Consider the following 53,171-nt stretch of genomic DNA (forward strand, 5'->3'; position numbering starts at 1 on the left):
AATGCTGACGATGCGCTCTACCCTTATCTATGTGGCCCTGATGACGCTGGTCGTCGTCGCCTCGAATTTCCTCGTCCAGTTCCCCGTGAACGTGACGTTCGCCGGCATCAATCTGGCCGATCTTTTGACCTGGGGTGCCTTCACCTATCCGGTCGCCTTCCTGATCACCGACCTCACCAACCGGCAGTTCGGCCCGAAGGCCGCGCGCAAGGTGGTGTTTGCGGGCTTCGTGGTCGGCGTTGCGCTCTCCTTCTTCACCTCGGTTCCGCGCATCGCGATCGCATCCGGCTCGGCCTATCTGGCCGGGCAGCTGCTCGATATCTCCTTGTTCAACCGGCTTCGCCGCCAGGTGTGGTGGCGGGCGCCGTTGGTCGGGTCGCTGCTGGGCTCGATGCTGGACACGGTGATCTTCTTTTCCTTCGCGTTTGCCGCCTTTTTCGTATTCTTCGGTGCGAACGATCCTTTCGCGCTTGAAGCCTCTCCGGTTCTCGGCGTGTTCACCACAGAGGCCCCGCGCTGGGTTTCCTGGGCGATCGGCGATTTCTGGGTGAAGCTGATCGTCGGCCTGGTGATGCTGCTGCCCTATGGCGCGCTGATGAGCGTGCTGCGGCCAAACCAGCCAGCGCGCGCCAACTGATCGACGGATTTTCCGCAACAATATCCGGGTAATCACGCTTGGCGACCGAGCGTGATCCCGGCTGCTACCTATCTGCAGCCCGGCTTCTGCGTTTCCGGACCCCGCTTCTGCCTTTCTGGACAATGCCAGATTGTTGGATCATGATACCCCTATAGTTGCATGCCCGTGTAGCCGTTGACTGACTGCGGGGGTGAGGAGGGGAGTAGGCAATGTTACGCCTGGGTGGAAAATACAAACATCTCGTGCATGATCTTGGTTGCGGCTGTCTTTCGCCCGAGATCGAGCTGGCTTCGCGCCGGCTTGAAGACCTGACGCGGCGCGGCGTTCTCGCCGGGCTTGGGGCCACGCTGTTTGCGGCAGCAGGATCGTCCGTTGGCTTTGCGCAGACGCCGCGGGCGCCTGGCAAGGTGTTGTTGAAGCAGGCCCGGCTGTTCGATGGCAAGTCGGCTATCTCCCGATCCGGCATGCAGCTGCTGATCGAAGGCGGCAGGATTGCAGCGATCGACACCGGGAATAATCCGGCGCCCGATGGCGCGACCGTCATCGATTGCGGTGGCCGCACGCTGATGCCCGGTCTGATCGATGTGCATTGGCACAGTCTGTTCGCGGCCATTCCGGTCGTCGTTGCGGCGACGGGGGAGCCGGGCGCCATCTTCACGGCAGCGACGGCCGAGGCGCAGCGCACGCTGATGCGCGGCTTTACCACCGTGCGCGACATGGGCGGGCCGGTGTTCACCTTCAAGCAGGCGATCGACAACGGCGTCATTTCGGGTCCCCGCATCTTTCCTTCAGGGGCAATGATCACGACGACGGGCGGCCACGGCGACCTGCGCATGCTCTCGGAGGTGCCGCGCACACTCGCTCAGCTGAGCATTGCCGAGAAATCCGGGGGCGCGATGATTGCCGATAGCGCCGGCGAGGTGCAGCTTCGGGTTCGCGAGCAGTTCATGCAGGGCGCATCGCAGATCAAGATGGTCGGCGGCGGCGGCGTGTCTTCGCCGCGCAGCCCGCTCGACATGACCACCTTCAGCGAGGCGGACCTGCGTGTCGCCGTCGCCGTCGCAAACGACTGGAACAGCTATGTCGCTGTTCACGCCTACGCCCCCAGAACCGTGCAGCGGGCGATCGCGGCGGGTGCCGCCTGCATCGAGCATGCGCATCTGATGGACGAGGAGACGGCGGGGATGATGGCCGAGAAGGGCGTGTGGCTGAGCATCCAGCCGTTTCTGACGGCCGATGACACCGTTCCCCTGACCGGCCCGTCCGCCGAGCGGATACAACAGGTGTTCGCGGCCACACCCGTTGCCTACGATCTCGCCCGCAAGCACGGGATCAAGACGGCGTGGGGCTCCGACATGCTGTTTTCGGCCGAGATGACGGCGCGGCAGGGGACGATGCTGACCCATCTCAGCCGCTGGTACTCCAATGCCGAAATCCTGCAGATGGCGACCTCCACCAATGCGGAACTGCTTGCTCTCAGCGGCCCCCGCAGCCCGTATCAGGGCAAGCTCGGGGTGCTGGAGCCGGGCGCATTTGCCGACATGCTGGTGGTGGATGGCGATCCGCTCGAAAACATCGATCTTCTGAGCGATCCCGAAAAGAGCCTCGCCGTCATCATCAAGGACGGCAGGATCTACAAGAATGCGTTGAGCGCATAGGCGGCGGCGTGACGCTCACCCGGCAAGCGGTCCAAACCTGTTGGTATTGGCCGCTTGCGCATCGGCTGCCGGGTAGCGGTTGCGGCCGTATTGCCGTGGCGAGCAGCCCATGATGCGCTTGAATGCGGTGCTGAAGGCCGCTTCGGATTCGTAGCCGAGCGACGGGGCGATGACGGAGATCGGGTCCCTGGAGTTCTCCAGCCGGTCGCCGGCGAGCAGCATGCGCCACTGCGAGAGATAGTCCATCGGCGAGGTGCCGACGGTTTCCTTGAATTTCTGGGCGAAGGTAGAGCGCGACATGCCGGCCCGCGTGGCCAGCGCCTGCAGGGTCCAGCGACGGGCGGGGTCGTCGTGCATGGCTGCTATCGCCATGCTCATCTGCCGGTCGGCAAGCGCGAAGAGCCAGCCGACACCGGTTCGGGATCGGTCTGCCAGGTGCAAACGCAGGGCTTGCACGAGGATCATGTGGGCGAGGTGCTGGACGATGAGAAAGCCCCCCGGCTGCTGCGACCGCAATTCCTGCATCATCTGCTCGACCGCCCAGCGCAGCGCCCGCTGGCTCGCCTCGTCGCGCAACAGCACGATCGGCGGCAGCATGCGCAGCAGAATGTCGGCGTGATTGCCGGCAAGACCGAAGCGGCTGCTGACCAGCGAGAAGTCACTGCCGCCGTTCAACGAGACGATGCTGCCCTTGCGCTGGCGCGAGAAGATCGTCGATGCGGGCACCGGTTCCAGCGCAAGATCCGTAGCCAGCCGGAACGGACGGCCGCTCGGCAGCAGGAAGCTGTCACCCGCATGCAGGCGAACCGGATCGGGCACGCCGTCCACGGATAGCCAGCACTCGCCCGAGACGACAGCACCGCATTTGATGCCGCCCTGCTGGTCGGGGAACTGGATGGCCCATGCGCCGCCAGCCTCCATGCCGGCGGAGAGATAGTTCTGCGGCTTCAGCAGTGACAGCACATTGGAGAGCGGATCCATGACGTTTCCCGGACGATCGCGAAGGTATCGCGGATCATACAACATGGACCGTATTGCCTCAATCCCATAGCTTTCGATCGACACGGCTGCTGCGGCGGCCGTTACACAGCAAGCAGGGAGATATCGTCATGCGCGTCTTTGTTACCGGTGCCACCGGTTTTGTCGGCTCGGCCGTCGTTCAGGATCTCGTTCAGGCCGGCCATCGGGTGCTTGGGCTTGCCCGCTCGGATGCCTCGGCGGCGGCGCTGTCGGCGGTTGGCGCCGACGTTCATCGCGGCGATCTCGAGGATCTCGACAGCCTGCGCAGTGGCGCTGCGGCTGCCGATGGTGTGATCCACACCGGTTTCATTCACGACTTCTCGAAATTCAAGGAGAATTGCGAGATCGACCGGCGCGCCATCGCGGCCATGGGTGAGGTTCTCGCCGGCTCTGGTCGGCACGTGGTCGTGACATCGGGCACCGGGCTGCTGGCGCCGGGCAGCCTTGCAACGGAAGACACGATTGCCCCGTCGTCCTCGGCCATTCCCCGGGTGTCGGAACAGACGGCGCTTGCGATGGTGGGAGATGGCCTCAGCGCTTCTGTGATCCGCCTTCCTCCGTCCGTGCATGGCGATGGTGACCATGGTTTCGTGCCGATCGTCATCGGCATGGCGCGACAGAAGGGCGTCTCGGCCTATATCGGCGAGGGTCTCAACCATTGGCCGGCCGTACATCGGCTGGATACCGGTCGTCTCTACCGGCTGGCGCTGGAAAAGGGCGAGGCCGGTGCGCGCTATCACGGCGTGGCGGAAGAGGGTATTCCGTTTCGGGAGATCGCCGAGGTGATCGGCAAGCGGCTTGGCCTGCCTGCTGTCTCGATGTCGCCTGAAGAGGCGGCCGGGCATTTCGGTTGGTTCGCCCACTTCGCCTCGATCAACAACCGGTCCTCAAGTGTCCAGACGCGCGAAGTGCTGGGATGGCAGCCGACACATCCAGGGCTGATTGCCGATCTCGACCGGCCGATTTATTTCGAGGCGTGATCGCTTCCTGGCCAGCATGAAAGGGACCGGTCTGTCGGGCCGATCCTTCACCGCATGGAGCGGTCGTTGGGCAGCGCTGTCAGTGGATGTCCGGTCCGGAAGCCATGGATTTGTTGGGTTGAGCGACCGACGTCTCGACCCAGCCGTTCACCAGGCCTTGCGAGATATCCTCGGTCGAGACGAAGGCTGTCAGCCAGCGGTGCTCGCCCTCGATCAGATAGGTGGTGCCGGTGGCCTTGTCCTCTTTCGTTATCTTGCCGAGGGGAGCTTCCTCCAGCGCTTTCTCGAAGGCCGCGAGTTGAGGCGCGGAGCAATGCAGATCTTCAACACCTGGCTTCATTGTCGCCCCGGTGAAATTCAGCGAGCAGGTCGAGGAGAAGAGGTTGGTGTAGTTCTGGTAGTTGACGAAGAACTGCAGGCCGCTCGGCATTGTGTAAAGCTCGTTGCCCGTGGACGGCGCTGATAGCGAAGAGGCGTAAACGGCACCCGGCTGCAACGTCCAGCTTCCCTGCTTCACACCCTGATGCAGGGCGGAGAGACTGCCACCGCTGGCAATGCAAAGTTTGAGCATGTCATCCAATGGGCAAGCGAGAGCTGTGCCCATGCTCGACAAACTCAACAATAGGGAAACAACTGGTAATCGCATCATCTCCTCCTGCTGCAACCATAAATCAGGCGAGATGAAAATCAAGATACTACCTTCGGCTGTAGTCCGGTTGTTGCCGTTATCCCCCGAAAGATATCAGGACAGCATCGCGCATATCGCCGCCAAGGCGGCCGTCGCCGTTGCTATTCCACCAGCCGGAATTCGAGCATCAGGTTGCGTTGCAGGATCGAGTGGTTGTCGTCCGAGACGAGGATCACATGGGTGGTGCCGTCGGCAGCCGTGAAGGCGTCGAGGCCTTCCATGTTGTCGATCTGGTAGATGAAGTCGCCCTGCAGCAGAATCTCGCCGTCGATAACGGCGCCCGGCTTGATATCGGATGACTTGATGCGGCGGATGCGCATGCCGATGCCTTCGGCCATGTTGAAACGGCGCTCGAGCAGCAGCAGGTCGCCATTCGGCAGGAAGGCGCCGTCGGTGGCGTCGAAGTCGCCGTAATGGGCGAGTGCCAGCTTGCCCTTCAGCGGGCCATCGAGAATGGCGGCATAGGCATTGCCGTCCTTATCCAGGCTGCGCTCGGCGACGATCAGCGTGCCGCCTTTCAATGGGCTGGTCACCGGCGCCACGGCGATGGTCTCGAAGCCACGGTTGGCGCGCAGCGCGCTCCTGGGGAAGGGGATCGGCATCGTGTCGATCGCAGGCGAGGTCTCGAAGCCGGGATCGGGATAGGCATCGACGCGATGGTTCTGTTCGAAGGAGACCAGCACGCGGTCGCCATGCAGCGCCACGCCCTCGGCATCCATGTGGCCCTTGCCCTCGAAGCTCTGTCCGGCGCGATTGCGCATCGGTGTAATCTCGACATTGGCCACGCCTGAAAGCCTGCCCTGCGGGTCGCGCTCGATACGGCCGGCCATCCAGTGACCGGTGTCCAGCACGCCGACGAAATGCGTGTGATCGTCCTTGAAGCGGATAGACGAGAGCGAGCCGAACAGGCGGTTAGGCGAGACCATTTCCAGGCCGCCCAGAAATTCGAACGGCCCGAACCTGGTTTCGTTCGAGCCGATCTTGAAGTCGGAGATGATACTGCTCTTGACCGCAGCCTGACCATCGGCCAGTGCCGGCGGCACGCCTGCCGCCAGGGTCGTTATGATGATCGCTGCTTGCGCGATATGCTTAGAGGCCAGCCGGGAAAAGCTCATGCGCAATCAGCGACCGCGGCGGGCGCGTCCGCCGCGTGGCTGGGCGGCCTGATCCTCGAAGAGCGAAGCCAGCTGCTCGGTCATCGCGCCGGCCAGTTCGTCGGCATCGACGATGGTCACTGCCTTGCGGTAATAACGGGTGACGTCGTGGCCGATGCCGATGGCGAGAAGCTCGACCGGAGACTTTGTCTCGATGCGATCGATGACGGCGCGCAGATGGCGCTCCAGATAGTTGCCCGGATTGACCGACAGCGTCGAATCGTCAACCGGCGCGCCGTCCGAGATCATCATCAGGATCTTGCGCTGTTCGCGCCGCGCGATCAGGCGATTATGCGCCCACATCAGCGCTTCGCCGTCGATGTTTTCCTTGAGCAGGCCTTCGCGCATCATCAGGCCGAGATTGCTGCGCGAGCGGCGCCATGGGGCGTCGGCCGATTTGTAGATGATGTGGCGCAGGTCGTTGAGGCGGCCCGGCGTTTGCGGCTTGCCATTGGCAAGCCACTGTTCACGCGCCTGTCCGCCCTTCCAGGCCTTGGTGGTGAAGCCGAGGATCTCGACCTTGACGCCGCAGCGTTCCAGCGTGCGGGCCAGAATGTCGGCGCAGGTGGCGGCCACGGTGATCGGACGGCCGCGCATCGAGCCCGAGTTGTCGATCAGCAGCGTCACGACGGTATCGCGGAACTGGGTGTCGCGCTCCATCTTGAAGGATAGCGCCTGGGTCGGGTCGATGATCATGCGCGTCAGCCGCGCCGGATCGAGGTAGCCCTCTTCGAGGTCGAAGTCCCAGGAGCGGTTTTGCTGCGCCATCAGGCGGCGCTGCAGGCGGTTTGCGAGGCGGCCGACGGCGCCCTGGAGGTGGGCGAGCTGCTTGTCGAGGAAGGCGCGCAGGCGCTCCAGCTCGGCGGCATCGCACAGTTCTTCGGCGGTGATCGTCTCGTCAAATTCCTCGGTAAAGACGTGGTAATCGACTTTTTCGTTAAAATCGTCGAACGGCGTGTTCGGACGGCGGGTTTCGCCCGGCGTTTCCGAATCGTCGTCGCCCTCTTCCATCATGTCGTCGTCGGAGACCTCGGCACCTTCGGTCTCGCCGTCTTCCATCTGGTCGTCGGCGACTTCGCTGTCTTCGACGGGGGCTGCATCGGAGCCGGCGTCGTCATCGACTTCGTCCTGCTCCTGTTCGTCGCCGCCCGGCTTGTCTTCCTCGTTCGATTCGTCATCCTGGTCAGAATCGCTGTCGTCGTCGCCATACTCCTCGGCCATTTCCATGGCGGTGAGCATGTTGCGGATGACCTTGGAGAAGGCCTGCTGGTCGGCGATCACGTTCGAGAGGTTATCGAGTTCCTTGCCGGCCTTGTCCTCGATGAAGGAGCGCCAGAGATCGAGCACCTTGCCGGCGGACGCCGGTGGCTTCTGGCCGGTGAGCTTTTCGCGCACCATCATCGCCACGGCCTCGCCGACAGGCGCATCTTCCTGGCGTTCAATGCCTGAGAAGTTGGCCTTGGCGTATTTTTCCTCGGTCATGGAGCGCATGTTGGCTGCCATGCCTTCCATGCGCAGCGCGCCGATCGATTCGACACGGGCCTGCTCGACGGCGTCGAAGATGGCACGCGCGTCGGAGCCCTGCGGCGCCATCGTCGCGTGCACCTTCTCGTCGTGGCAGGCAAGCCGCAGCGCCATGGAATCGCCGAGCCCGCGGGTCACCGCCAGCTCATGCGCCGTCGGGCGCTTGGAAAGCTCCGGCAGGCGAATGCGCTCGGCGGTCATTCCCGGCCGCTCGTTGGCGAAGGTCACTTCGACTTCGCTGTCGCCGGCGATGGCGCGGACGCTGCCGGTTATCGCCCGGCGCAACGGCTCCACGTCAACCGGCGAACCGGGCTTTGCTTTCGAATTGTCACCACGCGCTGCCATGATCTGCTAGCTCTAGGCCTCCAGAACGATGTTGGCGGCACTTTCCTTCAGCTCGACGCCAAAGGCGCGCTGATAGTGTTCGGCAACCAGCGGGCGCTCCAGTTCGTCGCACTTGTTGAGGAAGGTGACGCGGAAGGCAAAGGCGAGATCGCCGAAGATTTCCGCGTTTTCCGCCCAGGTGATGACGGTACGCGGGCTCATGACGGTCGACAGGTCGCCGTTCATGAACGAGGCGCGGGTGAGATCGGCAACGCGGACCATCTTGGAGACGGTGTCGCGGCCGTTCTTGTCCTTGCCGAAGCTCTTCACCTTGGCGGCGACGATGTTCACTTCATGGTCGTGCGGCAGGTAGTTCAGGGTCGAGACGATCGACCAGCGGTCCATCTGTGCCTGGTTGATCTGCTGCGTGCCGTGATAGAGGCCGGTGGTGTCGCCGAGGCCGATGGTGTTGGCGGTCGCGAACAGGCGGAAGGCCGGGTGCGGGCGGATGACGCGGCTCTGGTCGAGCAGCGTCAGGCGGCCGGAGGATTCCAGCACGCGCTGGATGACGAACATCACGTCAGGGCGGCCGGCATCGTATTCGTCGAAGACGAGCGCGACGTTGTGCTGGTAGGCCCAGGGCAGGATGCCGTCCTTGAATTCGGTGATCTGCAGGCCGTCCTTGACGACGATGGCATCCTTGCCGACGAGGTCGATACGGCTGACATGGCTGTCGAGGTTGATACGCACGCACGGCCAGTTGAGGCGGGCGGCGACCTGCTCGATATGCGAGGACTTGCCGGTACCGTGGTAGCCGGAGATCATCACGCGGCGGTTATGGGCAAAGCCGGCAATGATGGCGAGCGTGGTCTCGCGGTCGAAGAGATAGTCGGGATCAAGATCCGGAACATAGGCGCTGCCCTGGCTGTAAGCCGGCACGCGGATGTCGGAATCGATGCCGAAGACCTCCCTGACAGAAACGGTGGTGTCCGGAAGTTCCGAGATATCAAGGTCAATCTTGCTCATCATGTCTCCAAGGCGGGTGGCTGACACCCTGCCATACTGTCTCAGCCCATTTCGCAATCATGGCGGCGAAGATTGGTCCACGCGCGCTCATGTCTGAACGTCGGCGATGCTTCTCCGGGACTGAAACGAAACCTCGGCGGCGACGAAAATCATCGCCTGCGAGCATTCTTGAACATAGTCCCGGACAAGAAACGCCGCGTCCGGAATTGGCCAAGGCATCTGTGAGACAAACGCAAGAACACGTGCCGCGGTTGCCTGCGGCCTCAGCCGATTTGGACCATACCCGATTGAAGACCAAGAGCAAGGACGGGAATTAACAAAAACCGTTCTGCTTCAATAATTGATAGGCCTGGACGACGGCGCGGAAACGCTCTTCCGATCCACGGTCGCCGCCATTGGCATCCGGGTGGTGCTTCTTCACCAGTTCCTTGTAGCGGCTCTTGATCTCGGACGACGTGGCATTGGCTGCCAGGTTCATGGTGTCGAAGGCCTTGGCCTCCAGCGTCTTCAGCTTGCGCTGCTCGGGAAAGCGCGGGCCGCTGCTCTTGGCATCCCGGACGAAGCCGAAGGGATCGCGAACACGGGTATAGGCGCCGGAGCGCACGTCCGACTGGATCGGGCTGTCCTTGGCCGACTTGTTGACGCCGACAGTCCAGGTCGGGCGATGACCGGTGATCGCTTCCTTCTGGTAGCGGGCGATCTCGCTGTCGGAGAGGCCGGAGAAATAATTGTAGCCCTTGTTGTAGTCCTTCACATGCTCGAAACAGAACATGAAGAACTGCCCCTCGGCGTTGCGGCCGACGGGTGCGCGATGGACGCCAGTTTTGGCGCATCCGTCCCACTGACAGGTTGGCGAAGCCTGCTCGGGTTCCGGCTCGCGTTTGCGGCGGGTGCGGATGCGGTCGAAGTATTTGGAATCAAGTCTCATGACGGCGCTAATTATGGGGCTCAGAATAGGTGACGGCAAGAATTGACAAACGGGAATGTTGCAGGCTTGGTGGGAGCCCTTTTCGCAAGACAGCAAGATCGGCACATGACAGTTCAATCCTCCATCGAAGAAAAGCTGACGGCGGCATTTGCGCCAGAGCGGCTTGTTGTCATCAACGAGAGCCATCTGCATGCCGGCCACCATCCCGATGTCACCGGGGAAGGCGAGACGCACATGCGGGTTCGGATCGTTTCGGCGATGTTTACCGGCATGACGCGGCTGGCACGCCACCGGGCGATCACCGAGCTGTTGAAGCCTGAACTGGATGCGGGATTGCATGCACTGGCGGTCGAGCCTTCAGCGCCCGGAGAAGCGGTTCGCTGGTAGGCTGACACCGCGTCATATGGGCGCGGTGCAGCATTTCTCCAAGGGTTTGGGGTCTCCAAGAGTTTCGGGCGGATTTCCTGGCTCAACGAATCAGGAGTGCGGTCGCGTAGAGGCCGAAGCCGAAGACAGTGTGGGCGACGAGGCCGAGGAAGCGTGACTTGGTGGGGTTCGGTGTCTTCGACGCCGCCCAGCCGATGCCGAGGCCGGGCTGCAGCAGGAACCAGCCGCCGGCGATGGTGACGATGCCCCAGATCCAGGCGGGCAGGAAGGTCGGGGTCGCCAGCCAGCCGGGGCCGGTGATGACGACCAGCAGGATGCCGTACAAAATGCCGACAGCGTAGTGGAAGATCCAGCCGAGCGCCTGTTCGTTCCGATAGGGCGATGCTTTGCCGATGTCGTCGTGGAACACCTTGCCCTTGCCGAGATGCCAGACCCAGCGGCCGACCGGCGCCCAGTTGGGCATCGCACCACCTGTTGCCTTGGCGAGGATGACCGCCCAGATGTCCATCAAAATGGTTGCGCCGATGCCGATGACGACAGAGCGCCAGAAAATATCAAACATATCAAATCCATGATGCTGCTGCCCGCCGGGCTCCTCCCGCAGCGTGCAATTGGTGATGGGACGTCGATGGAAGATCAGGTCGGGTTGACCTCGTTCTCCTCGGCCGGGCGGATGCGCAGTCTGGTAATGCGGTTCTTGTCGCGCTTCATGACGATGAAACGCTTGCCGTAGAAGGTGAAGGCCTGCCGCTCCTCGGGAATGGTCATCGATTCGTGGATGACCAGACCGGCAATGGTCGTTGCTTCCTCGTCGGGCAGCTGCCAGTCGAGCGCACGGTTGAGATCGCGGATCGGCACGTTGCCATCGACGACGATCGAGCCGTCGGCCTCCTGGCGTACGCCCTGCATCTCGATGTCATGCTCGTCGGCAATGTCGCCGACGATCTCTTCGAGAATATCCTCAAGCGTGACGATGCCCTGTACCTCGCCATACTCGTCGACGACGACGGCGAAATGCTGCTTGCGGCGCAGGAATGCGTTGAGCTGGGCTTCGAGATTGGTGCTGTCGGGCACGAACCACGGCTTCTGGGCGATCTTGACGATATCGAGCTGTTCCGGCTCGGCATTGCGCTCGGCCAGCGCCCGCAGCAGGTCCTTGGAGTGGACGACGCCGATGATGTTGTCGGTGGAGCCGCGCCAGAGCGGCATGCGGGTAAACGGGCTGTCGAGAATGGTGCGGACGATGACCTCGGGCGGATCGTCGGCATTGATGCCGCGCATCGCCATGCGGTGGACCATGATGTCGGAGAGTTCGAGTTCGCTGAGATCGAGCACGCCGCCGAGGCGGTCGCGGTCGGCTTTCACCACAGAGCCCTCGCGGTGCAGCAGATCGACGGCGCCGCGCAGCTCCTCGTGGGCCGAGAGCATCGACACTTCGCGCGAAAGGTTGATGCCGAACAGCGACAGGATCCAGCGGACGATCATGTTGACGAAGGAGGAGACCGGGCCGACGACGGCGACGAAGGCCTTCACGGCAGGGGCGACCTTCAGCGCGAACTGTTCGGGGATCGAGATTGCCCAGCTCTTCGGCAGCACTTCGGCGAAGATCACCAGGATGACGGTCATCGCGAGCGTTGCCAGCGCCACGCCCGAGTTGCCGAACAGGCCGAGGAACAGGCTGGTGGCGATCGACGAGGAGAGAATGTTGGCGAGGTTGTTGCCGATCAGCAGCGCGCCGATCAGCCGGTCGCGGCGCTCGATCAGCTGGCGGACCATGCCGGCGCGCTCTTCGCCGTTGGCTTCCAGCGTGTGGATGCGGCTGCGCGAGACAGCGGTCAGCGCCGTCTCCGAGCCGGAGAAGAAGGCCGACATGAGGACGAGGGCCACGATGGAAAGGATTTCCGGCCAGTATGCGGAAAGGGATGCCAGCGTGCCTTCGAGGGTCATTGCGGGTGCTTTTCCTTGAGGAAGCTCAACACTTCGGATGCCGGGACGTCATTGGCGACGAAGGATTGGCCGATGCCGCGGGTGAGGATGAAGGTGAGCTTGCCGCCCTTGACCTTCTTGTCCTGGGCGATCGCATCCATCAGCACGTCTGCGGGCGGGAGCGCGCCCGGGATTTCCGACATGCGGGTCGGCAGGCCGACTTCGCGCAAGTGATGCTCGACGCGGCGGGCATCGTCAGGACTTGCGAGGTTCATGCGGGCGGAGAATTCATGGGCCAGCACCATGCCGATCGACACACCCTCACCGTGGACAAGGCGGGCGCTGTCGTAGGCGGTGGCGGCTTCCAGCGCGTGGCCGAAGGTGTGGCCGAGATTGAGCAAAGCGCGCTGGCCGTTCTCGTGCTCGTCGGCAACCACGACGTCGGCCTTGGCCTGACAGCTGGCGGCAATCGCCTCGATGCGGGCGGAGCCGCCCGAGAAGACCGACTTCCAGTTGGCCTCAAGCCAGGCGAAGAATTCCGGCTTGTCGATCAGACCATACTTGGCAACTTCGGCATAGCCGGCGCGGAATTCGCGTTCGGAGAGCGTGTTCAGCACATCTGTATCGGCGAGCACCAGATCGGCCTGATGAAAGACGCCGATCAGGTTCTTGCCGTGGCGGCTGTTGATGCCGGTCTTGCCGCCGACCGAGGAATCCACCTGCGATAGCAGCGAGGTCGGCACCTGCACGAAGCGGACGCCGCGGCGCACGATGCCGGCGGTAAAACCGGAGAGGTCGCCGATGACGCCGCCGCCGAGTGCGATGACGTAATCGTTACGCTCGATGCGGGCTTCGAGAACCTTGTCGCAGGCGGTGATCAGATGTTCGAAGCTCTTGGTCTTCTCGCCGGCCGGCAGCACCAGGCTGGCGGAGGCGATGCCGGCGGCGTTGAGGCTTTCGACCAGCGCTTCGAGATAGAGCGGCGCGACGTTCTCGTCGGTGATGATGGCGGCCTTGCGGCCCTTGAGACGTGACGCGATTTCGGCGCCGGCGCGCGCAATCAGGCCGGGGCCGATCAGGATGTCATAGGCGCGCTCGCCAAGCGGCACGTGAACCTTGCGGTCGGTGGAGGCGGCAATCGCGGTCATCAGGCTGCACTTTCGGTTCGGGAAGCGATCACGGCTTTCAGCACTTCCTCGGCCATCTGTTCCTTGCGCACATCGCGCGACATGACGGTGAGGTCGGCCAGCTCGTAGATCGGGTATCGGGCGTTCATCAGGCTTTCCAGCGTCTGCTTCGGGTTTTCGGTCTTCAGCAGCGGGCGGGTGTCGCGCTTGTTGACGCGTTCCCACAAGACATCGAGCTCGGCCTTCAGCCAGACGGAGACGCCGCCCCGCTTGATATGCTTGCGGGTACGGTCGTTGATGAAGGCGCCGCCGCCGGTGGAGACGACACGCGGACCGCCCTTCAGCAGCCGCTTCATCACCCGGCCTTCGAGCGCGCGGAACTCGTCTTCGCCGTAGGACGCAAACAGTTCGGTGACCGACATGCGCGAAACGCGCTCGATTTCGGCATCGCTATCGACGAAGGGGATGCCGAGCTGGGTGGCGACAATGCGGCCCACCGAGGACTTGCCGGCGCCCATCAGCCCGACGAGGATCAGGTTGCGCGAACCAAGCGCAGCGCGAGCTCTGTCTCTCAGGCTATCGGCAACGATCAGAACTGGGTCGTTCATTGGTCCATTCACACTTTGTTTGCGAACGGTATCGACAAATGCAGGTGTAGCGTCAAGTCGGGGGCAAGGGAATCATGGTTCAAAAGCCGCTTCTTGCACTTGCAAACAGGCTTCTTCATAAAGAAGCGAAGCCAGGGAGTTGTTGAATGCCAAGTCTGTTCCGATTTCTCGCCGTTTTGGCGGTCATCGCCGGAGCGATATACGGAACGATGTGGGCGCTTGTGACTTTCGTCGAGCCGAATGAGCGCGACGTGACGATCCGCATTCCTTCCGAGCGGATCAATCCGCCCTCCACCGGTGCCATCAGCCCGGCCAAGAAGTGATGCGATGAGGGATCTCAGTCGCGTTCACGTCGAATCCTTTCTCGAGATGATGAGCGCCGAGCGGGGAGCTGCGAAGAACACGCTGACCTCCTACGAACACGATCTCGACGATCTCCATTCGTTTCTGAGCGGCCGCAGCGTGCGGCTGACGGAAGCGGCGTCGCCTGATCTTTCCGCCTATCTGGCATCGCTCGCAGCCCAGGGCTTCAAGCCGTCGTCGCAGGCCAGGCGGCTGGCGGCGATGCGGCAGTTCTACAAATTCCTCTATGCCGAGGGCCTGCGCACCGACGATCCGACCGGCATTCTCGATGCGCCGAAAAAGGGCCGGCCGCTGCCGAAGACGATGGGTGTCGACGAGGTCGGCAGGCTGTTGGAGCAGGCCGAGCAGGAGGCGCAGGACCCGGCCGCCGGGCAGCTGCAGCGGCTGCGAATGCTGGCGCTGCTGGAGCTGCTCTATGCCACCGGCATGCGCGTCAGCGAGCTGGTGTCGCTGCCGGCACGGGTGCTCGATCAGGAGGGGCGGTTTCTGATCATTCGCGGCAAGGGCAACAAGGAACGGCTGGTGCCGCTGTCGCAATCGGCGATTGCCGCACTCAAGCTTTACGGGTCGATGATGGCAGCCGAGAACGCGGCGGCCAAACATCCACAGGAAAGCCCGTGGCTGTTTCCGGCGGCCTCGAAAGAGGGGTATCTGGCGCGGCAGGTGTTTGCGCGGGATCTGAAAAACCTTGCGATCCGGGCGGGGCTGACCCCATCTATGATCTCGCCACACGTGATGCGGCACGCCTTTGCGAGCCACCTGCTGGCCAACGGCGCCGACTTGCGCGTGGTGCAGGAACTGCTTGGTCATTCGGACATTTCCACCACACAAATCTACACGCATGTGCTGGAAGAAAGGCTCCAACAACTGGTGCAAACGCATCACCCTCTTGCCAAACAGGCGAAAAAGCAGGAATAGGACCGGCAACAAAGGGCGCACGAATGAAATATGCGCTCGGCACAAGGAACGGAAACGCACCTCATGCACAATTACCTCGACTTCGAAAAGCCGATCTCCGACCTCGAAGGCAAGATCGTCGAACTGAAGAAGATCGCCTCGGAAGACGAGAGCATCGACACGTCCGATGAAATCGGCCGGCTGGAAGTTCGCGTTCGCGAAGCGATGCTCGACATTTATTCGAAGCTGAATGCCTGGCAGAAGACCCAGGTCGCGCGTCATCCGCAGCGGCCGCACTTCGTCGATTATGCCAAGACGCTGTTCCAGGAATTCACGCCGCTGGCCGGCGACCGCAAGTTTTCCGAGGATGCCGCGATCCAGGCCGGTCTTGCCCGCTTCCGCGGCCAGCCGGTCGCCGTTCTCGGCCAGGAAAAGGGCAACGACACCAAGAGCCGTTTGAAGCACAATTTCGGCAGCGCCCGTCCGGAAGGATACCGCAAGGCGATCCGTGTGCTCGAGATGGCCGATCGCTTCGGCCTGCCTGTGATCACGCTGGTCGATACCGCTGGTGCCTATCCCGGCGTCGGCGCCGAAGAGCGCGGCCAGGCGGAAGCCATCGCCCGCTCGACGGAAATGTGCCTCGGCCTCAAGGTTCCGATCATCTCCGTCGTCATCGGCGAAGGCGGTTCGGGCGGCGCGATTGCGATTGCCACCGGCAACCGCGTCTACATGCTCGAACATTCGATCTACAGCGTGATCTCCCCTGAGGGTGCGGCCTCGATCCTGTGGCGCGATTCCGCGCGTGCCAAGGAAGCGGCGACCAACATGAAGATCACCTCGGAAGATCTGAAGTCGCTCGGCATCATCGACGGGATCATCGGCGAACCGCTCGGCGGCGCGCATCGTGATCCGGACAGCGTGATTGCCGCGACCGGCGACGTCATTGCCAATGCGCTGGGCGAACTTTCCAGCCGTTCGGGCGAGCAGATCCGCAACGATCGCCGCCAGAAGTTCCTGAACATGGGCCGTAATCTCTAAGCAAGGTCCGCGGCTTACTGTCTATTGGGGCCAAACCTTGGCCACATTAGTGTTATCAATAGCTTTGGTACTTGCGGGGGTCGTGGGTGCGCGACATGCTCATTAAGGTTTTATCAACCAGATTGGGCCAATGATTCGCTTCTTCGTGGCCTCGCAAATCGGATTGGGTCGCATCTCGTTATTGGGCTAGTTTGAATGCGCTTTCGTCATTTTGCCTATGTTTCCCTGATGGCGCTGGCTTTGGCCGGCTGCAACGACGCGTTGGAAACCACGCAGATCGACCTTTCCAAGGTCAAGAACAAGGTCGAGCAGCCCTTGCCATCCCGCATCCTGGCGGAGATGAGCGCCAAGGGCATGGACCGCAATTCGCCGATCATGATCCGCATCTTCAAGGAAGAAGGAGCGCTGGAGATCTGGAAGGCGAAGACCGACAATCGTTTCGACAAGATCGCCGACTACAAGATCTGTGCCTGGTCGGGCCGTCTCGGTCCCAAGGTGAAGCAGGGCGACCGGCAGGCGCCGGAGGGTTTCTACAATCTCAGCCGCGCCAACCTGAACCCGAATTCCAAGTATTACCTCGCCATCAACACCGGCTTCCCGAACCGCTATGACTCGGTCAACGGCCGCAGCGGCACGGATTTGATGATCCACGGCGCCTGCTCGTCGTCGGGCTGCTATTCGATGACCGACCAGCAGGTGCTTGAGATCTACGCCTTTGCCCGCGACGCCCTCAAGGGCGGCCAGCAGACGGTGCAATTGCAGGCCTTCCCGTTCCGCATGACCGCCGACAACATGGTCAAGCACCGGATGAACGAGAATATCGACTTCTGGAAAATGCTGAAGGTCGGCTACGACAATTTCGAAGTGACCAAGCGTCCGCCCGAGGTGAATGTCTGCGAGAAGAAGTATGTCTTCAACCAGCAGACCAGTGGCGTGTTCAATCCGGGCGGCAAGTGCCCCGAGATGTCGACACCGCCGGCGCTGACGGCAGCGCTTGCCTCTTATTCCAAGACCTATGATCTGGCCTATGCCAAGGCGACGAAGCAGTTCGACGGCATGGCCTGGTACGATCCATCGGAAGCCGAGCGCAAGGCCGTGGTTGCCAAGCAGCGCAAGGGCCACGATCTGGCCTATGCGCCGACCGGAACCTCGCTCGAGGCCGGCCGCATGGTCAAGGTTGCCGAGCTGGAAGACATGATGGCCACGAAGACGGCAACGTCTGTGGCATCGAACACCGTGACCGGCTCCACGCCGACCGCCGTGCCGACGGCAGCGGCTTCCACCGCTGTGGCGATCGTCGATCCAGCATCCGTGCCGGTACCGACGCCCAACCCGCTGGCTACGACCGAGCCGACGACGGCGACGGCGTTTGCGCCGGTCGAGCCGCAGGAATCGATCGAAGTTGCTTCCAAGAAGCCGTTCTGGAAGTTCTGGGGCAGCGATTGATGGCTTCGGCCATCGGCTACGATCTGCGTGGGCTGAAATGCCCGCTGCCGGTTCTCAAGACACGCAAGAAGCTATCGTCGCTGCCCAGCGGCACGCTCCTGCGCGTCGAAACCACCGATCCGCTGGCCGGGATCGACATCCCGCATTTCTGCCATCAGGACGGCCACGAACTGCTTGAGTCCGAGAGGACCGAGAGCGGTCACCGGTTTCTCATCCGCAAGACGTAACCCTCAGCGGCTCATTTCAGGGAGTGCTTAAAATCGCATGCCCGGAACTGCCAGTGGATTGTCGTTGAGGGCGGCGCGGTCGGCCATGTCGATGCGCGGCTTGCCGAGGAAGGCGTCGAACAGATCCTTGACGAAGGCTTCCGGCAGGTCCTTGGTGATCAGCACCATACGGGTGCGGCGATCATCCGGGTTCGGCCAGGCCGGCAGGCGGCTCGGCGGGTGGAAGATGCTCTGGACGCCGTGCAGCACCAGCGGCCGGTCCGGCCGGTCCGACATCGAGACGATCGCCTTCATCCGCAGCAGCTTTTCGCCATGTGCCGAGCGCAGCAGGTCGATGAACATGTCGAGTGCCATGGGATCGATCGGCTTGTCCTCGACGATCGAGAAGGAGCGGATCGAGGCGTCGTGACGGTTGACGTCATGCGGGTTCTGGTCGTCGTGGGCGTGGGCGTGGGCGTGGGGATGATGGTGGTGAGCATGGCCGTGGCCGTGGTCGTCGCCATGGTGGTGGCCGTGATCATGATCATGCCCGTGATGATGATGCGCCTCGTGGGCGTCCTCGTCGCGCAGCCAGCGGCCGACATCGGCGCTCTTGGTGGCCGGGTCGTAGAGGCCATTGACCAGCGTTGCCGCCGTGCCGGTCTCTGTGTCGTCGGCATCCATCCATGCCGCACGCGGGTTCAGCGTGCGCAACCGGGCTTCGAGCCTTGAAAGCACCTCGGGCGAGGCCAAGGTCTTCTTCGAGACGATCAGGCGGTCGGCGACGGCCACCTGCCTGACGGCCTCTTCGTGATTGTCGAGCGTCTGCAGGCCATTGACCGCATCGACAACGGTGACGACGCCGTCGAGCTCGAAACTGTCTGCGATGACAGGGTTGCCCATGATTGCCTGCATCACCGGGGCGGGGTCGGCAAGGCCGGTGGTTTCGATGACGACGCGGCTGACCTTCCTGACGCGGCCGGTCTGGATGGCGTCCATCAGGTTGGCGAGCGTATCCACCAGTTCGCCGCGCACGGTGCAGCAGAGGCAGCCGTCCGACAGCTCGATGATCGCGTCGCCGGAGCTCTCGACCAGCAGATGGTCGATGCCGACATCGCCGAACTCGTTGATGATCACGGCGGCGTCCGACATTGCCGGATCCTTGAGGATGCGGTTCAGCAGCGTCGATTTTCCCGCACCGAGAAATCCGGTGAGAATGGTGACCGGAATCCGGTCGGCGGCTACGCTCATGTCAGTCTTGCCTTGTCAGTCTGGCCTTAAAAGGAGGTCGGGCGCGGCATCGGGATCGGGACGTTGGCGATCGTATCGGCCGTTGCCAGCTTGTCCGGCTGCGGTTCGTTCTGGCCGGGGATCAGACCGGCATAGGAGAAAGCAGGTTCGTGATCCATCTCCTGGATATAGGGCGAGTGGATCTTCATGCGTCCGACTTCATCGCGGGTTTCGCTGCGGATCTTGGCGCCCTTGGCGCTGCAGATTTCGGCGGTGATATCGGTTACCTGATCCTGACCTTCGCCGTAGGGCTTCAGCGAGCCCAGCGTATCGGTGCCGGGGAATTGCGCGGTAAAACCCTTCTGCAGCAGGTCGGCGGAATTGTCGGCGCGGGCGGCAAGGCTGTCGGTGCCGAGCACGACGGAGACCAGAGTGCGGCCGTTGCGGGTGGCGGAGCTGATCTGGTTGAACCCGGACGCACAGATGAAGCCGGTCTTCATGCCATCAGCGCCGGCAAAGCGGCCGATCAGCATGTTGATGGCCGGTACATTCTTGGTGCCTGTGGTGATGCCTTCCAGCGAGAAATAGCCGGCATATTGCGGGAAGTCGCGGCGCAGCGCCACCGACAGGATCGCGAGGTCGCGGGCCGTGGTGTACTGGCCCTTGCCGGGCAGCCCGTTCGGATTGATGAAGTGCGAATCGGTCATGCCGAGCTTGACGGCCTCTGCGTTCATGCGGAGAACGAAGGCTTCCTGCGTGCCACCGACGGCTTCGGCGACGGCCACCGCGATGTCGTTGGCGGACTTGACGATCAGGATCTTGATGGCGCTGTCCAGCGTCAGCTTCTGGCCGGGCTTGAAATACATCTTGGCGGGCGGCTGGGCGGCGGCGCGCTTGCTCATGGCGATCGGGGTATCGACGCTGATCTGGCCGGAGCGGATGGCATCGAACACGGTGTAGATGGTCATCAGCTTGGTCAGCGATGCCGGGTACCACTTGCGGAAAGCCTCGTCATGCTCGAGCACGCGACCGCTCTGGACATCCACCAGGATATGCGGATTTGCATAGGCCTGAGAGGTTGCGGAGAAAGCGATGGCAGCTGCGGAAGCGGCGATGGTGATCGGCCGCAAGGCGGCAAGCAAGCGGTTCTGGCGCGTCGACACGGTTTGTCCTTAAAGATTTCCGGATGTCTCGAAAGTTTCCCCTATTTAACGTATATGGCCATGACATGGCAAAGGTCATTGTCTAACTTATTTGCGAGACATGATATCTCCACCGTTCATTGCCGCGGGTTTCGATTTTCAGCAGGGAAAGCAAGCATGCCGATTTTGAACAGAGCCGCCGAGCTTCAGTCCGAAGTGACCGAGTGGCGCCGGCACATTCATGAGCGCCCGGGGCTGTTGTTCGCGGTCGAGGAAACCGCAGCCTTCGTGGCGGAAAAGCTAAAGGCGTTCGGCGTCGACGAGATCGTCACCGGCATTGGCCGCACCGGCGTCGTCGGACTGATCCGGGGCAAGGGCGAAGGATCGCGGGCGATCGGCCTGCGCGCCGACATGGATGCGCTGCCGCTCACCGAAATCACCGGAATGCCCTGGGCATCGACAATACCGGGCAAAATGCATGCCTGCGGGCATGATGGCCACACGGCGATGCTGCTGGGGGCGGCGAAGTACCTGGCCGAGACGCGCAACTTCAACGGCAATGTCGCGGTCATCTTCCAGCCGGCCGAAGAGGGCGGCGGCGGTGGCAACCTGATGGTCCAGGACGGAATGATGGAGCGCTTCGGCATCGAAGAGGTCTATGGCATGCACAACATGCCCGGCCTTGCCGTCGGCCAGTTCGCCATCCGCAAGGGGCCGATCATGGCGGCGACCGACGAGTTCACGGTGACCGTCAAAGGTCGCGGCGGCCATGCGGCGCAGCCGAACCGCACGATCGACCCGATCGCCATCGCGACGCAGATCATCACCAACCTGCAGATGATCGCATCACGCAATGTTGATCCGCTGCGCTCGGTGGTCGTGTCCGTCACCAAATTCAACGCCGGCTTTGCCCACAACGTCATTCCCAATGAAGCGACGTTTGCCGGCACGGTGCGGACGCTCGATGAAGCGGTGCGAGACCAGGCCGAGACGCGTTTCAAGCAGATCGTCAGCGGCGTGGCGGCGGCGCATGATGCGGAAACAGAAATCGCGTTTCACCGCAACTATCCGGTCACATCCAACCACGCCGACGAGACCGCCTATGCGACGGCGGTTGCGACCGATATCGCCGGTGCCGCCAACGTCAATGCCGATGTCGATCCGATGATGGGCGGCGAGGATTTTTCCTATATGCTGAACGCCCGCCCCGGCGCTTTCATCTTCATCGGTAACGGCGATACGGCGGGCCTTCACAACCCGGCCTACGACTTCAACGACGAAGCCATCAGCCACGGCATCTCCTACTGGGTGCGGCTGGCAGAACAGCGCCTCGGCGGCTGAGGTGTCGTCGATAGCGTGACATCGAAGAGGACTTGAATTTTCGGGTCCTTTTTCTTTTCTGCGGGTTGTTACAGGATTGGCCGAAGCCAGCCGGCGGCTGCTCTTGCCGATAAAATTTGCAGGAAAATGGTGTCCACGAGAGGATTCGAACCTCCGACCCCAGGATTCATACCACTTCGGCTTTGGCCGCCGTCCGAGGACGTTCGTGGTCTGGACTGTCCCTTCACCATGGGCCGAAGCCTTTAGGTGCTACCCATCCAGTCTCTACACCTTCAACGGATTTCTCCGAAGCTTGGCTCGGGATTGGCATGCTGAGAGTTCAGCGAAGCGTTCCCCGACTTTGAGCAGATCGACTGCACAGTTTCCAAGTGCAGCCCCCAATTATCTCTAGGAATCCTGTGCTCTATCCTGCTGAGCTACGTGGACAACGCCCCTGCATAGCTTGACTGCCCGTGGTGATCAACAGGCTTTTGAGGCCTTGCTTCAATTAGCGCTCGGCGAGGACGGCGGTGCGGCCGGGTTTTTGCAAACCCTTCGGTGCGTTTGCCGCAGATGCCTCGGTTCGGTCGTCCGTCCATCAGCGTTAGTTAAGCAAGTAGTTGCTGAATAAATGAAATAATGGACAGCTGTGTCATCCTCGGACGCTGTTGCGCCATAGCGGCACGGGACCATGCTGCAATGCAATACTCGCGTTAACAGTGAGTTTTTTTAGTTTTGCACAACTATAGAAAGAGCAAGCCATAGCTGCCGATCTGGTCCATGTTCGGGACATCACTGCCCCAGTTTCAATCGATCGCGAGGCACGTTGTCCCAATCCAAGACAAAAACATCCCGCCCGTTCCTGATTTCCGCCGTGTCATCCGTGCGCGGCGCCTTTTTCGGGCTCGGAATGACCAGTTGCATCGTCAATATTCTGGCGCTCACCGGTTCCTTCTTCATGCTGCAGGTCTATGACCGGGTCATTCCGGCCCGCAGCCTGCCAACCCTTGTCGGCCTCAGCATCATCACGCTGACGCTGTTTGCGTTTCAGGGCCTGCTCGAGCTGGTGCGCTCGCTGGTGCTGGCGCGGCTGGGGCAATCGGTGGACGAGCGGTTCGGGCCGGTGGTGTTCCGGTCGTTTGCAGCCGCGCCATCGCGGCGAGCGGCGGCGGACAACGGGCTGCAGCCGTTGCGCGACATCGACATGGTGCGCGGCTTCCTCTCCGGCCCCGGCCCGACGGCGCTGTTCGATCTGCCGTGGATGCCGTTCTATCTCGGGCTGTGCTTCGTGTTTCACGTCTGGATCGGCGTGGTGGCGCTGGCCGGTGCGCTGCTGCTGATCGGGTTGACCATTCTTGCCGAGATCCGCACGCGGCAGCCGACGCAGGAGGCGGCGCGGATCGGGATCAACAGGATGGCGCTCGCAGAGGCGACCCGGCGCAATGCCGAGACGGTGGCCTCGATGGGGTTCGCCGAGCGGCTGGAGGAGCGCTGGTCGGCGATCAATCTGCGCTACCGGCAAACGCAGTATCGCGCCACCAGCATCACGGTCTCGCTCTCGACCCTGTCGCGGGTGGTGCGGCTGATGCTGCAATCGGGCGTGCTTGCCGTCGGCGCTGTGCTGGTCATTCGCCAGGAAGCGACCGGCGGGATCATGATTGCCAGCTCCATCCTCGTCAGCCGGGCGCTGGCGCCGGTCGAATTGGCCATCGGCCAGTGGCGTGGGTTTGCCGCAGCGCGCGAGAGCTGGTCGCGGCTTGTGCGGTTGAGCGAGACGGAGATCGTCAGCAGCCCCGAGGTGCGGCTGCCGGCACCGCATGCAAGCCTGAAGGTCGAGAACCTGCATCTTGCGGCACCGGGATCGACCGTGCCTGTCGTCCGCGGTGTGTCTTTCGAGATCAAGGCGGGCGAGGCGATCGGCATTGTCGGGCCCAGCGCTTCGGGCAAGTCTTCGCTGGCGCGCGGGCTGGTCGGGCTCTGGGAGCCTCGGGTCGGTGCCGTGCGTCTCGACAGGGCGTCATTGTCGCAATGGGAGCCGGAGGCGCTTGGCAGGCATATCGGCTATCTCCCCCAGGATATCGGCCTGTTCGACGGCTCGATCGCCGAGAATATCGCCCGCTTCGATCGCTCTGCCTCGTCGGAGGCGATCGTCGCGGCGGCCCATGCTGCCGGCATCTACGAGATGATCGTGCAGATGCCAGACGGGTTCGATACGGAAATCGGCGAGCAGGGGGCCGTTCTGTCGGCCGGGCAGCGGCAACGGCTGGCGCTGGCGCGGGCGCTTTATGGCGAGCCTTTCCTGGTCGTGCTCGACGAACCGAATGCCAATCTCGACACTGCGGGCGATGCCGCCCTGACCCGCGCCATCGAGGGTGTTTGCGCCCGCGGCGGCGTGGCGATCGTCATTGCGCATCGGCCAAGCGCACTTGCCAGCGTCAACAAGGTGCTGGTGCTTGCCAATGGCCAGATGCAGGGGTTCGGGCCGAAGGAGGAGTTTTTCCAGAAACCCGCTGCTGCTGCTTCGGCAGCATTTCTGCCGGTCCGTTTCGGGCGGGTCAATGAGGGGAGGGCGGCGCGATGAGGGGCACAAGAATGGGATCAGGCGTACCGATGGCCGAACGGGCGATCCGGAAGCTGGCGCTGCTGGCGCTGGCGGCGGTGCTGGTGCTCGTCGGGGTCCTCGGAAGCCTTGCGGCGACGATCCATCTCAACGGGGCGGTGATCGCTTCGGGGGCGCTTGTCGTCGATAGCTATGTGAAGCCGATCCAGCATCTGAAGGGTGGAACGGTCGGCCAGATCTTCGTGCGCAATGGCGACAGGGTGGAGGCGGGGCAGGTGTTGCTGCATCTCGATGACACGCAGGCACGGGCAACGGCTGCGATCGTCTCGCGCCGCTTACGGCAGCTTGCGGCGCGGACGGCGCGGTTGTCTGCCGAGCGCGACGGACGGGAGACGCTTGAATTCCCCGCCTTGGTCGAGAAAGCCGCAGCCGACGAGCGGGCGGCGTTGACCGAAGGAGAGCGCCGGCTGTTTGCCGATCGCCGTGCTTCGCTGAAGGGCCAGGAAGCGCAACTGCGGGAACGCATACGCCAGCTCGGCCAGCAGGCGGATGGCCTGGTGTCTCAGCAGGATGGCAAGCGGCAGGCGATCGAGATTATCGGCAAGGAACTTGCGAGCCTCGAGCCATTGCTGCAGCAGGGTATCATCCCGGCCACGCGGGTCTATTCGCTGCAGCGCGACGCGGCAGACCTTACCGGCGAGCTTGGCAGTCTGGTGGCGTCGGCTGCCGAGGTGAAGGGCAAGGTTGCCGAAACCGAGTTGCAGATCATCCAGCTCGGCGACGACCGCCGTAGCGAGGTGTCCGAGCAGCTGCGACAGGCACAGAGCGATACCGGCGAATATTCCGAGCGGCTGGTGGCGGCCGAGGATGATCTGAAACACATCGATATCAGGGCGCCGCAGGCTGGCGTCGTTCACCAGCTGGCGGTTCATGCGACCGGTGCCGTGGTGCAGGCCGGTGCCGCGATCATGGAGATCGTGCCGGATAGCGATGCATTGACGCCGGATCTCAAGCTGCAGCCCGGCGATATCGATCAGGTGGCGGTGGGCCAGCCGGTGACGCTGCGGCTTTCCGCCTTCAACCAGCGCACCACCACGGAGCTGAACGGGCGCGTCGAGAGCATCACCGCCGATCTCACCGTCGATCAGCGAAGCGGACAGAGCTACTACGGCGTCCGCGTTCATATCCCTGCTGACGAGTGGCAGAGGCTGGGCAAACTGATGCCGGTGGCCGGCATGCCGGTCGAGGCATTCATCGAGACCGGAGAACGGACCGCGCTGGCCTATCTGGCCAAGCCGTTCACCGATCAGGCGGCCAGAGCATTTCGGGAGGAATAGGCTGGCGTCGATGTGACTTGGCTGTGCCAAGCGGCGCCAGGGAGAAGAGACGCCTTGGCGAAAGGAGCTGAGGGCGCGTGACGATTTTTGCCTTCGGGGTATCGTTCGGATGCCCTGGAGATTGCTTTTAATCGGGAGGAAAACCCAAGGAGATGACTATGACACAGTCGATTCAAAACGCCGTGGGCGCATCCCTGTTCTATAGCGGGGCCTCAACCGCCTGGCTGTCTGCAACCGGCTCAGGGCCGGTGCTTAACGGAACGGCCGGAAATGACAGCATATGGGGCGACAGTTCGGTAAACGTCACCATGCAGGGCGGCACCGGAGATGATATCTATTATCTCTACTCCGCCATCAACCACGCCACCGAAGTGCCGGGCGCCGGGGTGGATACGATCAGCACATGGATGAGCTATACGCTACCGGAGAATTTCGAGAACCTGACGGTGACGGGAGCCGGGCGATATGCCTTCGGAAACAGCGCCGACAACATCATCTCCGGTGCCTCGGGCAGCCAGACGATCGATGGCGGGGCGGGCAATGACGTTCTGAAAGGCGGTGGCGGGGCGGATACGTTCCTGTTCACGCATGGCAATGGAAGCGATCTGATCGTCGATTTCAGCAGCGATGATACGATCCGCCTCAACGGCTATTCGCTGACGAGCTTCGATCAGGTCCTCAGCCACTCGACGCAGGAGGGAGCCAATCTCAGGCTCGATCTCGGCGGCGGCGAAAGCCTGGTTCTTGCCAACACCACGGCTTCGGCCCTTCATGCAGATCAGTTCCAGCTGACGCTCGACCGATCGGCGCTGACGCTGACGTTCTCGGACGATTTCAACAGCCTGTCGCTGCGCAACGGCGATCAGGGAACCTGGGATGCGAAATTCTGGTGGGCGCCTGAAAAGGGCAGTACGCTGCCCGACAATGCCGAGGAGCAGTGGTACGTCAATCCTGCCTATGCCGGGACATCGGCGGTCAATCCCTTCTCGGTGCACGATGGGGTTCTGACCATCACGGCCGCGCAGACACCCGCCGCCCTTGCTTCGCAGGTCGAGGGGTTCGACTATACATCCGGCATGCTGAACACCCATTCTTCGTTTGCCCAGACTTACGGCTATTTCGAGATCCGGGCCGACATGCCGAGCGAACAGGGTGCCTGGCCAGCCTTCTGGCTGCTGCCGGAGGATGGCTCCTGGCCGCCAGAACTGGATGTGGTGGAAATGCGCGGGCAGGACCCGAACATAGTGCACGTCACGGCGCATTCAGCTGCAAGCGGCAGCCATACCATGGACCAGACCGCCGTCAACGTTGCCAGCACCGACGGCTTCCATACTTACGGCGTGCTTTGGGACGAGGATCAGATCGTCTGGTATTTCGACGATGTGGCCGTCGCCCATGCCGATACGCCCGACGACATGCACGACCCGATGTACATGATCGTCAACCTTGCCGTTGGCGGCATTGCCGGGACGCCCGCCGACGGGCTGCCGAATGGCTCGGAGATGAAGATCGACTACATCCATGCCTATTCGCTGGCCGACAGCCCCGTGGCCGCGACCACGCATGCTGCAGGAGAGGGCTGGCAGGCGTGAGCCGATCGACGCCTTGATTTGCATTGAAGAAGGCTCTGCTCCGGCAGAGCCTTTTTGATGTCTGCGTGAGCGCCGCCCGTAATATATATTCAGAAATGCTTAATTTATATTTTGGTACCGATTGGTTCTATTTGTTTTCCTCAATATCTTTCGCTCCGCGCCAGTATTATTGAGAAATATCCAATACTTCCATGAATTATGATTGTATTTCGCTCGTGGCTCCCTTGAGTGCGGTCGGATACTGCGGCAAAGACAGATCACCACAGAAGGTACCCGTGACAGGCCAAAAACCTGTCGGGAGGAGCAGGGCCGTCAGTGACACGCGCTCAGTTCGGTAGGGGACCGTATAGATGAATGTGCCGCTCGTGAGAGCCATTGCCGTTGCTCGCGCTGACGCCGGGCAGCGACCTCGATTTCTGACGTTTCTCATCAATCTCGACAGGGCCGAGGACCGGCTTGCGTCGATGGTCGATCAGCTCGACGCGCTTGAAATGCCATTCGAACGGATTTCGGCCGTGGACGGCAAGGCGCTTCAACTCGTCGCACAGACCTATGACGAGGCGGGATACAGGCGACGTCATGGCCGGCTTACCAATCCGGGAGAGGTCGGCTGCTATCTCAGCCATGTCGAATGCGCCAGGCGCTTGCTTGATTCCAGCCATGAGTTTGCGCTGGTCCTCGAAGACGATCTTGTTCTTCCAGACAATCTGTCCGTCGTGATCGCTGAAGCCCTGGCAGAGCACTCGCACTGGGATGTGCTGCGCCTATCGACGGTGAACAACGGGCGAAAGTTTCCGGTGGTGACGATATCGCCAACGCGGTCTCTCGCTCTTGCATTGACCCGCGAGAAGGGGTCCGGCGCCTATCTGATAAACCGTCGCGCCGCGGCCTGGATCAGCGGCGGCCTTTTGCCGATGCGCCTGCCGTACGATATCGCCTACGATCTGGAATTTTTCGAAGGCCTGCGGGCGATGTTCGTTTATCCCGTGCCAATTTCGCAGGAAGCGGGTTTTGCGTCGGATATCCAGCAGGGCCGACGGCTTCGCCTGCCTCTGCGCCATCGGCTTCCGGTCTATCCGTACCGGATCTTTCTCGAGTTGAGCCGTGTCGCCTTTCGTGCATCGCGTCTGGCTCGATACAAGCTTGCAGGTCTCTTACGGCGTCAGGCCGGCCGGCTTTCCTGAGGGCGGCCGAAATCCGGTGAGATCGCTTTGCCCAGATATTGCCCAGATTGTTTGTGGAACGATGAAATTCCTTCTTCGTTGATCCGGTGTAGAGACGAAAGAAGGAGACGCATCATGAAAGCGACGTTGATCGCAGCATCGATTCTGGCACTTGGTCTGGCAGGCGGGGCGATGGCCCAGTCGAACCCAAGCCCGTCCGGATCAACGATCGGCAGCAGCACGCTCGATACCGGCGGTGGTGCAAGCGCGGATGCCCCGAACACAACAGGGACATCGCATATGGCGGTTGACCCGAGCGCCACCTACAGCACTGCGCCTGGAGCCAACACGAACACGACCGGCACCGTCGATCGGACACGTTGCCCACAGCAACCAATGCCTGGCGCGACAGCCGCACAGGGCGGCAATAGCGGCGCATCCGTCAGCGAAGCATGCCCGGACGTGCAGTAATGTTTTCCTGGATACAAGGGCCCCGGTTCGCCGGGGCTCTTTCGCGTCCAACAACCGGCCTGCGGGCCGCGGCCGACTGCATCCCTCAAGACATGGCGATCGAAGATTTCGGCTATCGATTTGCCGGCATCGGGTGGCTTTGGCGGGTGTATTGCCCGTGAAAGCCGTGATTCATGCGGCCTTGCCTGAATGCTGCCTGAAATCCGGATGCATGTAGCGAATCAAACCCCGCATATTCTATTTTGTGCATTTGTTAATTTTGTTCATACAGCCGGGGTTGGTAAGTTATAACAAGGCACTATCTTTCCTGTCAGGATACTAAGGAGACCACAATGAACAAGACAATCGCAACGATCGTCGCCGCAGCATCGCTGGCACAAGCCTTCGCTACATCAGTGGCGGCTGCGGATCTGGTGACGACATATCAGGAGCCCGATCAGCGCGATGGCGTGAAGATCGGCGTATTGACCTGCGACGTCGGTGGCGGCGTCGGATACGTTCTCGGCTCGGCAAAGTCCGTCGATTGCGTGTTCAGCGGCACGCGCGGCGGATCGGTCGATCACTACAGCGGCACGATCCGCAAGATGGGTGTCGATCTCGGCTTCACCACCCGCGGTCGTCTGGTCTGGGCGGTCTTCGCACCGACGGCCGGCTATCACCGCGGTTCGCTCGGCGGTCTCTACCAGGGGATCACGGCTGAAGCGACCCTTGCAGGCGGCGTCGGCGCCAACATCCTGTTCGGTGGAACCTCCGGTTCGATCCAGCTGCAGACCATCAGCGTTACTGGCCAGCTCGGCCTCAACGTTGCAGCCACGGGCACCTCGGTCACCCTGACCCCGGCCTGATCTGCAAGCACCATAATTCCAGGAAAAGGCCGCCCGCAAGGGCGGCTTTTTTCGTTTTGTGCCAAGGCGGGTCAGCGCGGTCGGCCGCGACGTAGCGTGCGCGTTCCGACAGCCGCAGGCGCTGGAACCTAAGGCGCTGCGCCGCGTTGATAGGCAGAAGGAGAAGTCCGATGCCGATGAAACTGACGATGCTCGCAGTCGCATATCTCGTGGTCGGTGGTTTTCTACTGGCCGTCAGCTACCAGCCCAGCGGTCCGGTCACGACACAAAAGACCGACCGCGTGGCGGGGTCTACATTCCTCGTCGAACGGTTTGCCGGTTGATCGATGATCACCATCAGGCTGTTGTGCGACGACAAGCTGGTGCCGGACGGCGTGATCGCTTGCGGTCGTTTGAGCGACGATCATGGCGCTGGCAATCTCTGACGTCGTAGCGACCGTTCCAGTGAGGACGATCTGATCGCGTTCGACCGTCACGTCGATATGGAAGGCGTCAAGCCCGCCGGCGACCGCCAGGGCCGTTGACACATTGGCTTTCAACGCGGCTTCCTCGTGGGTTTCGAGCGATGTTGCCGTTGGCGATTTCCTGTCGGGTGTCACGGTCGTTCCTCCTTTTTCATCCGGCATGTTTCCATCGCGTCGGTGACGGGTGTCAGCCCGCGCCGGTTGGGCGTCACCAGCTGACCCGGTAATTGAGGTTGATGCTTCCCGACTGGGCCGATGAGCCGGGATTGGTGATCGTTGCACTGAGGTTGAGGTCGGGAAGCACGATCTGGTTCAACGCCAGCGAACCCGACAAATCGCCATCGATCCCGGTCATCGTGGCGGCCGCCGAGATCGAGGTGCCGGTCCAGGGCTGGATCAGTTTCAGCGCCTGCGAGGTGTCGATGAAGGTCTGACGCGTATCGATGGCGTCGTAGCGGAGCTGGACGAAGCGCGTCGATTCCATATCCAGCGAACCGGAGAATATCCAGCTTCGAGAGCGGCTGAGCATCAGCGAGCCGCTGCCGCTCAACGTATCGACACGAACACTGGCGGCCCGCTCGGCACGGGCGGCAGGCGTGACGCTGACCTTGGCGATCTTTCCCCACAGCGATGCCTGCTCGGAGCCATCGAGCAGCACGCCGCCCTTGGTCGAGGCGAGGCCGATATCGGCGCCGGCGCTGGTTTCCCACTCTGCAGGAAGGCGAAAGCCCATCGTTGCCTGGTAGGATCTTTCCGACACCTTCACCGGCGTCCAGATCACGAGGTTGTCCGCATTCGCTCGCGGTGCAAACGATATGAGCGCGGCGGGCAGAAGCAAGAGGCTGCTGGTCGTTCTCATGGTCATTGTCCCTTGATGGGTATCTGTCCTTACGAATGTCGGGCGCAGAGCGGGATGCATGGCAGCGCACGGGCATCGCTCGGCAAACCCAACGTCTCGTTCTGATGGTTATCGTGCCCGACCGTGGTCTGGACGCGGAAGCATGCGCGGTAATGCGCGCAGCCGGAGTGCGGAAATTGCAACCGAAACGGCTGCCGCTACTCCTGTCCCTGGGGATTCTCGCAAGGATCACATCGACCGGCAGCGATGTAAACCCTCTCTGCCGGAAAATCTGCTGCACTGCACACTTGCTGCCATTTCCAATCCCCTGTAGAGCCGGTTAGAAATGAGAAAACGCAGGCAAAAACGCGCATGATCATGGGCAGAAACGGGCCTCGCCGCCTCAGCATCTTCGGTTCCACCGGCTCGATCGGCAAGAACACGCTCGATGTGGTGGAGCATCTCGGTGGTCTTGAAAACTTCGAAATTTCCGTGCTCACCGGCAACGAGAATGTCGGATTGCTGGCCGAGCAGGCCCGGGCTTGCGGTGCGAAGCTCGCGGTGACGGCGAGTGACGCGCACTACACGGCACTGAAAAGCGCGCTTTCCGGAAGCGGTATTGCCGTTGCGTCAGGCCAATCCGGGTTGATGGAAGCGGCCGATCTCGATGCGGAATGGGTGATGGCGGCAATCGTCGGCACGGCCGGGCTGGCGCCGACACTGGCCGCTGCGCGCAAGGGTGCCGATATCGCGCTCGCCAACAAGGAGTGCCTGGTTTCCGCCGGTGACCTGTTCGTCGAAGCCGTGCGCCGAGGCGGCGGCAAGCTTCTGCCCGTCGATAGCGAACACAATGCGATCTTCCAGGTGCTGGAGGAAAACCAGCGCCATGCCGTCGAGCGGATCATCCTGACCGCTTCTGGCGGGCCGTTCCGCAACGCTTCCATCGAGGAGATGGCGGGCGTGAACGCCGAGACGGCGCGGGCGCATCCGAACTGGTCGATGGGGCTGAAAATCTCGATCGACAGCGCCTCGATGTTCAACAAGGCGCTTGAGATGATCGAGGCCAAGCATCTGTTCGGGCTGACGCCGGAGCAGATCGAGGTGATCGTGCATCCGCAGTCGGTGATCCATTCGATGGTCGGCTATACCGATGGCTCGGTGCTGGCACAGCTCGGCGCACCGGATATGCGCACGGCGATCGGCTATGCTCTATCACATCCGCGCCGGCCGAACCTGCCGATCGAGCGGCTGGATTTCGCCAAGCTGGCGCGGCTCGATTTCGAAGCGCCGGATGAAGAGCGCTTCCCGGCGCTACGGCTCGCACGCGTGGCGATGACGCGTGGCGGGGTCCAGGGGGCCGTGTTGAATGCTGCCAAGGAAGTGGCGCTGGAGGCTTTCATCGCCGGCCGGCTGTCCTTCCTTGCGATGGCAGAGGTGACGGAAACCGTGATGGATCAACTGATCCATCTGCCGGATGCTACAACGATGGACGATGTCTACGCCGTAGACAGGGAAGCCCGGCAGCGGGCTGCCGGGCTTATCAACTAAGCAGATATGTTATGGCCGCCGATCAGGCGACGTCCGATCAGGCGACGTGCCGGGCCAGTGCGCAGCGCGCCCACAGCGAATGCAGGGCTTCTACCAGATGCTCGATATCGGCATCGGTGTGCAGCGGCGTCGGGGTGATGCGCAGGCGCTCGGTCTTGACGGGCACCGTCGGGTAGTTGATCGGCTGGACGTAGACACCACAATTGTCGAGCAACAGATCCGAGATCCATTTGCACTTGGCGGCATCGCCCACCATGACGGGCACGATATGGCTCGGGTTCGGCATGTGCGGAATGCCGGCCTTGTCGAGCAGCGCGCGCAGCAAGCGGACGCGATCCTGGTGGCGGGCGCGCTCGAAGGGGCTGGCCTTCAGATGCTGGATCGAGGCGACCGCACCGGCAGCAAGGGCCGGCGGAATTGCCGTGGTGAAGATGAAGCCGGAGGCAAACGAGCGGATGAAATCGCAGAGTGCAGTTGAGGCTGCGATATAGCCGCCCATGACACCGAAGGCCTTGCCGAGCGTGCCTTCGATGACAGTCAGACGATGCATCAGGCCTTCTCGCTCGGCAATGCCGCCGCCGCGGGGGCCGTACATGCCGACAGCATGGACTTCGTCGAGATAGGTCATGGCGCCGTACTTGTCGGCGAGATCACAGATTTCCTTGATCGGGGCGATATCGCCATCCATCGAATAGACGGATTCGAACGCGATCATCTTCGGTGCCTTCGGATCGGCCGCAGCCAGCTTGGCTTCCAGATCCTGCAGGTCGTTGTGCTTCCAGATGACGCGATCGCACTTGGCGTAGCGGATGCCCTCGATCATCGAGGCGTGGTTCAGCGCATCCGAGAAGATGATCATGCCGGGGATCTTGTTGCCGAGCGTGCCAAGGGCTGCCCAGTTGGAGACATAGCCCGAGGTGAAGACCAGCGACGATTCCTTGCCGTGCAGATCGGCAAGCTCGCGCTCCAGGAGAACGTGGTAGTGGGTGGTGCCAGAAATATTCCGGGTGCCTCCCGCACCCGCGCCACAGTGATCGATGGCGTCTTTCATCGCCTCGACCACCTTGGGGTTCTGGCCCATGCCGAGATAGTCGTTGGAACACCAGACGGTCACATCCTTCGGACCATCGGGGGTGTGGCGCGTGGCGCGCGGAAAGTTGCCGCGGTGGCGTTCAAGATCGGCAAACACCCGATAGCGGCCTTCTGTATGAAGGCCTTCCAGCTCGCCCTTGAAGAATGCTTCGAAATCCATCTCATGCTCCAGTATCGTGCAGGCGTTTTCCGCCCATGGACGACTGCACGTCAACCCTTTGTGCCTGATTTAGCATCATGTGCGTCAAAAGGCCCTTAGTTTCGAATTACTTTAATTCGAAATTGGCGCTTTTGGCCAGATCAAAGAGGCATTGAAGCGGGGCTGCCGACCGCAGCGGGCGACATTTCTGCCGGATGGCCTCTCAACCGTGTCCGAAGCTCCGATATCGATCAAAAAGCAATCGAGTGGGTGGTCTGCCCCTTTTTGCGCCATAGTTTGCAGGCTAGCCTAGCAAAAAAAGAATCAGGGACGGCCACCGCCCGCATGGGCGACCAACCTCAGGAGTTATTGATGAAAAAGATTATTGCGCTTGCCTTTATCGGTCTTTCGATTGCCAGCTGCACGCCCACCCAGCAGGGTGCGGGCACCGGGGCGGCGTCCGGCGCCATTATCGGCGGGGCCGTGACCGGCAATGTTCGCGGTGCTGCCGTCGGTGCCGCTGTCGGCGGTGTGTCCGGCGCGCTGATCGGCCGGGTCTCCGAGCAGCCCGGTCAGTGCTACTATCGTGACCGCTACGGTCGCCGCTACATCGACGATTGCCGCGGCTGATCATCCAGTCAGACGCTCTGGAATCCCGGGTTCATGGCCCGGGATTTTCAGTTTTTTCTGCTAAATCAGCATGGATGCGATTTAAAACGGTACAACAAAAGGATTTTTGCCGCTAAGGTCGGGTCCGGCCGGGGGGCGCAGAGCTTAATTCCAATGTAACCAAAAAGCGGCGGATGCAGATCAGACTGAAGGCACCGAAACCGAGTATTGCGTATCGGCGAGCAGGCATCGTGACAGCGGTCGCGGTGGCGACTGCATTTTCCCCTGTCGTGGTCGCGGATGCCTATGCTTTCAAGATTTTCGGGATCAACATCTTCGGCAAGGACGATGCGGACGCCAACCAGGTGCCCGATCCCATCCATTACGACGTGACGCTGACGACCGACGCCATCGACCCCGATCTCAAGGAGGCGCTGGAAAACAGCTCGCGTCTGGTGAGTGACAAGGAGCAGCCGGTGTCGGGCGATCTCGGCGTGGTCGTCAAGGCCCGCGATGATCGCGAGCGGTTGATCGCAGCGCTCTACGAGAAGGCCCGCTACGGCGGCGTGGTGACGATCACCATCGGTGGCAGGAACATCGACGATCTGCCGCCCAATCCGACTTTCGATCGGTCGCGTCCGGTTCCTGTCACCGTCAGTGTTGCGGCCGGGCCGGTATTTCATGTGCGCGAAGTACAGTTCGGCGGCGATGCCGCCAACCGCAATCCTGCCGACTACGATCTTCAATCCGGTGCTTCGGCAGGCTCACTGACGATCATCAAGGCCGGCGACAAGATCGTCGAGCAGTTGAAGAGCGACGGCCGGCCGCTGGCGAAGCTGACGACCCGCAAGGTGGTGGCCGATCACCGGACCGATAGTGTCGATGTCGTCCTGGCGGCCGATGGCGGCCCCGTTGCGCCGATCGGCTCCGTCGGGGTCACCGGCTCCAAGGCGGTGCGGGCCGATTTCATTGAGCGCTATTCCAGGATCAACAAGGGCGACCGCTATTCGCCCGAGGCCCTGCGCAAGGCCGGCGAACGGCTGCGCGCGCTCGGCGTGTTTTCCAGTGTCACCATCCACGAGGCGGAGGAACTGGCTGGCGACGGCAGCCTGCCGATGACGATCGAGGTGTCGGAAGGCAAGCAGCGCTATTTCGGCGTCGGCGCACAGTATTCGACGATCGACGGCCTCGGGGTCAACGGCTACTGGGGCCACCGCAACCTGTTCGGCGCGGCCGAGGGGCTGCGCGTCGAGGGTGCCGTCGGGCGTCTCGGCGATGCGACGGGTATCGGCGATCTCGACTTTTCAGCCGGCGTCACCTTCACCAAGCCGGGCGCCTTCGTGCCGTCGGCAACACTGATTGCCAGCGTTCTCGCCAAGACCGAAAATCCGGATGCTTATAATGCCACGCTGGTGACGGCGTCGCTCGGGCTTGCCTATGAGCTCAACGACCAGGATACGATTACCGGCGCCGGCGAGGTGAGCTGGGAAAAGGACGACGACGCCTTCGGCAACAACACTTATCTGACCTTCGCCGCCCCTTTCCGATTCGATCGCGATGCCCGCGACAACAAGCTCGACCCGACCAGCGGTTACCGGGCGATGGCGAAGATCACGCCGAGCTACGAAGCCTATAACGGCACCTTCTTCAGCGCTTTCGAAGGATCGGTCTCCGGTTATTACGGTCTTGGTGCGGAAGATCGCATCGTGCTGGCCGGCAAGGTATCGGCCGGTTTCCTGCTCGGGGCCGACAATCTCGAAAATATTCCGGCGACGCGCCGCTTCTTTGCCGGCGGCGGCGGATCGGTGCGCGGTTACGGCTATCAGGAAATCTCGCCCTACAACGCGGCAGGCGAGGCGACGGGCGGCGCGTCCTACATGACCGCATCGTTCGAGACCCGCTTGAAGATCACCGATACGATCGGCATCGTGCCGTTTCTCGATGTCGGGGTGGTCTCTGCCGATGTTGCGCCCGATTTCTCCGATATCAGGGCAGGGGCCGGCATCGGTCTTCGTTACGCGACGCCATTCGGCCCCATCAGGCTTGATTTCGCCGTGCCGCTCAACAAGTTCGAGGGCGGAACGAGTTACGGCATCTATGCTGGCATCGGTCAGTCGTTCTAACCAGGTTCAGGCTCGCAGCTTTTTGTTGCTGAGGGCCCTTGCAGAAAAACGGGATAGTATCCGGGTCCATGCTTATGCTGACGAACATCTCCAAGTGGATTGCACGACTGCTCGGTTACGGCGCCGGCATTGTGGTGATCCTGCTTGCCGTAGCGATCGGCATTTTCGGCTTCACCTCGTTCGGCGCCCGGGTGGTGGTCGACAAGGTCGCGTCGATCATCTCCAATCGGGACATGACCATCCGGGTGCTGGAGCCGCAGGGGCTGTTGACCGGCGGCCTCAGCGCGAGCCGCATCGTGCTCTCGGATACCCGCGGCACCTTTGCCGATATCGATGGCCTGTCGATCAACTGGAACCCTCTGGCGCTGCTGACGGGACGCTTTCATGCAACCAGCGTCGAGGCCACGGCCATCCGCGTGCTGCGCAGGCCGGTTCGCACATTGCCGTCGCGCCCTGAGGCGGAGACGGCTGACAGCGGTGGTTTCTCGCTGCCAGTCAAGATCGATGTCGATGCCATCTCGCTGCCGCAGATCAGCCTGTCGCAATCGCTGATCGGTCGTGCCTTCACGCTGTCGGCCGATGGCAGCGTGCGCGCCGATAATACCGGTGGCGATGCCAATCTGACGGTGCGCCGGCATGACGTTCCCGATGCCAGGCTGACCGCCGACGTTGCCTTCATGCCTGACAACAGCCAGTTGCGGGTCAAGGCGAAGCTCAACGAGCCGAAGGGCGGACTGCTGGCCGGGGTGCTGGCCCTGCCGAACAGCCCGGCGATGGAGATCAGCCTCGACGGCGACGGACCGATCTCGGACTGGAAGGCCAAGCTGCAGGCCTCGCTCGATGGCCAGCAGCGCGCTGCGATCGAAGCGCGCCATACGCTGACGCCGGATCGCCTTCTGCACCATGTCGATCTCAAGGGTGGCGGCGATCTGAGCTCGCTGATGCCGGCGGCATTCCGGCCGTTGTTTGCCGGGCAGACGAACATCGATCTTGCCGCCAATTTCGACAATGCCGGCAAGATCGATATCCAGACCGGCAATGTGGCGACCGGCGCGGTGGTGATCGCGGCCTCCGGCACGCTTGATCCGAAGGGCAAGAACAGCCTCAACGCCAATCTGCTCGGCACATCCGGCCCGGTGGATTTCCGCTGGCCGCTGGCGGATGGCGATGCGCGCTTCCTGATATCAGGCGTCAATCTTGCCTTGACGGGGGACGCCAAGGCGTCGCGACTGAACGCCAGCGCCTCGCTCGACACCGCGATCCTGCCACAGGCGACGATCGGCAATGTGAAGCTGACGGCCAAGAGCGACAATTTCAATCTCAGCGGCCGTGCCGGTGCGGTGCAGATCCGGCTTGTGGCCGGCGACATGACCTTTGCCAACCCTGATGTCAACAGGGCGATCCAGGGGCCGGTTACGATCGCGCTGCCGCTGCAGATCTCGCCTTCGGCCATCGGCTTCAACGGCACGACGATCGAGAGCGCGTCGGCCAATGCCAGCCTGAACGGCGCCTACCAGCTGACCGACAATTCGCTGACCGGCAATGCCAATCTGACCATCGAGCCTGCGGCGATGCCGCCGGCCGTGGCGGCGCGGTTCACGACGCCGGTGACGATCGAGACGCAGGTCGCAGGCACCATCCCTTCGAAGATCAACCTGTCGAACCTCAGCATCAAATCCGGCCTCACGGAAGCGACCGGCAATGTGGTGCTGGATGGCACGACGCTGAGTGCGACTGTGACGGGCCGTGTGCCTGACGTTCAAAAGCTGCTCGCTACGGCAAAGGGCGAATTGAACTACGTGCTGAAGGCAAACGGCGATCTCGCAGCGCTGGCGATCTCCGCAAACCTGAAGGCACCGGCGATCGATATGGCAGGGCGCAGTCTCAGCGATCTCGACGTCTCGCTGAGCGGAACGGCCGATCCGAAGGCGCCCAAGGCGCAGTTGGCGGCGACCGGCAAGATCGACGGCCAGTCAATCGATATCGCCAGCGACATCCTTCAGCAGGACGGCCGGACGCTGCTGCCGTCGATCAAGGCCAATGTCGGGAAAAACAACCTGGCGGGACATGTCGAGCTATCGCAGACCTTTGCGCCGACCGGAGCGCTGACATTCGACTTCCCGGATATCGGACTGCTCGCAGCACTCGGTGGCCAGAAGGCGGAGGGCGATCTCAAGGGATCGCTCGATATCTCCGACGATGCGGGCAAGATCGGCCTGAAGATCGCGGCGACCGGCAGCGGCCTAAAGCAGGGCAACTTCGCGATTGTCAGCCCCAATGTCGATGTCACGGTCACCGATCTGAAGGCGTTTGCGGCGAACGGTTCGATCAAGGCCGACGAGGTGGCATCGGGCAGCAACAAGGTGGATAGCCTGGCGGTGAATTTCACGCAGCTGCAGAACCGCACGAATTTCAATCTCGACGGCTACTATGACAACCACCCGCTCGTTGCGGCCGGTGGGGTCGAGGCCAATGCGGGAACGACCCGGGTTCTGCTCGAGCGCTTTTCGGCAAAGCCCTACGATATTCCTGTCGATCTTTCTGCGCCGTCCGAACTGTCGATCACCGGCGGTACCGTGACCCTGAACGGGCTGGAGCTGAAAACCGGCGAGGGGTCCGTCAGCGTCACCGGTTCGGCCGGCGAAACTCTGGATATCAATGCCATCATCAAGGAATTGCCGGCGAGCCTGGCAAACAGTTTCGTGGCCGATCTGGACGCCGCAGGTGCGATTTCCGGCAAGGCTGCGGTCACCGGCACGCCCGCTGCGCCAATCGCCGATTTCACGCTCGACTGGAAGAATGCTGCGACCAGCCAGACCAGGGCTGCCGGCCTCTCGGCGCTTTCGATCGGCGCCAACGGCAAGTTTGCCGACAACAAGCTCGATTTCCAGACGGATCTGAGCGGCAAGGGCGGCGTCTCGCTGAAAGCCGCCGGCAATTTCGTCACTGCTGGCCAGAACGCGCAGTCGCTGCAGGTCGATGCCGATATCGTCAACATTCCGGCGGGTCTGGCGAATGCGTTCGTTCCCGGGCTCGATGCCGAGGGAGCGATCACCGGCAGCGCCACAGCGTCGGGCAAGCTGCCGGCGCCGGCGCTCGATTTCAAGCTGAACTGGAAGAATGCCGCGACCGCCCAGACGAAGGCTGCGAAAATTTCGGGGCTCGGCGTAACCACGAGCGGCAAGCTCGAAAACAACGTGCTCAATTTCAACGCCAATGCCGGCGGCAGCGGTGGCCTCTCGATCAAGGCCGAGGGCAGCCTGGTGGTTGCGGGCGCCGATGCGCAGACGCTGAAGGTGGACGGTACGCTTGCCAACATTCCGGCGGCACTTGCCAACAGCTTTGTGCCTGACCTTGCAGCGCAGGGGATGATCTCGGGACGCTTCGGCGCCGCCGGCAAGCTGCCACGACCGGCAGCGCAATTCCAGCTCGACTGGAAGAATGCGGTCACCAGCCAGACGAAAGCGGCCGGGCTCGCAGGCGTCGCGGTCTCTGCGAGCGGGACGTTTGCCGATAACAGATTGACTTTCGACAGCAATGTCTCGGCCACCGGCGGCATGGCGGTCAAGGCTGCCGGCAATGTGACGCTTGAGGGCTCTGCCATCAGTGATCTCAAGGTCGATGCGACACTGGCCGAGCTTCCGGCCGGACTTGCCAACGGCTTCGTGGCCGGGCTCGGCGCCACTGGCACGATCTCCGGCACGGCGTCCGCCTCCGGAACGCTGCAGCAACCGAAGGCGAATTTCGATCTGGCCTGGAAGGATGTGGCGACCAGCCAGACGAAGGCGGCGAAGCTGCCCGCCATGGCGCTGGCCGTGAAGGGCACGCTTGCCGACAAGGCGCTCGATTTCACCACCAGGCTCGGCAGCGATGCCGGTGCAGCGCTCGATGCTGCGGGCAAGATCGGCATCGAGGGCACCAGGCCGACAACGATCGAGGCCAATGCGACGCTGAACAATCTGCCGGCGGCGCTGGTCAGCAGCTTCGTGCCCAATCTCGATGCCGGCGGGATGATCTCGGGAACGGCCAAGGTGTCCGGTGCGCTGCCGCTGCCGGCTGTCGATTTCAAGCTGAACTGGGCGAATGCGACGACGCGGCAGACGAAGAGCGCCAATCTCTCGGCACTCAGCCTCGATGCGACGGGCACGTTCGCCGACAACAAAATAGATTTCGATGCCAATCTTGCCAGCAACAGCAAGACGCTGCTGAAAGCCAAGGGAACGGCGTCGCTTGAGGGCGCCAATGTCCGTGGCCTGTTCGTCAATGCCGACATTACCGATCTGCCGGCGAACCTGGCGAACGGCTTTGTGCCGGGTCTCGGTGCCGAGGGCACGATTTCCGGCACGGCCAAGACGACAGGCACGCCTGCCAACCCGATCATCGACTTCAATCTCGACTGGAAGAATGCGGCGACGACGCAGACGCGGGCGTCGGGTGTCGGCGCGTTGACGGCCAATGCCAGCGGCAAGCTTGCCGACAACAAGCTCGATTTCACCGCCAGCCTCGGTGGCGGCGCGGCCTTGAAGGCGACCGGCAATTTCGTGATCGCCGGTGCCAATGCGCAAACGCTTGCGGTGAAGGCCGACATATCGAACCTGCCGGCCGGCCTTGCCAATGCCTTCGTTCCGGGCCTTGCTGCGGAAGGCAATATCACCGGCACGGTATCGGCCTCCGGCAAGCTGCCGCTGCCCGATGTCGATTTCAGGCTCGACTGGCGCAATGCCGCGATCAGCCAGACCAGAGGTGCCGGTGTCTCGGGGCTTTCGATCGGCGCCAATGGCAGGCTGGCCGGTGGCAGGCTGACGGTCGATACGACTGTTGCCGGCGATGCCGGGTTGTCGTTGAGAGGTGGCGGCAATGTCACCATTACCGGCAACCGCGCCCTCGACATGCGCTTTACCGGCAACTTGCCATTTGCCGTTCTCGGTCCTCAGCTTGCCGCACAGGGGCTTGTTGCCACCGGCAATGCGACGTTCAATCTGCAGGTTTCGGGCACCGCGGCAGCACCTGTGATCAACGGCACGGTTGCGACCAACGGCGCCACGATCGTCGATGTCCGGCGCAACCTTGCGATCAACAACCTGACGGCGGATATCCGTTTCGACGGGCAGCGGGCAGTGATCTCGCGCCTGACCGGCCAGCTTGCCAGCGGCGGCAGCATCTCCGTCACCGGTGATGTCGGTATCCAGCCGGCGTCCAACTTCCCCGCCAATATCGACGTGAAACTCGACAGGGCCGTCTATGTCGATGGTACGCTCGTGGTTGCCACCGTCGACGGAGCGATCGGGTTGCGCGGGCCGCTGCTGGCCAATCCGACGCTGAACGGCAAGTTGCGGCTCGAAAAGGCCTCGATCACCGTGCCGGAAAAACTGCCGACGTCGCTGCGGGAGATCGACATCAGGCATGTGAATGCGCCGAAGGCAGTGCTGGCGCAGCTCCGCGACATGACGCCCGAGGGCGCACGTGGAAAGTCGAACACCATCAATCTCGATATCCAGCTCGACGCCCCCTCGCAGATTTTCGTGCGCGGCCGCGGCATCGATGCGGAGCTCGGCGGCAGCGTGACGATCCGCGGCACGGCCGCGGTGCCTTTGGTGTCGGGTGGCTTCACCATGCGGCGCGGGCGTCTCACCATTCTCAACCGGCGACTGGATTTCTCCGACAAGAGCCGCATCACCTTTGCCGGCGACCTGACACCGGCGCTGCAGATGGCGGCGACCTCGACCTCCGGCACGACGACACTGACCGTCGATGTGGCAGGGCTGGCCACCGATCCGGCGATCAGCTTCTCATCGTCGCCGGCGCTGCCGCAGGACGAAGTGCTGGCGCAGCTGATCTTCGGACAGTCGATGTCGAAGCTGTCTGCCATCCAGATCGCCCAGCTTGCCGATGCCGTCGGGCAGCTGGCCGGCGGGCGCTCGACCTCGCTGTTCCAGGGTTTGCGCAACCAGCTCGGCGTCGACGATTTCGACATCAGCACCGATGCCAACGGCCAGACCAATGTCGGCGTCGGCCGCTATCTCAACGAGCGCACCTATCTCGAACTGCAGCAGAACACCAAGGACGGCGCCAAGGCGATCATCAATCTCGATGTCGGCCGCGGCGTGAAGCTCAGGGGCGCTGCCGGTGCCAATGGCGCGGGCGAGGCCGGGGTGGTTTACGAACACGAGTATTGAGTTTCAGGGCAGGCGAAGCGTATTCGGCGCAGCGGGGATTTTTCCCGCGGTCGCTCGGGTGCCGCCGATCGGCCGGCCCTGGCAACTCCAAAGAAGTGCCAGCTCGCAGCTATTGCTTCCGCCCGCGGCCCGAAAAGGACCCTTGCCGTGATTCCTTCGCCGAGTCGGAGAAGCCGGGAGGCTTGCTTTTGATCCACGCGACGAATTTCTGCACGGCCTCGTCCTCAAGGATGGCCTCGATCGTGGAGAATTTTTTCGCGAGTTGGGCATCCGTGAAGATTGCATGTATCTGGTTGTGGCAGACACGGTGCAGGCAAACGGTTTTCTTTCCGCCCTTGCTCTTCGGGACGAGATGGTGGGCGTCCTGCTGATCATCGGGGATCACGCGCTCGCACATCGGGCAAATCGTCGGTTCCGGCTCGACATGCCATGACTCGATGTCGTCTCTGTTCTTGCGGGCCATCCGTCCTCGATCGATTTTCCAAGTGGTTCTCGCCTGCGTCCGCATCGCTCTGACTTTTGCGACTGATTTCTGCGACGCCGGATATTCCAGATTTAGGCTATTGGCTTTTCCATTAGCGGAGCTTGCCTTCTCCCGCAACTTGCGGACGGAAAGCGCTCCGCGCACGCTTCGCTGGTTTCGCCCTAGAAGCTGGCTTTTCTGGTCTTCAGAAGTATGTTGGTCTCGGTGGTGTTGATGCCGTTGATCAGTCGGATCCTTCGCAGCGTTTCGTCGAAGGAAACGAGGTCGCGGTCTTCGAGTTCGGCGATGAAGTCCCATTTTCCGTTGGTGCTGTGAAGTGCACGCACCTGCGGCAGGCCGCGCAACTGGTCGGCGACCTTGTCGGCCAGTTTGCCGAGGACCTCGATGAGCACGATGGCGCGAACGCCCGCCGCGCGGGTCTCGTGGCCGGTGCGAATGGTGAAGGCTGATATGGTGCCGTTGGCGACCAGCCGGTCGATGCGGGCGGCGACGGTGGCGCGCGAGGCGCCGGTCATCGCCGCCAGCGACGAGACCGGGATGCGGGCATTGTGGCGCAGCGCGCTCAGCAGTTCTTGATCGAGATCATCCATGGTTCTCACTTTGTAAAATCGGACTTGGCAAAGTGTCAAATCATCCTTCGAAACTGACACTTTTTCATCTTTTTGTCGCCAACGCGATGTTGGATATTCAATCTTAAGCAGCAGGAGAGAGAAATGCAGGCACAGACGCGAGCGGTCACCCTTATCGGTGCGCCTTTGGAAGAGGGCTCCGGCCGCAGGGGGGCTGCGATGGGTCCGGCAGCGCTTCGGATTGCCGGCGTTGACAGGACGCTGATCGATCTCGGCTATGATGTGGCTGATGCCGGCGACGTGCAGGTGGTGCCGGCGCGCGACCTGCCGAACCATCCGAACGCGCATCATCTGCGCACCGTCGGCGCCTTTACCCGGGCGCTGGAGGCGGGCGTCTACGAGATTGCCGCGGCCGGTCGTTTCCCGATCATTCTCGGCGGCGATCACAGCCTGTCGATGGGCACCGTTTCCGGCATGGCGCGGCATGCGGCAAGCCAAGGGCGGCCGCTATTCGTGCTGTGGCTCGATGCGCATTCCGATTTCAACACGCCGGAGACCTCGCCATCAGGCAATATCCACGGCATGCCGGTCGCCTATTATTGCGGCCAGGCGGACCTTGCCGACGTGCTGCCGCGCAACCGGCCGCTGGTCGATCCGCGCAATGTCTTCCAGGTCGGCATCCGTTCGGTCGATGCGCCGGAGCGCGAACTGATCCAGAAGCACGGCGTCAATGTCTTCGACATGCGCTCGATCGATGAGATGGGGGTTGCCGCGATCATGCGCGACATTCTAGGCAAGGTCGAAGCGGCCAACGGGTTGCTGCATGTCAGCCTCGATGTCGATTTTCTCGATCCTGACATTGCGCCGGGTGTCGGCACCACGGTTCCGGGAGGTGCGACATTCCGCGAGGCGCATCTGATCATGGAGATGCTCTGCGACAGCGGTCTGGTCTCGGCGCTCGATCTGGTCGAGCTCAATCCGTTTCTCGACGATCGCGGCAAGAGCGCCCGGGTGCTGGTGGAACTGACCGCGAGCCTGTTCGGCCGCCGGATCTTCGACCGCCCCACTCGTGCAGCATAAGAATCGCCCGCGCAGCGTAAAGCCGCCTCGCGCAGCACAGAAAAGAGCAGGATCATGAGCACCACAGCCAAACTGATCGATACCGAACAGCGCCTCGGCGCCCATAACTACAAGCCGCTCGACGTGGTGCTGACGCGCGGCGAGGGCGTGCATGTCTGGGATACCGATGGCAATCGCTATCTTGATTGCCTGTCGGCCTATTCGGCGGTCAATCAGGGGCATTGCCACCCGAAGATCCTGGCGGCGATGGTCGAACAGGCCGGCAAGCTGACGCTCACCTCGCGCGCCTTCCGCAACGACCAGCTGGCGCATCTCTACGAGGAGCTGGCAGCCTTGACCGGCTCGCACAAGATCCTGCCGATGAATTCCGGTGCCGAAGCGGTGGAGACGGCGATCAAGGCGGTGCGCAAATGGGGCTACGAGGTCAAGGGCGTGCCGGAAGGCAAGGCCGAGATCATCGTCTGCTCCGACAATTTCCACGGCCGGACGCTGAGCATCATCAGCTTCTCGACCGATCCGGATGCGCGTAGCGGCTTCGGGCCGTATACGCCGGGCTTCCGCACGGTGCCGTTTGGGGACGCGGATGCTTTTGCGGCTGCGATCAACGAGAATACCGTGGCCGCTCTGATCGAACCGATCCAGGGAGAAGCCGGCGTCATCATTCCGCAGCCGGGCTATTTCAAGCGGGTCCGCCAGCTCTGCACCGACCATAAGGTGACGCTCATTCTCGACGAGATCCAGACCGGGCTCGGGCGCACCGGCAAGCTGCTCGCCGAAGAGCATGAAGGCATCGAGGCCGATGTGACGCTGATCGGCAAGGCGCTGTCGGGTGGGTTCTATCCGGTGTCTGCGGTACTTTCGAATTCGGAAGTGCTGGGTGTCTTGAAGCCCGGCCAGCATGGCTCGACCTTCGGCGGCAATCCGCTGGCCTGCGCCGTGGCGCGTGCGGCGCTGAAGGTGCTGACCGAAGAGGACATGATCGGCAATGCAGAGCGGATGGGCGATTATTTCCTCGAAGGCCTGCGCTCGATCCGCTCCAACATCGTCAAGGACGTGCGCGGCCGCGGGCTGATGATGGCGGTCGAACTGGAGCCGGAGGCCGGCGGCGCGCGGCAATATTGCTATGCTCTGAAGGAGCGCGGGCTGCTCGCCAAGGACACCCACGAAAACACCATCCGCCTTGCCCCGCCGCTGGTGATCAACAAGGAGCAGGTGGAATGGGCGGTGGAGCAGATCGAAAAGACGATCGCCTGAGGCTTGCGGTTGCGTGATCGGGCGGGCAACGTGTTGGAACCCGCTCGCAAATCACGGACCTTAATCATGCTCGACCTGTGGACCGGCACACCCGGCCGAACGCTTGTCATCGCTCACCGTGGCGGTGCCGCACTTGCGCCGGAGAATACCGTGGCCGCACTGCAGGCGGCGGCTGTTGCCGGGGCCGATGCCATCGAAACCGACATCCGGCTGACCCGCGACGGTGCTGTTGTCTGCGTGCACGATGCTGACCTCATCCGGCTTTGCAACGATCCGCGGGCGGTATCCTATGTCGAACTGGCCAGCCTTCGACGCCTGTTGCCCGGGATGATGACGTTGTCCGAGGCGCTGGCTGCCTCCGCCTCGCTCGGCGTTCTCCTGGATTTCAAGCTCGGCGATGCGGCCGCTCTTTTGCGCGTTATCGATGAGATCGAGCGAGCTGACGCAGTCTCCCGCGCCATGCTCGGTCTGCGCAGCCTCGCGCTGATCCACGCTGCACGTGCGCGCAGTGCCGATATCGCCATTCTCGCCTTCCTTGATGACCGGGATTCGGCAGAGGCAGCGCAGGCCGTGGGTGCCGATTGGTTTCGACTTTGGCAGGGGGCTGCCTCGGCAGACAGGGCGGCGGCGGTTCGTCGTGCCGGCCTGCGTCTTGCGGTCATGGTCGGCCAGCCACGATCGGTGGCGTTGCCGGAATATCCGCCGTTTCCTGTCGGAGAAGTCGATGGTGGCGGGCTCGCGACGATCTCGAAAATCGGCCCCGACGCCATCCTGCTCGACGATCCGCGCTTGCTGACACGAACGGCTCTTTCTTCCGACCAGCAGCTTGCTTCCAACTAGCGGCTGGCCGCAATTATTCCGGCCCGAACTCCACGCCGGGCGAAAAATCTTCTGTGCCGGTTTAGATTTGGGAAACACTCTTTCATTAATGTCCGCAGTAACCGTAACGGTACTCTGCTTTTTCAGAGAACTGGCGGCTTGAAGGCAAAGTCCATCCGCGCCAATGGTGGTGTGGTTGCTTATGCCCTGGCTTTCGACAGTTGGGACAATTATGATGACGACGATCACTTCTCCGAGCTTCAGTGGCGATACGCTGGAAATCATTGCGTTCCGGCTGCACGATCAGGAATTCTGCGTGAAGACGACGACGATCCGCGAAATCCGCGGCTGGGCGCCTTCGACGCCAATCCCGCATTCGCCTGCAGACGTCATCGGTGTCATGAACCTGCGCGGTTCGGTCATTCCGATCATCGACCTGGCCTTCAAGCTCGGCATGAAGAGCACCGTTGCCAACGAGCGCAGCGCCATCGTCGTTGCCGAAGTGCACAACATGGTCATCGGCATGCTGGTCGATCGCGTTTCCGACATCCTGACGATCTCGTCCAGCCAGGTTCAGCCTGTGCCTGAGGTGACCGCATCGTTCGACCGCACCTATTGCGAAGGCATCATCGCTTCCGAAAACGGCATGATCTGCTTCCTGAACCTTGCCAAGATGTTCAAGGAAAACGAGACCGACGAACTGATTGCTGCTGCTTAAGACGCTTGCCGCATCCCGTTTCACATCGCCCCGCCGGAGCAAGCGTCCCGGCGGGGCGATGCGTTTGTGGCCTGTCGCGAACGGCTGATGATCCGTTGCCGCCGATCCGCCGATTTGCCGCATCCGGGGCATGCTTTTTCGCGTCGTCGCCTCTTTAAACCTCTCCGGCTTCCCACCATATCCTGAGCAGGTTCTTCGCCGCCGGTCCTGTCAGTGGCGAGGAGACATGGCTTGCCTATTCAGGGAGCTCAATCTCAGTCATCGGTCTGTGCCTATGAGGGCAGGGCGATTTATGGAGGTACATTATGAATATCGAAAAATACTCCGAGCGGGTGCGCGGTTTCGTCCAGTCGGCGCAGACCTATGCGCTGGCGCAGGGACACCAGCAGTTTACGCCTGAGCACGTTTTGAAAGTCCTGCTCGACGACGATCAGGGCATGGCGGCATCGCTGATCGAGCGTGCCGGCGGCGACGCCAAGGCTGCCCGGCTTGCCAATGATGCAGCGCTTGCCAAACTGCCGAAAATCTCCGGCGGCAACGGCCAGATCTATCTTGCCGCACCGCTTGCCAAGGTTCTGTCGACCGCCGAAGAAGCATCGAAGAAGGCCGGCGACAGCTTTGTCACGGTCGAGCGCCTGCTGCAGGCGCTGGCGATGGAATCATCGACCTCGACGACGCTGAAGAATGCCGGCGTCACGGCGCTTGGCCTCAACCAGGTGATCAACGAGATTCGCAAGGGCCGCACGGCCGATAGCGCCAATGCCGAACAGGGCTTTGACGCGCTGAAGAAATTTGCCCGCGACCTGACGGCGGAAGCCCGCGATGGCCGGCTCGATCCTGTGATCGGCCGCGACGACGAAATCCGTCGCACCATCCAGGTCCTGTCGCGCCGCACCAAGAACAACCCCGTGCTGATCGGCGAACCCGGCGTCGGCAAGACGGCGATCGCCGAAGGCCTGGCGCTGCGCATCGTCAATGGCGACGTGCCGGAATCGCTGAAAGACAAGAAGCTGATGGCGCTCGACATGGGCTCCTTGATCGCAGGCGCGAAATATCGCGGCGAATTCGAAGAGCGCCTGAAGAGCGTGCTCAACGAGGTGCAGGCCGAAAACGGCGACATCATCCTGTTCATCGACGAGATGCACACGCTTGTCGGTGCCGGCAAGGGCGATGGGGCGATGGACGCCTCCAATCTGCTGAAGCCGGCATTGGCCCGCGGCGAGCTGCATTGCGTCGGCGCCACCACGCTCGACGAATATCGCAAGCATGTCGAGAAGGACCCGGCGCTGGCCCGTCGTTTCCAGCCGATCGTCGTCGAAGAGCCGACGGTCGAGGACACGATCTCGATCCTGCGCGGGTTGAAGGAAAAATACGAGCAGCATCACAAGGTCCGGATCTCGGATTCGGCCCTGGTTGCGGCGGCGACCCTGTCGAACCGCTACATCACCGACCGCTTTCTCCCGGACAAGGCCATCGACCTGATGGACGAGGCGGCGGCGCGCCTGCGCATGCAGGTGGATTCGAAGCCCGAAGAGCTCGACGAACTCGATCGCCGCATCATGCAGCTGAAGATCGAGCGCGAGGCGCTGAAGAAGGAAACCGATGTCGCCTCGGCCGACCGGCTGCTGCGGCTTGAGACCGAACTCACCGATCTCGAAGAGAGTGCCGATGCGCTGACCGCCCGCTGGCAGTCGGAAAAGCAGAAGCTCGGCCTTGCCGCCGATCTGAAGAAGCAGCTCGACGATGCCCGCAACGATCTGGCGATTGCCCAGCGCAAGGGAGAATTCCAGCGCGCCGGCGAATTGACCTATGGCGTCATTCCGGAGCTCGAAAAGCAGCTGGCGGAATCCGAACAGCAGGACAATGACCGCAGCGCCATGGTGCAGGAGGTGGTGACACCTGACAATATCGCCCATATCGTCTCCCGCTGGACCGGCATTCCGGTCGAGAAGATGCTGGAAGGCGACCGCGAAAAGCTGCTGCGGATGGAAGACGAGCTGGCGAAATCGGTGATCGGCCAGGGTGATGCGGTGCAGGCCGTGTCACGGGCGGTGCGCCGCGCGCGCGCCGGCCTGCAGGATCCGAACCGGCCGCTTGGCTCGTTCATCTTCCTCGGCCCGACAGGGGTGGGCAAGACGGAACTGACCAAGGCGCTCGCCCGCTTCCTGTTCGACGACGACACGGCGATGGTGCGGATGGATATGTCCGAATACATGGAGAAGCACTCCGTGGCCCGGCTGATCGGTGCCCCTCCCGGCTATGTCGGCTACGAGGAAGGTGGTTCGCTGACCGAAGCCGTCCGCCGCCGGCCCTATCAGGTCGTGCTGTTCGACGAAATCGAGAAGGCGCATCCCGATGTCTTCAACGTGCTGCTGCAGGTGCTCGATGACGGACGCCTGACCGATGGCCAGGGCCGCACCGTCGATTTCCGCAACACGATGATCATCATGACGTCGAACCTCGGTGCCGAGTATCTGACGCAGTTGAAGGACGGCGACGACAGCGATCTGGTGCGCGAGCAGGTGATGGAGATGGTCCGCGGTCACTTCCGGCCGGAGTTCCTCAACCGGATCGACGAGATCATCCTGTTCCACCGCCTGAAGCGGGACGAAATGGGTGCGATCGTCGAGATCCAGCTGAAACGCCTGGTCAAGCTACTCGCCGAGCGGAAGATCACCATCGAGCTCGACGACGAGGCCACCCATTGGCTGGCCAACAAGGGCTACGATCCGGTGTATGGCGCACGGCCGCTGAAGCGGGTGATCCAGAAATACGTGCAGGATCCGCTGGCCGAGCAGATCCTGGGTGGACAGGTGCCGGATGGATCGACGGTGAAGATCACCGGCGGCACCGACCGGCTGCTGTTCCGCACGCGGAATGCGGTGAGCGAGGCGGCGTAAGCGTTCTGTTATGAGTTGAGAGAATGGCGGCTTCGGCCGCCATTTTTGTTGTATGCGTCGGATTGGCGGGAACTGGAGGCGGGCCATCCGCTCTCACCGTCGGCGCTTGGTGACTTAAGGGTCTCCCTCAAGCTTTGCGCCTGTGACACCCCCCTCTGTCTTGCCGGACATCTCCCCCACAAGGAGGAAGATCGGCAAGTGGATGGAGCTTCGCCAAACAATGACGGTTGAAACGAAACGAGCGGCCCCGCCCAGCCGATCTCCCCACCTGTGGGGGAGATGTCCGGCAGGACAGAGGGGGCTGGCCTGGCAAAAGCCGAGAAATTGCCTGCTGCGCAAAAGGAGCCCGCCGAAACCAGCTTTACTTGCTCGCCACCTGCGGTGGCGGCTGGTTGCCGAGCAGCGTATCGATGCGCTTGCGCTCATCCTCGAACTTGGCCAGCGCTGGTCCGCCCAGCGACTTGCCGCCCGGCAGACGAACCCGCAGCGGATCGACCTTGGTGCCGTTGACGATCATCTCGTAATGCAGATGCGGACCTGTCGATTCACCCGTGGTGCCCACCCAGCCGATCACCTGTCCCTGGCGCACCTTAGAGCCGGCGACGACGCCCTTGGCGATGGCGCTCTGGTGATTGTAGGAGGATTCGTAGCCATTGGCATGACGCACGATCGTCTGGTTGCCGTAACCGCCGGAATCCCAGCCGGCCTTCTCGACGGTGCCGTTGCCGACGGCAATGATCGCCGTGCCGCGCGGGGCGGCCCAGTCGACGCCGGTGTGCATGCGGGCAAAGCCCAGGATCGGGTGGCGGCGCATGCCGAAGCCGGAGCGGAAGATGCCGTTCGGAACGGGGTTGCGCAGCAGGAACTGGCGGATGCTCTTGCCGTCCTGGTCGAAATAGTCGATCGAGCCGTCTTCCGGGTCCTGGAAGCGATAGAATCGGGTCTGGCTGTCGCCGAAGCGGGCGTTGACATAGAGCAGTTCGGACTGGTCGGTTGCCTGTCCGCTGGCATCGGCCACCGAGAAGAAGGCTTCCAGCGTATCGGTCGGGCGCAGCTCGGCCTGGAAATCGACGCTGCTGGCCAAAAGCTTGATGATCAGCGCCGTCATGTCCTTGGTCATGCCGTAGGACAGAGCGGCGCGGTAGATACCGTCATAGACGCGTGGCAGATTCTGGTTCGACGGTGCGGTCATCGAGCTGTCGTCGAAGGCGGTGGTGACCGCATCGAGTTTCGGCGGCTCGCTGCCGGCGACGTAGCGATCCTGGTCGTCGAGCGCGACGGTGACGACGTGCCTGGTGCCGCGATAGACGCTGGCGCGGATGATCTTTGCCTGTTCGCCCTTCTGCAGGATGCCGATGCGCAGGACATCGCCCTTCGACAAATTCTCGGAGCCGAGCATCGGCGCGAGATAGCCCGATAGCCCCTTGGCCTGCGGCTCGGGATAACCGGAATCCATCATCGCCTTGACGATCGGCGTGTCCTGGCGAACCGGTACGATGTCGTCGGCAAATTCTTCCGTCTGCGGGGTGATCGTCTCGGGCGCCGACACGGTCATGTTCTGCTCGAGCACGCGGGCGGTCAGGCCGGCGGTCAGGTCGACGTCGTTGTCATCGTTGGAGAAGCGGCGGGGATCGACATAATAGAGTGCCGCGACCTGTGAAGTCCCATCGGTCAGGACAGAGCCGTTGGAGCGGACGTTCTCCTCGATCTCGTCGAGCGACATGCCGGCGGCGATTTTCAGGTCGGATTTGGCGGCCGGATACGGCAGGGTCTTCAGGCTGACTTCGGATTCGACATCCGATCCGTAGATCTGGCCGGTGCGAACACCCGGCTGTGGCTCCGGCTCATCGGCGGAGAAGATCGAAAGCGGGTTGAAGGCCGGGTAATCCTCGGTGGCGACATGGTTAGCGGCCAGCGTCATCTTCACGCGCGCAAAAGGCTGGCGGCGCACGACTTCCTTGTCGCCTTCATGAACAACGGTCGAGACTTCCATGATCTTGCGGTCGGAAGGCTTGGCAGCGATCGCAGGGGCGATCAGCCGGCCGCCGCGCGTCACATCGGCGTCGGCATCGATCGCACTGCTGGTGCTGGCATAGGCTTCGGCGGGGATTGCCAGCTGCTGGCGGCCGTCAAGCGCCGCAAAGAGCGCAACGCCCATCAGCACGCTTGAGGTAATGCCGGTCAGGAAGGTGCCGGAGAGCCAGCGCAGCGAGACTTCGCGGCGGTCGGGCGCACGCCTGCCATCAGCGAGAAGCGGCGGCTCGTTGCCGAACGAGCGGATCATCATCTTCTCTGTCAGCATGGCAGGGGGGTCCGCATCCTTTCAACTGATCGGGTCAACCGGCCCTTGGGGGCGCTTGGGTGGCCGGAAAAGTGCATAGTTTACATATAGAAGTCAAATATGCGGCCTGGATGTGTCTGATCATGCCCGTCCGCGCTGCCTTGAGACCACCGGATTGTGAAGATGTGAGGGCGCGGGGGCTCGTCTTCTGCATTTCCTGCTCTATTTATAGAGATATGCTTGCGGGAGGCGTGTGTGGAACAGGACGGCTTTCGCGCCGGCGATTTTCCCCTCTGGAAATTCGCGAAGCAAATCAGATGGATACCAGAAAGCTGATTTTTCTGGAATTGGGCTGTTGACTTAGAAAGGTTGGTAGCCGTATAAGCGCCTCACTGAACGAGGGCGGCGGCGCTGCTGGCGACGACGACTTTCGCTCATGTGTTTCCGAATTGGCTGCGATGCTGATTGAGGTTTGGGGCT

Annotated in this window: 42 protein-coding genes and 1 pseudogene; 25 read left to right on the forward strand and 18 right to left on the reverse strand. The window is 62.3% G+C overall.

Annotated elements, in window-relative coordinates:
- The first annotated feature begins 1 nt into the window (after position 1).
- Together GVL52_RS24140 and GVL52_RS24145 are read left to right on the forward strand one after the other, a co-directional pair.
- Positions 2-637 (forward strand): queuosine precursor transporter, encoded by a 636-nt coding sequence (locus GVL52_RS24140; RefSeq protein WP_160011789.1) that lies wholly within the window; start codon positions 2-4, stop codon positions 635-637.
- Between the two features lie 209 nt (positions 638-846).
- Positions 847-2,295: an amidohydrolase family protein gene (locus GVL52_RS24145; protein WP_160011791.1), complete on the forward strand. Its 1,449-nt coding sequence runs from the start codon at positions 847-849 to the stop codon at positions 2,293-2,295.
- Between the two features lie 15 nt (positions 2,296-2,310).
- Here the strand turns inward: GVL52_RS24145 and GVL52_RS24150 are convergent, their stop codons facing one another.
- Positions 2,311-3,276, reverse strand: coding sequence for an AraC family transcriptional regulator (locus GVL52_RS24150; RefSeq protein WP_160011793.1), 966 nt, complete (start codon positions 3,274-3,276; stop codon positions 2,311-2,313).
- Positions 3,277-3,404: 128 nt separating this feature from the next.
- On the opposite strand from GVL52_RS24150, the gene GVL52_RS24155 reads away from it, so the two are divergent.
- Complete coding sequence (locus tag GVL52_RS24155) at positions 3,405-4,295, forward strand: SDR family oxidoreductase (RefSeq protein ID WP_160011795.1); 891 nt, start codon at positions 3,405-3,407, stop codon at positions 4,293-4,295.
- Positions 4,296-4,374: 79 nt separating this feature from the next.
- Here the strand turns inward: GVL52_RS24155 and GVL52_RS24160 are convergent, their stop codons facing one another.
- The 5 genes from GVL52_RS24160 to GVL52_RS24180 form a co-directional block, all read right to left on the reverse strand.
- On the reverse strand, positions 4,375-4,986 hold the full coding sequence (locus GVL52_RS24160; RefSeq protein ID WP_244619264.1) for a hypothetical protein: 612 nt from the start codon (positions 4,984-4,986) through the stop codon (positions 4,375-4,377).
- A gap of 98 nt (positions 4,987-5,084) precedes the next feature.
- Entirely contained in the window at positions 5,085-6,098 is a 1,014-nt protein-coding gene (locus tag GVL52_RS24165; RefSeq protein ID WP_200847887.1) for an esterase-like activity of phytase family protein, read from the reverse strand.
- A gap of 6 nt (positions 6,099-6,104) precedes the next feature.
- Positions 6,105-8,006, reverse strand: a complete 1,902-nt coding sequence (cobT, locus tag GVL52_RS24170; RefSeq protein ID WP_160011797.1) for a cobaltochelatase subunit CobT — start codon at positions 8,004-8,006, stop codon at positions 6,105-6,107.
- A 12-nt stretch (positions 8,007-8,018) separates the two neighbouring features.
- Positions 8,019-9,011 carry a cobaltochelatase subunit CobS gene (gene cobS / locus GVL52_RS24175; RefSeq protein ID WP_160011799.1) on the reverse strand — a complete coding sequence of 331 codons (993 nt, stop codon included), beginning with the start codon at positions 9,009-9,011 and terminating at the stop codon, positions 8,019-8,021.
- 313 nt (positions 9,012-9,324) lie between these two features.
- A complete protein-coding gene (locus GVL52_RS24180) occupies positions 9,325-9,939 on the reverse strand; it encodes a J domain-containing protein (protein ID WP_160011801.1) in 615 nt (204 codons plus the stop codon).
- A gap of 105 nt (positions 9,940-10,044) precedes the next feature.
- Between GVL52_RS24180 and GVL52_RS24185 the strand changes: the two genes are divergently transcribed.
- Positions 10,045-10,326, forward strand: a complete 282-nt coding sequence (locus tag GVL52_RS24185) for a BolA family transcriptional regulator (RefSeq protein ID WP_160011803.1) — start codon at positions 10,045-10,047, stop codon at positions 10,324-10,326.
- Between the two features lie 82 nt (positions 10,327-10,408).
- On the opposite strand, the gene GVL52_RS24190 is transcribed toward GVL52_RS24185, so the two are convergent.
- From GVL52_RS24190 to GVL52_RS24205, 4 genes are all read right to left on the reverse strand, one after another.
- Entirely contained in the window at positions 10,409-10,888 is a 480-nt protein-coding gene (locus tag GVL52_RS24190; protein ID WP_160011805.1) for a DUF2938 domain-containing protein, read from the reverse strand.
- Positions 10,889-10,962: 74 nt separating this feature from the next.
- Complete coding sequence (locus GVL52_RS24195) at positions 10,963-12,273, reverse strand: HlyC/CorC family transporter (protein WP_160011807.1); 1,311 nt, start codon at positions 12,271-12,273, stop codon at positions 10,963-10,965.
- Entirely contained in the window at positions 12,270-13,400 is a 1,131-nt protein-coding gene (aroB, locus tag GVL52_RS24200) for a 3-dehydroquinate synthase (RefSeq protein ID WP_160011809.1), read from the reverse strand. Before aroB ends, GVL52_RS24195 begins: the two co-directional genes overlap by 4 nt.
- Entirely contained in the window at positions 13,400-13,987 is a 588-nt protein-coding gene (locus tag GVL52_RS24205) for a shikimate kinase (protein ID WP_160011811.1), read from the reverse strand. Before GVL52_RS24205 ends, aroB begins: the two co-directional genes overlap by 1 nt.
- 146 nt (positions 13,988-14,133) lie before the next feature.
- Here GVL52_RS24205 and GVL52_RS30495 point away from each other — a divergent pair, with 146 nt between their 5' ends.
- The 5 genes from GVL52_RS30495 to GVL52_RS24225 all read left to right on the forward strand — a co-directional run bounded on the left by GVL52_RS30495 (position 14,134) and on the right by GVL52_RS24225 (position 17,958).
- Positions 14,134-14,310: a hypothetical protein gene (locus GVL52_RS30495; protein WP_200847888.1), complete on the forward strand. Its 177-nt coding sequence runs from the start codon at positions 14,134-14,136 to the stop codon at positions 14,308-14,310.
- Positions 14,311-14,314: 4 nt separating this feature from the next.
- Entirely contained in the window at positions 14,315-15,268 is a 954-nt protein-coding gene (xerD, locus tag GVL52_RS24210) for a site-specific tyrosine recombinase XerD (RefSeq protein WP_160011813.1), read from the forward strand.
- Between the two features lie 63 nt (positions 15,269-15,331).
- On the forward strand, positions 15,332-16,285 hold the full coding sequence (locus GVL52_RS24215; protein ID WP_160011815.1) for an acetyl-CoA carboxylase carboxyltransferase subunit alpha: 954 nt from the start codon (positions 15,332-15,334) through the stop codon (positions 16,283-16,285).
- A gap of 195 nt (positions 16,286-16,480) precedes the next feature.
- Positions 16,481-17,731 (forward strand): murein L,D-transpeptidase family protein, encoded by a 1,251-nt coding sequence (locus GVL52_RS24220; RefSeq protein ID WP_160011817.1) that lies wholly within the window; start codon positions 16,481-16,483, stop codon positions 17,729-17,731.
- Positions 17,731-17,958 carry a sulfurtransferase TusA family protein gene (locus tag GVL52_RS24225; RefSeq protein ID WP_160011819.1) on the forward strand — a complete coding sequence of 76 codons (228 nt, stop codon included), beginning with the start codon at positions 17,731-17,733 and terminating at the stop codon, positions 17,956-17,958. Before GVL52_RS24220 ends, GVL52_RS24225 begins: the two co-directional genes overlap by 1 nt.
- 27 nt (positions 17,959-17,985) lie before the next feature.
- Here GVL52_RS24225 and GVL52_RS24230 read toward each other — a convergent pair whose 3' ends face one another.
- On the reverse strand, positions 17,986-19,188 hold the full coding sequence (locus GVL52_RS24230; RefSeq protein ID WP_160011821.1) for a GTP-binding protein: 1,203 nt from the start codon (positions 19,186-19,188) through the stop codon (positions 17,986-17,988).
- Positions 19,189-19,214: 26 nt separating this feature from the next.
- Positions 19,215-20,330 (reverse strand): D-alanyl-D-alanine carboxypeptidase family protein, encoded by a 1,116-nt coding sequence (locus GVL52_RS24235; protein ID WP_160011823.1) that lies wholly within the window; start codon positions 20,328-20,330, stop codon positions 19,215-19,217.
- 156 nt (positions 20,331-20,486) lie between these two features.
- Between GVL52_RS24235 and GVL52_RS24240 the strand changes: the two genes are divergently transcribed.
- The 7 genes from GVL52_RS24240 to GVL52_RS24270 all read left to right on the forward strand — a co-directional run bounded on the left by GVL52_RS24240 (position 20,487) and on the right by GVL52_RS24270 (position 29,597).
- Positions 20,487-21,650, forward strand: coding sequence for a M20 aminoacylase family protein (locus GVL52_RS24240; RefSeq protein WP_160011825.1), 1,164 nt, complete (start codon positions 20,487-20,489; stop codon positions 21,648-21,650).
- A gap of 805 nt (positions 21,651-22,455) precedes the next feature.
- Positions 22,456-24,210, forward strand: a complete 1,755-nt coding sequence (locus tag GVL52_RS24245; protein WP_160011827.1) for a type I secretion system permease/ATPase — start codon at positions 22,456-22,458, stop codon at positions 24,208-24,210.
- Positions 24,207-25,526: an HlyD family type I secretion periplasmic adaptor subunit gene (locus tag GVL52_RS24250; RefSeq protein WP_244619266.1), complete on the forward strand. Its 1,320-nt coding sequence runs from the start codon at positions 24,207-24,209 to the stop codon at positions 25,524-25,526. Before GVL52_RS24245 ends, GVL52_RS24250 begins: the two co-directional genes overlap by 4 nt.
- A 158-nt stretch (positions 25,527-25,684) precedes the next feature.
- The gene (locus GVL52_RS24255; RefSeq protein WP_160011829.1) at positions 25,685-27,118 is read left to right on the forward strand and encodes a family 16 glycosylhydrolase; all 1,434 of its coding nucleotides are present in this window, start codon (positions 25,685-25,687) and stop codon (positions 27,116-27,118) included.
- Positions 27,119-27,468: 350 nt separating this feature from the next.
- Complete coding sequence (locus GVL52_RS24260) at positions 27,469-28,302, forward strand: glycosyltransferase family 25 protein (RefSeq protein WP_160011831.1); 834 nt, start codon at positions 27,469-27,471, stop codon at positions 28,300-28,302.
- A gap of 114 nt (positions 28,303-28,416) precedes the next feature.
- The gene (locus tag GVL52_RS24265) at positions 28,417-28,752 is read left to right on the forward strand and encodes a hypothetical protein (protein WP_160011833.1); all 336 of its coding nucleotides are present in this window, start codon (positions 28,417-28,419) and stop codon (positions 28,750-28,752) included.
- Positions 28,753-29,084: 332 nt separating this feature from the next.
- Positions 29,085-29,597: a DUF992 domain-containing protein gene (locus tag GVL52_RS24270; protein ID WP_160011835.1), complete on the forward strand. Its 513-nt coding sequence runs from the start codon at positions 29,085-29,087 to the stop codon at positions 29,595-29,597.
- A gap of 359 nt (positions 29,598-29,956) precedes the next feature.
- On the opposite strand, the pseudogene GVL52_RS30970 reads toward GVL52_RS24270, so the two are convergent.
- Positions 29,957-30,223 (reverse strand): annotated as a pseudogene (locus tag GVL52_RS30970) (BON domain-containing protein); the annotation flags it as partial.
- A gap of 46 nt (positions 30,224-30,269) precedes the next feature.
- Entirely contained in the window at positions 30,270-30,920 is a 651-nt protein-coding gene (locus tag GVL52_RS24280; RefSeq protein ID WP_244619267.1) for a hypothetical protein, read from the reverse strand.
- A 351-nt stretch (positions 30,921-31,271) separates the two neighbouring features.
- Here GVL52_RS24280 and dxr point away from each other — a divergent pair, with 351 nt between their 5' ends.
- Positions 31,272-32,447 carry a 1-deoxy-D-xylulose-5-phosphate reductoisomerase gene (gene dxr, locus GVL52_RS24285; protein WP_160011839.1) on the forward strand — a complete coding sequence of 392 codons (1,176 nt, stop codon included), beginning with the start codon at positions 31,272-31,274 and terminating at the stop codon, positions 32,445-32,447.
- Between the two features lie 37 nt (positions 32,448-32,484).
- On the opposite strand, the gene hemA is transcribed toward dxr, so the two are convergent.
- Entirely contained in the window at positions 32,485-33,699 is a 1,215-nt protein-coding gene (gene hemA, locus GVL52_RS24290; protein ID WP_160011841.1) for a 5-aminolevulinate synthase, read from the reverse strand.
- A 351-nt stretch (positions 33,700-34,050) separates the two neighbouring features.
- On the opposite strand from hemA, the gene GVL52_RS24295 reads away from it, so the two are divergent.
- The 3 genes from GVL52_RS24295 (at position 34,051) to GVL52_RS24305 (ending at position 42,586) form a co-directional block, all read left to right on the forward strand.
- Positions 34,051-34,308: a glycine zipper domain-containing protein gene (locus tag GVL52_RS24295; protein ID WP_160011843.1), complete on the forward strand. Its 258-nt coding sequence runs from the start codon at positions 34,051-34,053 to the stop codon at positions 34,306-34,308.
- A 173-nt stretch (positions 34,309-34,481) separates the two neighbouring features.
- Positions 34,482-36,410, forward strand: a complete 1,929-nt coding sequence (locus GVL52_RS24300) for an autotransporter assembly complex family protein (protein WP_200847889.1) — start codon at positions 34,482-34,484, stop codon at positions 36,408-36,410.
- Positions 36,411-36,478: 68 nt separating this feature from the next.
- Positions 36,479-42,586, forward strand: a complete 6,108-nt coding sequence (locus GVL52_RS24305; RefSeq protein ID WP_160011847.1) for a translocation/assembly module TamB domain-containing protein — start codon at positions 36,479-36,481, stop codon at positions 42,584-42,586.
- Positions 42,587-42,695: 109 nt separating this feature from the next.
- On the opposite strand, the gene GVL52_RS24310 is transcribed toward GVL52_RS24305, so the two are convergent.
- Together GVL52_RS24310 and GVL52_RS24315 are read right to left on the reverse strand one after the other, a co-directional pair.
- Positions 42,696-43,049: an HNH endonuclease gene (locus GVL52_RS24310; protein ID WP_160011849.1), complete on the reverse strand. Its 354-nt coding sequence runs from the start codon at positions 43,047-43,049 to the stop codon at positions 42,696-42,698.
- Between the two features lie 182 nt (positions 43,050-43,231).
- Positions 43,232-43,660: an Lrp/AsnC family transcriptional regulator gene (locus GVL52_RS24315; RefSeq protein ID WP_160011851.1), complete on the reverse strand. Its 429-nt coding sequence runs from the start codon at positions 43,658-43,660 to the stop codon at positions 43,232-43,234.
- A gap of 123 nt (positions 43,661-43,783) precedes the next feature.
- Here GVL52_RS24315 and rocF point away from each other — a divergent pair, with 123 nt between their 5' ends.
- The 5 genes from rocF (at position 43,784) to clpB (ending at position 50,410) form a co-directional block, all read left to right on the forward strand.
- Positions 43,784-44,719 (forward strand): arginase, encoded by a 936-nt coding sequence (gene rocF / locus GVL52_RS24320; RefSeq protein ID WP_160011853.1) that lies wholly within the window; start codon positions 43,784-43,786, stop codon positions 44,717-44,719.
- A 54-nt stretch (positions 44,720-44,773) separates the two neighbouring features.
- Complete coding sequence (gene rocD, locus GVL52_RS24325; protein ID WP_160011855.1) at positions 44,774-45,973, forward strand: ornithine--oxo-acid transaminase; 1,200 nt, start codon at positions 44,774-44,776, stop codon at positions 45,971-45,973.
- Positions 45,974-46,039: 66 nt separating this feature from the next.
- Complete coding sequence (locus GVL52_RS24330) at positions 46,040-46,813, forward strand: glycerophosphodiester phosphodiesterase family protein (RefSeq protein WP_160011857.1); 774 nt, start codon at positions 46,040-46,042, stop codon at positions 46,811-46,813.
- A 214-nt stretch (positions 46,814-47,027) separates the two neighbouring features.
- Positions 47,028-47,510 carry a chemotaxis protein CheW gene (locus tag GVL52_RS24335; protein WP_160011859.1) on the forward strand — a complete coding sequence of 161 codons (483 nt, stop codon included), beginning with the start codon at positions 47,028-47,030 and terminating at the stop codon, positions 47,508-47,510.
- Positions 47,511-47,815: 305 nt separating this feature from the next.
- Positions 47,816-50,410, forward strand: coding sequence for an ATP-dependent chaperone ClpB (clpB, locus tag GVL52_RS24340; RefSeq protein WP_160011861.1), 2,595 nt, complete (start codon positions 47,816-47,818; stop codon positions 50,408-50,410).
- 361 nt (positions 50,411-50,771) lie between these two features.
- On the opposite strand, the gene GVL52_RS24345 is transcribed toward clpB, so the two are convergent.
- On the reverse strand, positions 50,772-52,712 hold the full coding sequence (locus GVL52_RS24345; RefSeq protein WP_160011863.1) for a M23 family metallopeptidase: 1,941 nt from the start codon (positions 52,710-52,712) through the stop codon (positions 50,772-50,774).
- Between the last annotated feature and the right edge of the window lie 459 nt (positions 52,713-53,171).

This window comes from Rhizobium sp. 18055 (assembly GCF_902706285.1).
GTDB lineage: Bacteria > Pseudomonadota > Alphaproteobacteria > Rhizobiales > Rhizobiaceae > Rhizobium.

Bases quoted from the DNA above. Each gene is read 5' to 3' on its own strand.
- GVL52_RS24140 (WP_160011789.1), top strand. From the start codon at position 2: ATGCTGACGATGCGCTCTACCCTTATCTATGTGGCCCTGATGACGCTG.
- GVL52_RS24145 (WP_160011791.1), top strand. From the start codon at position 847: ATGTTACGCCTGGGTGGAAAATACAAACATCTCGTGCATGATCTTGGT.
- GVL52_RS24150 (WP_160011793.1), bottom strand. From the start codon at position 3,276: ATGGATCCGCTCTCCAATGTGCTGTCACTGCTGAAGCCGCAGAACTAT.
- GVL52_RS24155 (WP_160011795.1), top strand. From the start codon at position 3,405: ATGCGCGTCTTTGTTACCGGTGCCACCGGTTTTGTCGGCTCGGCCGTC.
- GVL52_RS24165 (WP_200847887.1), bottom strand. From the start codon at position 6,098: ATGAGCTTTTCCCGGCTGGCCTCTAAGCATATCGCGCAAGCAGCGATC.
- cobT (WP_160011797.1), bottom strand. From the start codon at position 8,006: ATGGCAGCGCGTGGTGACAATTCGAAAGCAAAGCCCGGTTCGCCGGTT.
- cobS (WP_160011799.1), bottom strand. From the start codon at position 9,011: ATGAGCAAGATTGACCTTGATATCTCGGAACTTCCGGACACCACCGTT.
- GVL52_RS24180 (WP_160011801.1), bottom strand. From the start codon at position 9,939: ATGAGACTTGATTCCAAATACTTCGACCGCATCCGCACCCGCCGCAAA.
- GVL52_RS24185 (WP_160011803.1), top strand. From the start codon at position 10,045: ATGACAGTTCAATCCTCCATCGAAGAAAAGCTGACGGCGGCATTTGCG.
- GVL52_RS24190 (WP_160011805.1), bottom strand. From the start codon at position 10,888: ATGTTTGATATTTTCTGGCGCTCTGTCGTCATCGGCATCGGCGCAACC.
- GVL52_RS24195 (WP_160011807.1), bottom strand. From the start codon at position 12,273: ATGACCCTCGAAGGCACGCTGGCATCCCTTTCCGCATACTGGCCGGAA.
- aroB (WP_160011809.1), bottom strand. From the start codon at position 13,400: ATGACCGCGATTGCCGCCTCCACCGACCGCAAGGTTCACGTGCCGCTT.
- GVL52_RS24205 (WP_160011811.1), bottom strand. From the start codon at position 13,987: ATGAACGACCCAGTTCTGATCGTTGCCGATAGCCTGAGAGACAGAGCT.
- GVL52_RS30495 (WP_200847888.1), top strand. From the start codon at position 14,134: ATGCCAAGTCTGTTCCGATTTCTCGCCGTTTTGGCGGTCATCGCCGGA.
- xerD (WP_160011813.1), top strand. From the start codon at position 14,315: ATGAGGGATCTCAGTCGCGTTCACGTCGAATCCTTTCTCGAGATGATG.
- GVL52_RS24215 (WP_160011815.1), top strand. From the start codon at position 15,332: ATGCACAATTACCTCGACTTCGAAAAGCCGATCTCCGACCTCGAAGGC.
- GVL52_RS24220 (WP_160011817.1), top strand. From the start codon at position 16,481: ATGCGCTTTCGTCATTTTGCCTATGTTTCCCTGATGGCGCTGGCTTTG.
- GVL52_RS24225 (WP_160011819.1), top strand. From the start codon at position 17,731: ATGGCTTCGGCCATCGGCTACGATCTGCGTGGGCTGAAATGCCCGCTG.
- GVL52_RS24230 (WP_160011821.1), bottom strand. From the start codon at position 19,188: ATGAGCGTAGCCGCCGACCGGATTCCGGTCACCATTCTCACCGGATTT.
- GVL52_RS24240 (WP_160011825.1), top strand. From the start codon at position 20,487: ATGCCGATTTTGAACAGAGCCGCCGAGCTTCAGTCCGAAGTGACCGAG.
- GVL52_RS24250 (WP_244619266.1), top strand. From the start codon at position 24,207: ATGAGGGGCACAAGAATGGGATCAGGCGTACCGATGGCCGAACGGGCG.
- GVL52_RS24255 (WP_160011829.1), top strand. From the start codon at position 25,685: ATGACACAGTCGATTCAAAACGCCGTGGGCGCATCCCTGTTCTATAGC.
- GVL52_RS24260 (WP_160011831.1), top strand. From the start codon at position 27,469: ATGAATGTGCCGCTCGTGAGAGCCATTGCCGTTGCTCGCGCTGACGCC.
- GVL52_RS24265 (WP_160011833.1), top strand. From the start codon at position 28,417: ATGAAAGCGACGTTGATCGCAGCATCGATTCTGGCACTTGGTCTGGCA.
- GVL52_RS24270 (WP_160011835.1), top strand. From the start codon at position 29,085: ATGAACAAGACAATCGCAACGATCGTCGCCGCAGCATCGCTGGCACAA.
- GVL52_RS24280 (WP_244619267.1), bottom strand. From the start codon at position 30,920: ATGAGAACGACCAGCAGCCTCTTGCTTCTGCCCGCCGCGCTCATATCG.
- dxr (WP_160011839.1), top strand. From the start codon at position 31,272: ATGATCATGGGCAGAAACGGGCCTCGCCGCCTCAGCATCTTCGGTTCC.
- hemA (WP_160011841.1), bottom strand. From the start codon at position 33,699: ATGGATTTCGAAGCATTCTTCAAGGGCGAGCTGGAAGGCCTTCATACA.
- GVL52_RS24295 (WP_160011843.1), top strand. From the start codon at position 34,051: ATGAAAAAGATTATTGCGCTTGCCTTTATCGGTCTTTCGATTGCCAGC.
- GVL52_RS24300 (WP_200847889.1), top strand. From the start codon at position 34,482: ATGCAGATCAGACTGAAGGCACCGAAACCGAGTATTGCGTATCGGCGA.
- GVL52_RS24305 (WP_160011847.1), top strand. From the start codon at position 36,479: ATGCTTATGCTGACGAACATCTCCAAGTGGATTGCACGACTGCTCGGT.
- GVL52_RS24310 (WP_160011849.1), bottom strand. From the start codon at position 43,049: ATGGCCCGCAAGAACAGAGACGACATCGAGTCATGGCATGTCGAGCCG.
- GVL52_RS24315 (WP_160011851.1), bottom strand. From the start codon at position 43,660: ATGGATGATCTCGATCAAGAACTGCTGAGCGCGCTGCGCCACAATGCC.
- rocF (WP_160011853.1), top strand. From the start codon at position 43,784: ATGCAGGCACAGACGCGAGCGGTCACCCTTATCGGTGCGCCTTTGGAA.
- rocD (WP_160011855.1), top strand. From the start codon at position 44,774: ATGAGCACCACAGCCAAACTGATCGATACCGAACAGCGCCTCGGCGCC.
- GVL52_RS24330 (WP_160011857.1), top strand. From the start codon at position 46,040: ATGCTCGACCTGTGGACCGGCACACCCGGCCGAACGCTTGTCATCGCT.
- GVL52_RS24335 (WP_160011859.1), top strand. From the start codon at position 47,028: ATGACGACGATCACTTCTCCGAGCTTCAGTGGCGATACGCTGGAAATC.
- clpB (WP_160011861.1), top strand. From the start codon at position 47,816: ATGAATATCGAAAAATACTCCGAGCGGGTGCGCGGTTTCGTCCAGTCG.
- GVL52_RS24345 (WP_160011863.1), bottom strand. From the start codon at position 52,712: ATGCTGACAGAGAAGATGATGATCCGCTCGTTCGGCAACGAGCCGCCG.